At 63.9% G+C, this 57,291-nt stretch carries 53 protein-coding genes and 1 pseudogene (2 of these 54 running past the window's edge); 35 read left to right on the forward strand and 19 right to left on the reverse strand.

Translation table 11 applies throughout. From position 1 onward, the window contains the following. A protein-coding gene (locus AC1DYC_RS00865; protein ID WP_477403161.1) for a tetratricopeptide repeat protein crosses the window boundary here: on the reverse strand, positions 1–235 show its 5' portion. It extends 2,030 nt beyond the left edge of the window; only the first 235 of its 2,265 coding nucleotides appear in the window; it begins with the start codon at positions 233–235; its stop codon lies off the left edge, out of view. 109 nt (positions 236–344) lie between these two features. Continuing rightward, positions 345–833 carry a MarR family winged helix-turn-helix transcriptional regulator gene (locus AC1DYC_RS00870; RefSeq protein ID WP_477403163.1) on the reverse strand — a complete coding sequence of 163 codons (489 nt, stop codon included), beginning with the start codon at positions 831–833 and terminating at the stop codon, positions 345–347. A gap of 118 nt (positions 834–951) precedes the next feature. Here AC1DYC_RS00870 and AC1DYC_RS00875 point away from each other — a divergent pair, with 118 nt between their 5' ends. Then, positions 952–1,767: a p-hydroxycinnamoyl CoA hydratase/lyase gene (locus AC1DYC_RS00875; RefSeq protein WP_477403164.1), complete on the forward strand. Its 816-nt coding sequence runs from the start codon at positions 952–954 to the stop codon at positions 1,765–1,767. Positions 1,768–1,794: 27 nt separating this feature from the next. Next, entirely contained in the window at positions 1,795–3,288 is a 1,494-nt protein-coding gene (locus AC1DYC_RS00880) for an AMP-binding protein (protein ID WP_477403166.1), read from the forward strand. A 22-nt stretch (positions 3,289–3,310) separates the two neighbouring features. On the opposite strand, the gene AC1DYC_RS00885 is transcribed toward AC1DYC_RS00880, so the two are convergent. The 4 genes from AC1DYC_RS00885 to AC1DYC_RS00900 all read right to left on the reverse strand — a co-directional run bounded on the left by AC1DYC_RS00885 (position 3,311) and on the right by AC1DYC_RS00900 (position 8,217). Then, complete coding sequence (locus tag AC1DYC_RS00885) at positions 3,311–4,615, reverse strand: c-type cytochrome (protein ID WP_477403168.1); 1,305 nt, start codon at positions 4,613–4,615, stop codon at positions 3,311–3,313. Positions 4,616–4,625: 10 nt separating this feature from the next. Then, complete coding sequence (locus AC1DYC_RS00890) at positions 4,626–6,926, reverse strand: xanthine dehydrogenase family protein molybdopterin-binding subunit (RefSeq protein WP_477403170.1); 2,301 nt, start codon at positions 6,924–6,926, stop codon at positions 4,626–4,628. Positions 6,927–6,941: 15 nt separating this feature from the next. Further along, positions 6,942–7,394, reverse strand: a complete 453-nt coding sequence (locus tag AC1DYC_RS00895) for a (2Fe-2S)-binding protein (RefSeq protein ID WP_477403172.1) — start codon at positions 7,392–7,394, stop codon at positions 6,942–6,944. A 160-nt stretch (positions 7,395–7,554) separates the two neighbouring features. Then, positions 7,555–8,217 (reverse strand): phytochelatin synthase family protein, encoded by a 663-nt coding sequence (locus AC1DYC_RS00900; protein WP_477403173.1) that lies wholly within the window; start codon positions 8,215–8,217, stop codon positions 7,555–7,557. A gap of 144 nt (positions 8,218–8,361) precedes the next feature. Between AC1DYC_RS00900 and AC1DYC_RS00905 the strand changes: the two genes are divergently transcribed. The 3 genes from AC1DYC_RS00905 to AC1DYC_RS00915 all read left to right on the forward strand — a co-directional run bounded on the left by AC1DYC_RS00905 (position 8,362) and on the right by AC1DYC_RS00915 (position 10,413). Then, the gene (locus AC1DYC_RS00905; protein WP_477403175.1) at positions 8,362–8,784 is read left to right on the forward strand and encodes an OsmC family protein; all 423 of its coding nucleotides are present in this window, start codon (positions 8,362–8,364) and stop codon (positions 8,782–8,784) included. A gap of 37 nt (positions 8,785–8,821) precedes the next feature. Continuing rightward, on the forward strand, positions 8,822–9,346 hold the full coding sequence (locus AC1DYC_RS00910; protein ID WP_477403177.1) for a carboxymuconolactone decarboxylase family protein: 525 nt from the start codon (positions 8,822–8,824) through the stop codon (positions 9,344–9,346). Positions 9,347–9,669: 323 nt separating this feature from the next. After that, positions 9,670–10,413, forward strand: coding sequence for a 2OG-Fe(II) oxygenase (locus AC1DYC_RS00915; protein ID WP_477403179.1), 744 nt, complete (start codon positions 9,670–9,672; stop codon positions 10,411–10,413). Between the two features lie 52 nt (positions 10,414–10,465). On the opposite strand, the gene AC1DYC_RS00920 is transcribed toward AC1DYC_RS00915, so the two are convergent. Continuing rightward, on the reverse strand, positions 10,466–10,780 hold the full coding sequence (locus tag AC1DYC_RS00920; RefSeq protein ID WP_202302901.1) for an EthD family reductase: 315 nt from the start codon (positions 10,778–10,780) through the stop codon (positions 10,466–10,468). A gap of 229 nt (positions 10,781–11,009) precedes the next feature. Between AC1DYC_RS00920 and AC1DYC_RS00925 the strand changes: the two genes are divergently transcribed. Beyond that, complete coding sequence (locus AC1DYC_RS00925; RefSeq protein ID WP_477403181.1) at positions 11,010–12,632, forward strand: ABC-F family ATP-binding cassette domain-containing protein; 1,623 nt, start codon at positions 11,010–11,012, stop codon at positions 12,630–12,632. Positions 12,633–12,800: 168 nt separating this feature from the next. Here the strand turns inward: AC1DYC_RS00925 and AC1DYC_RS00930 are convergent, their stop codons facing one another. Beyond that, positions 12,801–14,207, reverse strand: a complete 1,407-nt coding sequence (locus tag AC1DYC_RS00930; RefSeq protein WP_477403183.1) for a winged helix-turn-helix domain-containing tetratricopeptide repeat protein — start codon at positions 14,205–14,207, stop codon at positions 12,801–12,803. 56 nt (positions 14,208–14,263) lie between these two features. Between AC1DYC_RS00930 and AC1DYC_RS00935 the strand changes: the two genes are divergently transcribed. Beyond that, positions 14,264–14,542, forward strand: a complete 279-nt coding sequence (locus AC1DYC_RS00935; RefSeq protein WP_477403185.1) for a hypothetical protein — start codon at positions 14,264–14,266, stop codon at positions 14,540–14,542. Positions 14,543–14,655: 113 nt separating this feature from the next. Here AC1DYC_RS00935 and AC1DYC_RS00940 read toward each other — a convergent pair whose 3' ends face one another. The 3 genes from AC1DYC_RS00940 to AC1DYC_RS00950 form a co-directional block, all read right to left on the reverse strand. Beyond that, on the reverse strand, positions 14,656–17,259 hold the full coding sequence (locus AC1DYC_RS00940) for a bifunctional diguanylate cyclase/phosphodiesterase (RefSeq protein WP_477403187.1): 2,604 nt from the start codon (positions 17,257–17,259) through the stop codon (positions 14,656–14,658). Between the two features lie 297 nt (positions 17,260–17,556). Beyond that, entirely contained in the window at positions 17,557–18,450 is an 894-nt protein-coding gene (locus AC1DYC_RS00945; RefSeq protein ID WP_477403189.1) for a hypothetical protein, read from the reverse strand. A 244-nt stretch (positions 18,451–18,694) separates the two neighbouring features. After that, a complete protein-coding gene (locus AC1DYC_RS00950) occupies positions 18,695–20,341 on the reverse strand; it encodes an acyl-CoA synthetase (protein ID WP_477403191.1) in 1,647 nt (548 codons plus the stop codon). Between the two features lie 209 nt (positions 20,342–20,550). Here AC1DYC_RS00950 and AC1DYC_RS00955 point away from each other — a divergent pair, with 209 nt between their 5' ends. The 10 genes and pseudogenes from AC1DYC_RS00955 to AC1DYC_RS01000 all read left to right on the forward strand — a co-directional run bounded on the left by AC1DYC_RS00955 (position 20,551) and on the right by AC1DYC_RS01000 (position 31,127). Beyond that, on the forward strand, positions 20,551–21,660 hold the full coding sequence (locus tag AC1DYC_RS00955) for a KamA family radical SAM protein (protein ID WP_477403193.1): 1,110 nt from the start codon (positions 20,551–20,553) through the stop codon (positions 21,658–21,660). Positions 21,661–21,750: 90 nt separating this feature from the next. After that, a complete protein-coding gene (locus tag AC1DYC_RS00960) occupies positions 21,751–22,791 on the forward strand; it encodes a GDP-mannose 4,6-dehydratase (protein WP_477403195.1) in 1,041 nt (346 codons plus the stop codon). A gap of 128 nt (positions 22,792–22,919) precedes the next feature. Next, on the forward strand, positions 22,920–26,729 hold the full coding sequence (gene metH / locus AC1DYC_RS00965; protein ID WP_477403197.1) for a methionine synthase: 3,810 nt from the start codon (positions 22,920–22,922) through the stop codon (positions 26,727–26,729). Positions 26,730–26,925: 196 nt separating this feature from the next. Continuing rightward, entirely contained in the window at positions 26,926–27,165 is a 240-nt protein-coding gene (locus AC1DYC_RS00970; protein WP_477403199.1) for a DUF680 domain-containing protein, read from the forward strand. Positions 27,166–27,211: 46 nt separating this feature from the next. Further along, positions 27,212–27,433 carry a DUF680 domain-containing protein gene (locus AC1DYC_RS00975; RefSeq protein ID WP_477403200.1) on the forward strand — a complete coding sequence of 74 codons (222 nt, stop codon included), beginning with the start codon at positions 27,212–27,214 and terminating at the stop codon, positions 27,431–27,433. A 125-nt stretch (positions 27,434–27,558) separates the two neighbouring features. Further along, positions 27,559–28,530: an MBL fold metallo-hydrolase gene (locus AC1DYC_RS00980; RefSeq protein ID WP_477403202.1), complete on the forward strand. Its 972-nt coding sequence runs from the start codon at positions 27,559–27,561 to the stop codon at positions 28,528–28,530. A 31-nt stretch (positions 28,531–28,561) separates the two neighbouring features. After that, positions 28,562–29,041, forward strand: coding sequence for a tetratricopeptide repeat protein (locus AC1DYC_RS00985; protein ID WP_477403204.1), 480 nt, complete (start codon positions 28,562–28,564; stop codon positions 29,039–29,041). 413 nt (positions 29,042–29,454) lie between these two features. Next, on the forward strand, positions 29,455–29,976 hold the full coding sequence (locus AC1DYC_RS00990; RefSeq protein ID WP_477403206.1) for a DoxX family protein: 522 nt from the start codon (positions 29,455–29,457) through the stop codon (positions 29,974–29,976). 121 nt (positions 29,977–30,097) lie between these two features. Beyond that, positions 30,098–30,700 carry a BA14K family protein gene (locus tag AC1DYC_RS00995; protein ID WP_477403208.1) on the forward strand — a complete coding sequence of 201 codons (603 nt, stop codon included), beginning with the start codon at positions 30,098–30,100 and terminating at the stop codon, positions 30,698–30,700. Positions 30,701–30,804: 104 nt separating this feature from the next. Further along, positions 30,805–31,127: pseudogene (locus AC1DYC_RS01000) on the forward strand (DUF2934 domain-containing protein). A gap of 68 nt (positions 31,128–31,195) precedes the next feature. On the opposite strand, the gene AC1DYC_RS01005 reads toward AC1DYC_RS01000, so the two are convergent. After that, the gene (locus tag AC1DYC_RS01005) at positions 31,196–33,064 is read right to left on the reverse strand and encodes a CHASE2 domain-containing protein (RefSeq protein ID WP_477408106.1); all 1,869 of its coding nucleotides are present in this window, start codon (positions 33,062–33,064) and stop codon (positions 31,196–31,198) included. Between the two features lie 46 nt (positions 33,065–33,110). After that, positions 33,111–33,641 carry a FecR domain-containing protein gene (locus AC1DYC_RS01010; protein ID WP_477403210.1) on the reverse strand — a complete coding sequence of 177 codons (531 nt, stop codon included), beginning with the start codon at positions 33,639–33,641 and terminating at the stop codon, positions 33,111–33,113. A 345-nt stretch (positions 33,642–33,986) separates the two neighbouring features. Between AC1DYC_RS01010 and AC1DYC_RS01015 the strand changes: the two genes are divergently transcribed. The 12 genes from AC1DYC_RS01015 (at position 33,987) to AC1DYC_RS01070 (ending at position 46,599) form a co-directional block, all read left to right on the forward strand. Further along, positions 33,987–34,142: a hypothetical protein gene (locus AC1DYC_RS01015; protein WP_477408334.1), complete on the forward strand. Its 156-nt coding sequence runs from the start codon at positions 33,987–33,989 to the stop codon at positions 34,140–34,142. A 232-nt stretch (positions 34,143–34,374) separates the two neighbouring features. Further along, positions 34,375–37,749 (forward strand): adenylate/guanylate cyclase domain-containing protein, encoded by a 3,375-nt coding sequence (locus tag AC1DYC_RS01020; protein WP_477403212.1) that lies wholly within the window; start codon positions 34,375–34,377, stop codon positions 37,747–37,749. A 264-nt stretch (positions 37,750–38,013) separates the two neighbouring features. Further along, a complete protein-coding gene (gene minC, locus AC1DYC_RS01025; protein WP_477403214.1) occupies positions 38,014–38,835 on the forward strand; it encodes a septum site-determining protein MinC in 822 nt (273 codons plus the stop codon). A 60-nt stretch (positions 38,836–38,895) separates the two neighbouring features. Beyond that, the gene (gene minD, locus AC1DYC_RS01030) at positions 38,896–39,711 is read left to right on the forward strand and encodes a septum site-determining protein MinD (RefSeq protein WP_029869303.1); all 816 of its coding nucleotides are present in this window, start codon (positions 38,896–38,898) and stop codon (positions 39,709–39,711) included. Next, positions 39,708–39,980 carry a cell division topological specificity factor MinE gene (gene minE, locus AC1DYC_RS01035; protein ID WP_112560940.1) on the forward strand — a complete coding sequence of 91 codons (273 nt, stop codon included), beginning with the start codon at positions 39,708–39,710 and terminating at the stop codon, positions 39,978–39,980. Before minD ends, minE begins: the two co-directional genes overlap by 4 nt. A gap of 370 nt (positions 39,981–40,350) precedes the next feature. Beyond that, a complete protein-coding gene (locus AC1DYC_RS01040) occupies positions 40,351–40,806 on the forward strand; it encodes an ArsR/SmtB family transcription factor (protein WP_477408108.1) in 456 nt (151 codons plus the stop codon). Further along, positions 40,803–41,333, forward strand: coding sequence for an SRPBCC family protein (locus AC1DYC_RS01045; RefSeq protein ID WP_477403216.1), 531 nt, complete (start codon positions 40,803–40,805; stop codon positions 41,331–41,333). Before AC1DYC_RS01040 ends, AC1DYC_RS01045 begins: the two co-directional genes overlap by 4 nt. Before the next feature lie 108 nt (positions 41,334–41,441). Further along, entirely contained in the window at positions 41,442–42,179 is a 738-nt protein-coding gene (locus AC1DYC_RS01050; protein WP_477403218.1) for a hypothetical protein, read from the forward strand. Between the two features lie 153 nt (positions 42,180–42,332). Further along, on the forward strand, positions 42,333–42,911 hold the full coding sequence (locus tag AC1DYC_RS01055) for a dihydrofolate reductase family protein (RefSeq protein ID WP_477403220.1): 579 nt from the start codon (positions 42,333–42,335) through the stop codon (positions 42,909–42,911). Positions 42,912–43,273: 362 nt separating this feature from the next. Next, the gene (locus AC1DYC_RS01060; protein WP_477403222.1) at positions 43,274–44,155 is read left to right on the forward strand and encodes an EamA family transporter; all 882 of its coding nucleotides are present in this window, start codon (positions 43,274–43,276) and stop codon (positions 44,153–44,155) included. A gap of 77 nt (positions 44,156–44,232) precedes the next feature. Continuing rightward, the gene (locus AC1DYC_RS01065; RefSeq protein ID WP_477403224.1) at positions 44,233–45,285 is read left to right on the forward strand and encodes a sugar-transfer associated ATP-grasp domain-containing protein; all 1,053 of its coding nucleotides are present in this window, start codon (positions 44,233–44,235) and stop codon (positions 45,283–45,285) included. Between the two features lie 123 nt (positions 45,286–45,408). Next, positions 45,409–46,599 carry a hypothetical protein gene (locus tag AC1DYC_RS01070; protein WP_477403226.1) on the forward strand — a complete coding sequence of 397 codons (1,191 nt, stop codon included), beginning with the start codon at positions 45,409–45,411 and terminating at the stop codon, positions 46,597–46,599. A gap of 256 nt (positions 46,600–46,855) precedes the next feature. Here the strand turns inward: AC1DYC_RS01070 and AC1DYC_RS01075 are convergent, their stop codons facing one another. Continuing rightward, positions 46,856–46,954, reverse strand: a complete 99-nt coding sequence (locus tag AC1DYC_RS01075; protein ID WP_477403228.1) for a putative RiPP precursor — start codon at positions 46,952–46,954, stop codon at positions 46,856–46,858. Between the two features lie 58 nt (positions 46,955–47,012). Next, the gene (locus AC1DYC_RS01080) at positions 47,013–47,207 is read right to left on the reverse strand and encodes a hypothetical protein (RefSeq protein WP_477403230.1); all 195 of its coding nucleotides are present in this window, start codon (positions 47,205–47,207) and stop codon (positions 47,013–47,015) included. A gap of 76 nt (positions 47,208–47,283) precedes the next feature. Here AC1DYC_RS01080 and AC1DYC_RS01085 point away from each other — a divergent pair, with 76 nt between their 5' ends. The 3 genes from AC1DYC_RS01085 (at position 47,284) to AC1DYC_RS01095 (ending at position 49,647) form a co-directional block, all read left to right on the forward strand. Then, positions 47,284–47,982 carry a YybH family protein gene (locus AC1DYC_RS01085; protein ID WP_477403232.1) on the forward strand — a complete coding sequence of 233 codons (699 nt, stop codon included), beginning with the start codon at positions 47,284–47,286 and terminating at the stop codon, positions 47,980–47,982. A 53-nt stretch (positions 47,983–48,035) separates the two neighbouring features. Then, on the forward strand, positions 48,036–48,980 hold the full coding sequence (locus AC1DYC_RS01090) for a LysR family transcriptional regulator (protein ID WP_477403234.1): 945 nt from the start codon (positions 48,036–48,038) through the stop codon (positions 48,978–48,980). A 214-nt stretch (positions 48,981–49,194) separates the two neighbouring features. Then, the gene (locus AC1DYC_RS01095; RefSeq protein ID WP_477403236.1) at positions 49,195–49,647 is read left to right on the forward strand and encodes a hypothetical protein; all 453 of its coding nucleotides are present in this window, start codon (positions 49,195–49,197) and stop codon (positions 49,645–49,647) included. Between the two features lie 70 nt (positions 49,648–49,717). Here the strand turns inward: AC1DYC_RS01095 and AC1DYC_RS01100 are convergent, their stop codons facing one another. The 3 genes from AC1DYC_RS01100 to AC1DYC_RS01110 all read right to left on the reverse strand — a co-directional run bounded on the left by AC1DYC_RS01100 (position 49,718) and on the right by AC1DYC_RS01110 (position 52,614). Then, entirely contained in the window at positions 49,718–50,368 is a 651-nt protein-coding gene (locus tag AC1DYC_RS01100) for a response regulator (RefSeq protein WP_477403238.1), read from the reverse strand. Beyond that, positions 50,365–51,723, reverse strand: coding sequence for a sensor histidine kinase (locus tag AC1DYC_RS01105; RefSeq protein ID WP_477408110.1), 1,359 nt, complete (start codon positions 51,721–51,723; stop codon positions 50,365–50,367). The genes AC1DYC_RS01100 and AC1DYC_RS01105 overlap by 4 nt, the downstream gene beginning before the upstream one ends. A gap of 231 nt (positions 51,724–51,954) precedes the next feature. Then, positions 51,955–52,614, reverse strand: a complete 660-nt coding sequence (locus tag AC1DYC_RS01110; RefSeq protein WP_477403240.1) for a response regulator — start codon at positions 52,612–52,614, stop codon at positions 51,955–51,957. Positions 52,615–53,579: 965 nt separating this feature from the next. Here AC1DYC_RS01110 and AC1DYC_RS01115 point away from each other — a divergent pair. Together AC1DYC_RS01115 and AC1DYC_RS01120 are read left to right on the forward strand one after the other, a co-directional pair. Continuing rightward, positions 53,580–55,424, forward strand: a complete 1,845-nt coding sequence (locus AC1DYC_RS01115; RefSeq protein ID WP_477403242.1) for a type I secretion system permease/ATPase — start codon at positions 53,580–53,582, stop codon at positions 55,422–55,424. Between the two features lie 56 nt (positions 55,425–55,480). Next, positions 55,481–55,750 carry an excalibur calcium-binding domain-containing protein gene (locus AC1DYC_RS01120; RefSeq protein ID WP_477403244.1) on the forward strand — a complete coding sequence of 90 codons (270 nt, stop codon included), beginning with the start codon at positions 55,481–55,483 and terminating at the stop codon, positions 55,748–55,750. Between the two features lie 4 nt (positions 55,751–55,754). On the opposite strand, the gene dinB is transcribed toward AC1DYC_RS01120, so the two are convergent. Beyond that, positions 55,755–56,996 carry a DNA polymerase IV gene (gene dinB, locus AC1DYC_RS01125; RefSeq protein ID WP_477403246.1) on the reverse strand — a complete coding sequence of 414 codons (1,242 nt, stop codon included), beginning with the start codon at positions 56,994–56,996 and terminating at the stop codon, positions 55,755–55,757. A 229-nt stretch (positions 56,997–57,225) separates the two neighbouring features. Between dinB and AC1DYC_RS01130 the strand changes: the two genes are divergently transcribed. After that, a protein-coding gene (locus AC1DYC_RS01130; protein ID WP_477310331.1) for a hypothetical protein crosses the window boundary here: on the forward strand, positions 57,226–57,291 show its beginning. The gene runs 171 nt beyond the window's last position; 66 of the gene's 237 nt are visible here — the first part of the coding sequence; it begins with the start codon at positions 57,226–57,228; its stop codon lies off the right edge, out of view.

The raw sequence follows: 57,291 nt of genomic DNA on the forward strand, positions 1-57,291 counted from the left end.
CGCCTTGCGATTCCCGCGCACCGCCTCGTTTGTAATAGGCGGTCGCGCGGTTGGCGACGGGCTCTGTAGGGTCTTCGATCATGCGCGTGCATGCGGCAATCCGCACCGCCGCATCAACCTCGTCGTCGCTGACGCAGTCGCTGCTGGCTGCCAGCGCCGGCAGGGCAGGGACAAGTAAGACCGCAACGCCGGCCAGCGCCCCCCAGAAAAGCCACTTCCCAACCAGCCCGCTCAACTCGCCCCCCAACGTCATCGACGGCCTTGCGGCGACAGCCTGTCGCGCAGACTGACTGTAGTCGATGGGAATTTTTGGGCAATCGCCGATGGCGCCGCTCAAGCTGCCTTCAGTCGATTTCCTCGGTCCAGATCAGCCGCAGCAGGCGCAGCAGCGTTGTGCGCTCTTTTTTCGTCAGCCGCTGTAGGAAGCGGTCCTCGTGCCGGCGCACCTGCCGGCGCCATGCCGGCATGGCCGCTTTGGCTGCCTTGGTCAAAGCGAGCACCTGTATCCGCCTGTCCTGCGCATGGTCGTCGCGTTCGACCAGCCCGCGTTCCTCGAGTTCGGCAAGCAGCGGCGCCATGTTGGCGCTTTTCATGCCGAGCCGGCGGCAGAGCTCGGCGGCGCTGATGCCGGGCCGCTCGTCGATCAGCGCCAGCATGCCGTAGGTCACCGGGCGCAACGCGGCGTCGGCCATCTCGACGCCGAAATCATTGAGCGCAACGGTCGAGGCGCGCCTCAGATTATAGCCGATCTGGGCGTCGAGCAGGTCGTCGGGCGCGGTCTTGGCCACCTTCTTGGGCTTGCTGGATGCGGTGCGAAGTCTGGTCTCGTCCATGCTGCAAGCGATCGCCGCGATCAAAGCCCTTGTCAAGCGAAAAAGACTATGCGACATAGCAGATATATATGCTATGTTACATAGCGATCTTGAGTGACCCGCCGGGAGGAGAATTGCCATGACCGACGAACCCGTTGCCTTCGACGTCGAGGACGGCATCGCCTGGGTGCGCTTCAACCGGCCCGAAAAACGCAACTGCATGAACCCGGCGCTCAACCGGCGCATGATGGAAGTTCTGGATGGGCTGGAGTACCGCGACGATGTCGGCGTGCTGGTGCTGTCGGGCGAGGGCAATGCCTGGTCGGCGGGCATGGACCTCAAGGAGTATTTTCGCGAGACCGAGGCCAAGGGGCTCGGCGCCGTTCGCAAGGCGCAAGGTGAAGCCTATGGCTGGTGGCGGCGGCTGCGCTGGTATCGCAAGCCGACCATCGCCATGGTCAATGGCTGGTGCTTTGGCGGCGGCTACGGCCCACTGTTTGCCTGCGACCTCGCTTTCGCCGCCGACGAGGCGCAGTTTGCGCTCTCCGAGATCAACTGGGGCATCCTGCCCGGCGGCGGCGCCACCAAGGTGGTGGTCGACCTCTTGTCGATGCGCGACGCCATGTATCATGCGCTGACCGGCGAGCTGATCGACGGCAGGAAGGCGGCGGCCTGGAAGCTGGTCAATGAAAGCCTGCCATTGGAGAAGCTGAAGGCGCGCGTCACCGAGGTGGCGAACATTTTGCTGAAGAAAAACCCTGTCGCGCTGAAGGCGACCAAGGACGCCATCCGCCGCGTTGGCGAGATGACCTACGACAATGCCGAGGACTATCTGGTGCGCGCGCAGGAGGCGGCCAATTCCTACGACAATGACGGCCGCAAGGAAGGCATCCGCCAGTTCATCGACGAAAAAAGCTACAAGCCCGGCCTCGGCGCTTACGACAAGGCAAGGTGAGACATTCGAGCGGGGAGGAGATGCGAGATGCCGGCCTGGACGACGCCCGATCCCGTGGCCTTGCATGCGGCAACGCAGCCCGAGCGCCTCGCTTGCGTCGACCTCGCTTCCGGGCGGCGCTGGACATACAGCAGGCTCGACGATTCCATCCAGCGTGCCGTCGCCGTGCTTGAGAGCGGCTACGGCATCGAGCCGGGGCAGCGCATCGCCACCGTCGCCCGCAACAGCGCCGACCTCCTGATCCTGCAGCAAGCCGCCATGCGGCTCGGCGCCATTTTCGTGCCGGTCAACTGGCGCCTCGCCGAGGCCGAGCAACAAGCAATCCTCGCCGATTGCGATCCCGCACTGCTGCTGCACGATGCCGCGTTCGATACGGTGCCGCCCAAGGGCTGCACAACGGTCGAGGTCGCTGATTTTGCGGCGGCGATGGAAGCGCAGGCGCAGGCGCCGCGCCGGCCTTTGCCGGCAGCCGACCAGCCATCGATCATCCTCTACACCTCAGGCACATCGGGCCGGCCGAAGGGTGTCATCATCACCGGGGCCAACGCCTTCGCCACCGCGGTCAATTTCGGCGTTCTGGGATGTGTAGGCAATTCAAGCGTCTTCCTCTGCGACGCGCCGATGTTCCATGTCATCGGTCTCATCACCAACCTGCGTCCGCCCTTGCTGCAAGGCGGCACCGTGCTGATCTCGCCCGGCTTCGAGGCCAGCGCCACCAACCGCCGGCTGGCCGATCCGGAACTCGGCATTACCCACTATTTCTGCGTCCCGCAAATGGCCAAAATGCTGCGCGAAGACGCCGCGTTCGCGCCGGCAAACTGGACCACGCTCACCGCCATCTTCACCGGTGGCGCGCCCAACCCCGCCGCCGACATCCGCTGGTGGCTGGAGCAGGGCGTGCGCATGGTTGACGGCTTCGGCATGACCGAGGCCGGCACCGTGCTCGGCATGCCGCTCGAGGCCGGCCAGATCGCCCGCAAGGCAGGTTCCGCCGGCCTGCCGGGACCTTCGGTTTGCCTGCGCATCGTCGACGAAGACGGCCAAGACGTCGCAGCCCGCGAGGCGGGCGAAATCTGGCTCTGCGGCCCCAACGTGACGCCGGGTTACTGGAACCGGCCGCAGGAGACGGCGCAGGCCTTCACATCAGATGGCTGGTTCCGCACCGGCGACATTGCGCGCCGGGACGAAGACGGCTTCGTCACCCTGGTCGATCGTCGCAAGGACATGTTCATTTCCGGTGGCGAAAACGTCTATCCGGCCGAGGTCGAGATGGCGCTGCTCGACCATCCCGACATCTCGGAAGTCGCTGTCATCGGCATCTCCGACGCGCGCTGGGGTGAGGTCGGCCGCGCCTTCGTCGTGCTGAAGGCCGGTCGTGTCCTCGACCCGGCAGTGCTCGCCACTCACTGCGCCGCCCGCATCGCCCGCTACAAGGTGCCGAAGGAATTCCTGCTCACCGACGCGTTGCCGCGCACCGCGTCGGGCAAGATCCAGAAACACATTTTGCGCGGGCGGCGGTGAGCTGGGGCATCGCCGCCAGGCTTCATTGCGCACGCGCCTTCGCAACGTCGGCCGGCGTGATGGCGGATTGCTTGCCGCCGAAATGCGCCAGCACATAATTGCCGAGCGCCGCGATCTCGACATCCGAATAGGCATTGGCGAAAGCTGGCATCGACTGTTTGCCGAGCGTCGTCGTCGTATGGGCGCCCTTGAGCATGACCTGAATGAGGTTGGTGCCATCGGGGTCGTTGACCGTGCGGCTGCCGCGCAGCGCCGCGTAAGGCGTCTGCAACCCTTCGCCGTTCCATCCATGACAGCTGGCGCAGGCGCCCTGGAACAGCTTGAGGCCGAGCCCGCCTTGCGCTGCCGCGTCTGCGGCTGGCGCATAGGCAGTAGAAGCCTTCAGCGTAGCCGGCTCCGCTTCGACGATCGCCTTGTCGCTGCTTGTCTGCGGCGGAACGGTTTTCACATAAGCGACGATCGCCTTGATGTCTTCCGGCGTCAGGTGGCGCAAGCTGAAGTCGACGGCTTCGCCCATGCTGCCGGTGGCGGAGCCGCGGCCATCGGCATGACCCTTGGACAGATAGTCGACGAGTTGTTCGTCGCTCCAGCTGCCGATGCCGGTCGTCTTGTCCGAGCTGATATTGTAGGCCTTCCAGCCTTGCAGTTCGGCGCCGGCGAATTTCTTGCCGTTGTCGAGCCCATAGAGCAGATTGCGGGGCGTGTGGCATTCGCCGCAATGCGCCATGGCTTCGGTGAGATAGGCGCCGCGGTTCCACTCCGCGGTCTGCTTTTCGTCTTGCGGCAGCGGACCGTTGGGAACGAACAGCAGGTTCCAGAACCGCAGGACATAACGCTGGTTGAACGGGAAGCCGAGATCGTTCTTGGGCGCCTCGGCGTGCACCGGCGGCAGGCTGAACAGATAGGCCTTGATCGCCAGCGCATCTTCCGTGGTCATCCGCGCATAGGCGGCATAGGAAAACGCCGGGTAGAGATTGCGGCCTTCTCTGTCGATGCCTTGATGCAGCGCGCGCACGAACTCCGCGTCGCTCCAGTCGCCGATGCCGGTTTCCTTGTCGGCGGTGATGTTGGGCGAATAGACGGTGCCGAACGGCAGCTTGAAGGCAAGGCCGCCTGCATAGGGCTGGCCGCCTGATGTCGTGTGGCAGGCAACGCAATCGGCGGCGCGCGTCAGATATTCGCCGCGATCGATCAGCGCCTGCCCGGTCGGCAGCTTTGCCTGCGCCGCCGAAACATCAGGCAGCGGCGCCGGCTTGAACAGGAAGATCGCAACGCCGACAGCGATGACGACCACGACAGCGAGGAGGATGCGGCCCAGTCTTTTCATGGCTCGGCCCTCACTGCACTTCGAATTCGGTTTCGCCGCCGCTCTCGGCGCGCTCCTCGTTGTTTGCCAGCACCGCCAGCACGGGTACTGCCAGCGGCGGCATCATCGACACCTTGGTCTTGTCGGCGCCGTCGCTCTTCAGCTGGTTGCGGTCGATGGGCAGGCTGCGCAGGCGTTTTCCCGTTGCGGCGAAGATCGCGTTGGCAAGGGCAGGGCCGGCCGAAACCGTTGCCGTCTCGCCGATGCCGCCAGGCGATTCCAGGCTCTTGACGTGATAGACCTCGATCTTCGGCGCCTCGTTGTTGCGCAGGATGCGGTAGTCGTGAAAATTGCTCTGTTCGACGCGGCCATTGCTGAAGGTGATGCCGCTGTAGAGCGCCGCCGACAAGCCGAAGATCAATCCGCCCTCGATCTGCGCTTCGACCGTGTTGGGGTTGATGGCGATGCCGCAATCGACGGCGACCACCGCACGCTGCAGCGTGATTTCGCCGGCCGGTGACACCGAGATCTCGAGCACCGCGGCCATGAAGCTGCCGAAGGCATTGTGCAGGGAAATGCCGCGGCCGCTTCCCGCCGGAAGCGGCGAGCCCCAGCCGGATTTCTCGGCCCCAAGCTCGAGCACGCCGGCCGCACGCGGCTGGTTCTTGGTCAGCGCCCGGCGGTATTCCACCGGGTCCTTGCCCGCCGCGTGGGCGAGTTCGTCCATGAAACTTTCGACCACGAAGACATTGTGCGTCGGCCCGACGCCGCGCCACCAGGTGATCGGCATCGGCGGGTCCTCGCGCACCCAGTCGACCTGGATGACGGGCAGGTCGTAAGGCGGTTTGGCGGCGCCGTCGACGGCGTCGTCGTCGAGCTTGTCCTGCGGCCAGCCGCCCGGAATGTAGTTGCCGAGCACCGAGCCGCCGGCGACATGATCGATCCACACCGTCGGCAGGCCGTCGGCGCCAAGACCGGCCGAGAGGCGATCGTAGTAGGTTGGCCGGTAGAGGTCGTGCTGGATGTCTTCTTCACGCGTCCAGATGACCTTGACCGGGTAGGCCACCTGTTTGGCGATCGCCACCGCCTGGCCGACATATTCAGCGACGAGCCGGCGGCCGAAACCGCCGCCGATCAGATGATTGTGCACGATGATCTTGTCGAGCGGAAAGCCCGTGACCTGGGCGGCCCAGCCTTGCGCCTGGGTGGGCACCTGGGTGCCGAGCCAGATCTCGCATTCATCCGCGCGCACATGCACGACGCAGTTGATCGGCTCCATCGGCGCATGCGCCAGGAACGGCAATTCATAGCTTGCCTCGACCGTTTTGACGGCGGCTCTCAGCGCGCCGGCGACGTCGCCTTCCTGGCGCGCCATGATCGGCGTCTTGTTTTTGGACGCCGCTTTCAAGGTGTTCATAATGTCGGCGGTTGAAAGCTTGGCGTTGGCGCCTTCGTCCCAGGTGATGGTGAGGGCCTCGAGGCCTTTCTTGGCCGCCCAGAAATGATCGCCGATGACGGCGACCGCGTTGTCCAGCTTGACGATGTCGCGCACGCCGGGAACGGCACGCGCCGCCGCCTCGTCGACAGCGCCGAGCTTGCCGCCGATGACCGGGCAGGCGGCGACCGTCGCCACCTTCATGTCGGGCACGCGCACGTCGATGCCGTAGATCACCGCGCCATTGACCTTGCCTGCCGTGTCGACCCGGCGCAGCGACTTGCCGATCAGCTGAAAGTCCTTGGGATCCTTCAGCTTGACGTCGCTGGGCACCGGCTGCTTGCCCGCTGCGTCGGCGAGTGCGCCATAGGCCAGTCGCCGGCCTGTCGGCTGATGGGTGACCACACCAAGCTTGGCGCTGCATTCCGAAACCGGAACCGACCATTGCGCGGCGGCTGCACCAACCAGCATCATACGGGCCGCCGCACCTGCCTTGCGCAACGGCTCCCATGTGGCGCGCATCGATGTCGAGCCGCCGGTCGCCTGGCCGCCCAGCAGCGCAGTCGTATAAAGCTTCTCGTTGGGCGGCGCGTCGACGACCTTCACCTGGTCGAGGCCAACCTCCAGTTCCTCGGCGATCAGCGTCGCTTCGCCGGTATGGGTGCCCTGTCCCATTTCGATGTTGGGCAGGATGAAGGTGATCTTGCCGTCGCTGTCGACGCGGATGAAGGCATCGGGTGAAAAGGCGGCGGTGACGTCGCCTTCGACGGGCTCGGCCGCGGCAAAACCGGGCCTGATGCCGGCGCCAAGCATGGTGAAGCCGAGCAGAAGTCCGCTACCTTGCAGGAAGGCGCGGCGCGAGGTGACTTTTTGGGTGGAGGAGGACGGCTTGCCCATGGCTGGCTATCTCCCTCAGGCCTTCGCGGCCTGTTTTATGGCCGCTCTTATGCGTGTGTAGGTGCCGCACCGGCAGATGTTGCCGGACATCGCGGCATCGATATCGCTGTCGCTCGGATTGGGATTGCGGTCCAGCAGCGCCGAGGCCGACATGATCTGGCCGGACTGGCAATAGCCGCACTGGATGACCTCCAGGTCGAGCCATGCATCCTGCACCTTCTTGCCGCTTGGTGTCGCGCCGATCGCTTCGACCGTGGTGACGTGGCGCTGGCCGACCGCGGCGACCGGCAACACGCAGGAGCGCACCGGTTGCCCGTCAAGCTGCACCGTGCAGGCGCCGCATTGGGCGATGCCGCAACCGAACTTCGTGCCGGTCAGGCCGATGACGTCGCGCAACACCCACAATAACGGCATGTCGTCCGGCACGTCGACGCGGCGATCCTCGCCGTTTACATTGAGCGCAATCATGGGTCACTCCTCGGTTATCCGCATCCCCGTGGATAAGGCAGTAGGCACAAATTTGCCTTTTGTGTCTAATCAAATGCTTTGTGTTTTCCGAAGCATAACGCGTGTGCGACCACGGTAGCTGGAGCATCGCCGGACTGCCAGCTAGCCGGCGGGCTAGGTGTCATTCGATCAGCAGCAAGCCGCGCTTCTTGTCGCCGTCGCTGTCGATTGTGTCCATGGCGGAGAACAGGCGTTCACGCTCGATCAGCCAAGGCTTGTAGCGCTCGTTGACGTCGAGAACGAAAACCAAGTCCTCGGCCTCCAGATAGCCGCCGATCGGGGAAAAATGGCCGCTGCCGGCGCCGAAAATCTTCTCGCGGGTAAAGTTGATTATGTAGCGGCGGCCGGGGTCGTTGGCGTGCTTCATGTGCTCGCGGAACTCGTCGGCGCTCAAATTGCGAAGCACGGAGACTTTGCGCCCGGTTTTCGCCTGAGCGACGTCGGCAAGCTCGTCCAGCGTCAGACCGACGATGCAAAAGCCAGTCCAGCACTTTCCGGTTCCCGCGAGCACTTCGGCTTCGGTCGTCTCCTCTTCGCCGATGGAGCGGAATGTGTTTGCAACACTTGCCGGACCGCAGCGCGACCCGTTCGATTGCCAGTCAAGGTTGGCATTGAAGGTAGCGGCCACGGGCAACTTCCAGGCGCTGTCGATCAATGCCGGGGTACGAACAACCGACGACTGGATGGCGTCGGGCGAGACTGGGGACGGACCGACAATCAAAAATGCGGCACCGCAGAGCAGGCCAACGCCGGCAATCACAGCCAAAATGAAACTGCGCTTCATTGCTGAACCTCGAAGCAGACGATTGTTCGTCGGTCGATGTTGCGATGTCGGCTCCGAGACTACCATATACCGGCATTGCGTGGCAGGGCGCGCCGCAAGGGCGGCTGCGCCTTGCATCTTGCCCGGCCCCGAAAGGATTTTGCGATGGCTGAGTTGAAGATCAGGACCCGCGTCACCGGCGCCACGGCGACACTGGAGCCCGGCGGCTTGCCTTCCATTACCACGCCGACCGGCGGCACGCTCGATGTCGTCACCGGCGTCAGTGCGCCGGGCTTCAATCCGCTCGACCTGCTCTATGCCTCGCTCGCCGCCTGCATGGTGCTGAGCGCCCGCATCGCCGCCAGCCGCCTCGGCGTTGCCGCCGCGCTTGGCGAGGTGCGCGCCGAGGTGAGCGGCGAGAAGGCGAAGGACGACCCGTCGCGTGTTGAAAAGATCAGCATCAGGCTCGACATTGCGGGCGATCTCGACGCGGCGACCAAGCAGCGGATCGTCGACGATGCCGAGGCGATCTGCACGGTGTCCAACACGCTGCGCACCGCGCCGGAACTGCACGCGACGCTTGGGTGAGGAATCTAGCAGAACACCGCCAACCAAGGACCATCCGATGGCCATGATTCCGCCGATCGATTACGCCACGGCATCGCCCGAAATCCGCGCCGAGCACGACCGGGAGCTTGGCCTGCGCGGTCGCATGACCAACATGAAGCGCATCTTGCTGCATTCGCCGGCGGCGCACCGCATCTATGCCGAATGGTTCACGCTGCGCGATCTGCTAAGGCCGACGCTCGACGACCGCGCCATCTGGCTGTTATCGCTGGCGATCACTGAGATGTGTCGCGCCGAGATTCCCGTCACCTTCTTCCGCCGCGCGCTGATCGACGGCGGCTTGGAGCCCGAGGCTGTCACGCCCAGCACCGATGAAGCGCTGCTGATCGCCTTCGGCAAGGCGGTCGCGGCCGGTGGCAACGCGGTTCCCGACGATATCTGGGCGGCACTCAAGACCCGCTACGACGACGCGCTGCTGGTCAACCTCGTCGCCTTCGCCGGCATCATGGTGGCGACCTGCGTGTTTACGAACGCGGTGCGGGTCGATCTGGACCCTGAGTTGGAAGCGTATCGGAGGCAGTGACGTACGGTCTTCCCTTCTCCCCTTGTGGGGTGAGAAGCGGTTCGCGTTAGCGAACGAAAAGCCAATTGCTTGGCTTTTCGAGCTTCGAACGCCCTGAGCCTGCGAAGGGCCGGGTGGTGGCCGATCCACCCTGCCGGGTCCCCGCTGCTTCGCAGCGTCCCGGCGTTCGCCGGCCTTTCATCGTGCCACTGGCACGATGAATTCGCTTCGCGAACCGCCTGCTCACCCCACAAGGGGCGAAGGGAAGAGCGCGCACCTCCGCAGGAATCGGGTGGTTCGCACCTCTCATCCGCCCCACTTTGATCGTATCAAAGGAGGCGACCATGACCGTCCATTCCCTAACCACCCAACGCGCAACGCGTTCGGCCGAAGCGCGCGTTGCCGCGCAGGACTGGCGCGCGCTCGTCGCCGAACTGAACAGCTATGGCAGCGCCGTCATGCCGGCCTTGCTCTCCCCTCAGGAGTGCGCCGAAATCGCCGCGCTCTATCCGCAAGAGGACCATTTCCGCAGCCATGTGGTGATGGCGCGTCACGGCTTCGGCAAGGGCGAGTACCGCTATTTCCGCTATCCCTTGCCCGACCTGATCGGCGGCCTGCGCACCGCGCTTTACCCTAGGCTGGCGGGCGTTGCGAACGACTGGAATGCGCGCATGGACGTTGCCCAGCGGTATCCCGCCGACCACGCCGCCTTCCTCCAGCTTTGCCACGAAAACGGCCAGACACGGCCGACGCCGCTTCTCCTCCAGTACGGCCCCGGCGACTTCAACTGCCTGCACCAGGATCTTTATGGCGATCTCGCCTTTCCGCTGCAGGTGGCGGTCCTGCTTTCCCAGCCGGGCGAGGATTTCACTGGCGGCGAATTCGTGCTGACCGAACAGCGCCCGCGCATGCAGAGCCGCGCCGAGGTAGTGCCGCTGACCCAGGGCGATGCGGTGATTTTTGCTGTCCACAACCGGCCGGTGCAGGGCACGAAAGGGCACTACCGCGTCAATCTCAGGCACGGTGTCAGCCGCCTGCGCTCGGGACGGCGGCATACGGTGGGGATCATCTTCCACGACGCGAAGTAACGTCGTCCGCTTCGGCGCGGTTCCTTCGTTCCGCTCCGAGACCGGCGAAGGCTCACACTTCGTCGACGTCGAACAGCAGCATCGTCAAGTCGTCGTCTCCTGGCGCGAGTATCCGCCGGTCAGCGGCGCAGGCAATGCCGATTTCGGTGGCAAATGCGCTCTGCATATCGGCGAGGCTGTCGAAATAGAGCGTCCCCACCAGATACGGCATCTCGCCCGCCGAGCGCTTGATGATGGGCCGCCTGCTGATGTCGTAGCGCCGCAGGCCGGGAAGCTTCTTGGCCAGCGGCACATGAACCTCGAAATAGTGCCGGTCGAATGCCTCCGGATCGGCCGGGGTTTTGTAGATCACGAGCATCTTGGCCATTGTCATATTCCTGCCCTGTTGGTGTCGCTGTTCGGGGGCCATGCAGGCCGCCGTGCCAATGTCGTTCCGCGAGGGCGGTTTTCGACAATCGCTGGATTTTTGTTTTCGGGCGCGATGACGGGGTCTTCGCCACCATCTGCGGCGCTTCTGCCTCTTCCCTCCTTGCGATCATTCGCGTATGGCCCCGGGCAAATCCCTGAACTTTGCACCAACTCTCCCGGACCGCCCCATGATCCGTCTTGAAAGCATCGGCAAGCAGAACGGCCGCCAGATCGTCTTCATCGAGGCCTCGGCAGCCTTGCAGAAAGGCGAGAAGGTCGGCCTCGTCGGGCCGAACGGCGCCGGCAAGACGACGCTGTTTCGCATGATCACCGGCCAGGAGCAGCCGGACGAGGGCCAGGTGCAGGTCGATCGCGGCGTCACCATCGGCTATTTCAGCCAGGATGTCGGCGACATGGTGGGCCATAGCGCCGTCGCCGAAGTGATGAACGGCGCCGGGCCGGTCAGCGACGTGGCGGCCGAAATGGCCGAACTCGAGGCGGCCATGGCCGATCCCGACCAGGCCGACCGGATGGACGAGATCATCGAGAAGTACGGCGAGGCGCAGCACCGTTTCGAGGAGCTCGACGGCTACGCGCTGGACGGCCGTGCCCGCGAAGTGCTCGACGGCCTCGGTTTTTCGCAGGAGATGATGGACGGGGATGTCGGAAAACTGTCCGGCGGCTGGAAGATGCGCGTGGCGCTCGCCCGCATCCTGTTGATGCGGCCCGACGTCATGCTGCTCGACGAGCCGTCGAACCATCTCGATCTCGAAAGCCTGATCTGGCTGGAGCAGTTTTTGAAGGGTTATGACGGTGCGCTGCTGATGACCTCGCACGACCGCGAGTTCATGAACCGCATCGTCAACAAGGTGGTCGAGATCGATGCCGGTTCGCTCACCGCCTATTCCGGCAATTACGAATTCTACCAGCAGCAGCGGGCGATCGCCGACAAGCAGCAGCAGGCGCAGTTCGAGCGCCAGCAGGCGATGCTGGCCAAGGAGATCGCCTTCATCGAGCGTTTCAAGGCGCGTGCTTCGCATGCCGCGCAGGTGCAGAGTCGGGTGAAGAAGCTCGACAAGATCGATCGCGTCGAGCCGCCCAAGCGCCGCCAGATCGTGAACTTCGACTTCCAGCCGGCGCCGCGCTGCGGCGAGGATGTCGTGACGCTGAAGAACGTCCACAAGGGGTATGGCAGCCGCTCGATCTATGAGGGGCTCGACTTTCAGGTCCGCCGCCGTGAGCGCTGGTGCATCATGGGCGTCAACGGCGCCGGCAAGTCGACACTGCTCAAGCTGGTCGCCGGCGCTTCCGACCCCGACACTGGCACGGTCGCTCGCGGGCCGAGCGTGAAAATGGGCTATTTCGCCCAACACGCCATGGAGGTGCTGGAAGGCGAGCGCACCGTGTTCCAGACGCTGGAAGACGCGTTTCCGCAGGCCGGCCAGGCGCCGCTTCGGGCACTCGCCGGCTGCTTCGGCTTTTCCGGCGACGAGATCGAGAAGAAATGCCGCGTGCTGTCGGGCGGCGAGAAGGCGCGGCTGGTGATGGCGCTGATGCTGTTCGATCCGCCCAATCTTCTGGTGCTGGATGAGCCGACCAACCACCTCGACATCGCCACCAAGGAGATGCTGATCACGGCACTGTCGCAGTACGAAGGCACCATGCTGTTCGTCTCGCACGACCGCCATTTCCTGGCCGCACTCTCCAACCGCGTGCTGGAACTGACGCCGGAAGGCATCCACACCTATGGCGGCGGTTATACCGAATATGTCGAGCGGACAGGGCAGGAAGCGCCGGGGTTGTGGGGGTAACCCGCCCGGCAGACGGACGCCTCGGCTCTCGTCCAAAGCGAAGACCGCACCGCCTAGGGCTTCTCCTCATACGCAGCAAGTGCTTTGGCGACGCCGGCAACGAGATGTTCAACATCACTTGCATGTTCATACGCAGTCCCGGTTTGCGCAAACTGCATCGGCGAAAAGTCAGGCGCCATCCGCTTGACCTCTGCCATGATGCGCTGAGCTTCCTTCAGTTCGCCGAGTTGCGCGTGGCACCCCGCCAGCCTTGTCAGTCGCCAGGGGGGACTTCGAGGGGACCTTGGACATGCTGACAAGCGCGGCCTTGTAGTCTCCAGCCGAGTACAGCGCGATGGCGCGATCATAGTGGTACCAATCAGGATGGATCGGGTTGATCCGTATCGCACTGTCAATCGCCGCGAGTGCTTCAAGAGGCCTGCCTCTCATCGACAGCAAGAACCCCATTTGCGCAATCGTATCGGCGTCATAGGGATTGAGGTCGAGCGCGCGCTGAAGGTGATGTTCGGCCGCGTCGAACTGGCGGGCAGAGATCAAGGCTTGGGCGAGCACGCGATGGCAGCGCGGCTCTTCCGGTGCCAGGGTCACCGCGCACTCCGCGCGCTCGATCAGTGAACCAAGCAATTCCGGGGACGCCTCGGCATAGCCACCGATAATGAGATCGGCGAGCGCGATGTAGGAATGCGCCAGGGCATAGGTCGGGTCCTTTTCGACCGCAGCCTGGAAAAGATCGCGCGCAGCCTTGTTGTCATCATCACCATAACCGCGCAGCCGGGCCAGTCCACGCAGGAGAAGCTCGTATGCGGCCAGGCTGTCGGGAGGCTTCGGGGTTGCTTGCTTGATACCGGCGTCGTCGAGCCGAGCGACCAGCCGGTTCACCACACGGCAGGCGATTTCTTCCTGCATGTCGAAGATCTGGCCGCCGGACGCAGAAAAAGTATCGCTCCAGAGAACTCCACCCGTCGAAGCGGTCATGAGACTGACGGCAACCCGCATGCCGTCGGCACGAGTCGTCGCCCTGCCGCGGACCAGATAGGTTGCGCCAAGGCTGTCGCCAACGGCACGCCAATCGGAAGCGGAATCCGAGGCAAAGGCAAATCCGGAATTGCGTGCCAGCACGTCGACCCTTCCGAAGCGAGCCAACGCATTGACAATGTCCTCGGCGAAACCGTCGATCAAAGGGGTGTCTTCCGGCGCGCCTTCGTTGCTGAAACGCAGTACCGCAACGCTCGGGTGTCCGGAGCGCTCTTGCTTTGGCGCCTCGAGAAGAGACAGCACGTAGCCGCGTTTGGCGATCGTACGGATGATGGTTTGGCTTTCGTCCTGCAGCGCCTTTCGCAACTCCCTGACCGCTTGCGTCAGCGAGTCCTCGGTCACGAAGACATCAGGCCACACCGCTGTCATCAGTTCCGACTTGGTCGCGACGCGTCCAACATTCCTGCTGAGATAGGTCAACAGATCAAACGCCTTGGAGCGGAGAGCAACAGGTTTCCCGTCGCGGAGAAGCTGCCCGCGCGCAAGATCAAGCTCGCAACTGCCAAGTGCCAGTACGTGCCCTGCGTTTTCTTGCGACATCGAATGCCGATCTGACCAACTTGAGCAAACGCTGCCCTATTGGGGTCTTGATCGGCTTGGACGTCAAGGGATCAGGAGAATTTGATCCGCTTTCACTTTGGCTGGAAGCCATCCGCCTCTCCATGGCGATGATCTCGAGCATTTCGAACATTGTTCCAGGCATGGGCGCGCACGGGGATGCAGCCATGACGGTGGATGCATATTCCAGCAGTTCCTGCCGGGCGGCTTGGCGCGTGCTCTCATTCACTGACATGTTCGACCTCCTCCAGTTCGTTCAGGCGAACAATGAAGCCAAGGAACGGGCGCGTACCGGAAGATTTCTGAAATTCTGCTGAATCTTTCCGTCGATCCATATGTCGAGCGCACGGGGCAGAAGCGCCTGGACTGCGCAGCTAGAGCCATTTCAGGAAACGGTTCTTCCGTCCGCAATTGCGTCAAGCAGGGTTTGTCAGCTCGCCGCCAGCCATTTGCGCGACTGGGCGAACGCCTTGAAGGCTTTTGCGTCCATCGGGTAGCCGAACAGGAAGCCTTGCAGGATATCGCAGCCAAGCTCTTTCAGGATCTGGGCGTGCTCCATCGTCTCGACACCCTCGGCGACCACTTCGATACCGAGCGACTTTCCGATGTCGATGATGGACGACACCAGCTGCCGCTGCGCGGTTGAGCTGGTGATGGGTGTGACCAGCTGGCGATCGATCTTGAGGCGACGCGGCCGCAACTTCAGGAGCGAGACGATCGAGGCATGTCCGGTGCCGAAATCGTCGATCTCGATGTCGATGCCGAGCCCCTTTATGTGCTCGATGTTCCAGGTGACCAGTTCGTCGTTCTCGTCGAGGAAAATCGACTCCACCAGCTCGAACGACACGGTCCCCTTCTTGATGGCAAGCTTGCGCAACCCTTTGATCAGTCCCTTGTCCTCCAGCCGCCTGGCGGAGACGTTGACCGACACGCGCGGGATGTTGAGGTGGCTGCGCGACCAGCGCTCGAAATTATCAAGCGCCTGCGTCAGGACTGTGCGATCGATAAGCGCCACGACATTGAGTTCTTCAGCCACCTTGATGTAGGCGTCGGGGGTCAGCACGCCGCGTTGCGGATGATCCCAGCGCGACAGCGCCTCGACGCCGACGATTTCCAGCGTCCTGGCGTCGAACTGCGGCTGATAGTAGACAACGAATTCGTTGCGCTCGAGTCCGCCCAGAATCTCGTCGCCGGTCTGCTTGGTCCGCACGATCTCGCTCTGCAGCTCTTCGTTGAAAAACTCGTAGCGGTTGCGGCCACGGCCTTTCGCCCGGTACAGCGCCAGATCGGTATTGACCAGCAGCTGCTTGGCATCGACGCCGCTGTTGGCTGCAATCCCGATGCTGACACCGAACCGGCACTGGTGACCCAGATAGTCGACCGGCTGGCGCATGGCGTCGATGATGTGGTCGGCAAGCGCAGCGAGCTCCTTGTCATCGCGTCCATGGCTCAGCACGACAAATTCGTCGCCGCCGATGCGCGCAACGAAATCGGCACCGCCGACACTGGCTTTGATGACTTTCGAAGCATGCACCAGCAATGCATCGCCGGCTGCGTGGCCGAGCGTGTCGTTGATCTGCTTGAAGCGGTCAAGGTCGAGATGCAGCAAGGCAGCCCGGCCCTCGGCTTCGGGGTTTTCGGCAAGCATCTCGTCCAGATACCGACGGTTGGGCAGGCCGGTAAGTGAATCGTGCAGCGCGACATGCTCGATGCGGGCCTTGGCCGTGTTCAGTTCGGCATTTTTCGATTCTGAAAGGCGACGTTCCCGCACGAGATTCTCGTTGAGCAGCACGTCCCAGGTCACGTCCCATTCCGCGCCGATCATTTTCGATCCGCCGTTGATGTCCTGGAAGAAACTGGCGCGTGTGCGGACGTGGCGAATGGTGCCGTCCGGTCGCAGTATCCGATACTGCGAAGAGTAGGGGCCTTGTGTCGCGGCAGCCGAATCGAAGTCCGCTTTCGCCCGCTCGAAATCTTCAGGGTGGATCGCCAGCGCCCAGTCGTCATAGCCGCGGGTCTTGCCGTCGGCGGGCTTGCCATAGATTTCGTTGATGCGGTCGTCCCATACGAGCTCGTTGCTGACGAGGTCGTGCTCCCACACGCCTATCCCTGAGGCTTCCAATGCCAGCTCCAGCCGCCTCGACAGGCGCCTCAACTCGGCGTCATTTTTCTGTCGCTCACCGAAAAGACGTCCTGCCGCGAGGATCGGCAGCACCACCAGCGCGCCGGCGAGCGCCATGAGCCCCCGCAACAGCCACTCATTTTTCGGACCGGTCGGCCAGCCGCCTTTCGGTATCGCGGAAATCTGCCAGGAGCCTGAAGGCAGCTGCACCTCGGCCGTCACCGGATTGCCGGCCACGACATTGTCGCCGCCGAAGAACAGTTCGCCACCCCCGCCCAGAGCATCCTTGCCGATGAGCGCCACATCGATATCCAGGTCAGGCTCGGTCAGGCCGCTCGCGCTGTAGAGCCGGTCGATATCGATCACGGCCGAGACAATCCCCCAAAACCGGTCGCCGCCACCCGCCGTCGGCACGAAGACCGGGATACGGCCGATGAAGCCACGCCCGCCTTGCGCCAGTTTGACCGGCCCGGCGAGCACCAGTGCGCGCTGGTCGCGAGCCCGAAGCGCAGCCATGCGTTGCGTATCGCTCTTGCGGTAGTCCAGCCCGATGGCTTTTTCATTGCCTTCCAGCGGATATATCAGCGCGATGACGAGGTCGGGCGCGCCGGCAACGTCGCGCAACTGCGATTTTTGCTCGAACAGATTGCGGGCGAGTGCCGCAAACCTCTGCTGGCCCATATAGGGCTCGGTAACGATCGTCGAAACGAGACCCTGAACCAGCTGGAGATTGCCGGTAATGTTGCCTTCAAGCTTGGCGCGTATGATGTTGACCTTGGCCAGGACGCCAGCGCGCGCCAGCTGATCGGAGACTTCGCTGTTCCTCTGGTCGGCAACCAGGGCACAGACGAGAAGCACAACAAAGGCAATCGCCGCCGGCAAGTTGGCGGAAGAAAAAATGGCCCGTTTCAACCGGCCGGGATTGAATTTCGCTCCTGCCAATTCGATCCGAATACCTTTCCAGGACAGTAGTCCGTCGGTCGACCGTAGTAGCTAAAGCTTAAATTTGGACTTCAAGGCGACCCTGAGAATAAACGTTGAGGTCTCGGTTGTCAGCATAGGTGCGAAAGCTGACTGGTCCCAGACAAAAACAAAGGTCGGTTCCCTGAACGATGAATTGAGCCAGCGGCATCGGGCGGCCGCTCGCATCCTTCGCATCCGAATCGAAAAAGCCGACTGACCTTGCCGCGCAGGGCCTGTCCCGAAGCCTTACTTTCCCGCCATCTGATCGGCCAGCGCCTGCGCCTGGGCAAGCAGCGCCGGAAAGGCCGGATCTGCCGGCAAATGTTGGCCCATGCAGGCGCGGTAGTCGCTGTCGCCCTTGTCCCAGGCGGCATTGGAGGATTCGAATGCTTTTTCGTCCTTGAGGTCCGAAGCCTGGTAGGCCTCCTGGAATTTCTGCGCAGCAGCGTCCGCAGCAGCCCAGACGGCGTCGCAGGCGGCGATCTTCGGAACGGCAGGGGCCGCCGGCGCCGCCATGATTCTAACGCTGTCGCCTTTGACGAGCGTAACAATGACTTCCTGCTCGTAGATCGGCCCGACATCCTGCGTCCAGCCGCCGAGCCGGGCGAAGGCGATGTCGGCGCCTTGCGGGGTCTTCAGCGGGAAGTCGAGCGTTCCCTCAAAGGCGGCGTCGCTGTTGATCGCCTGGGTATAGAAAGCATCCACCTTCAGCGCGGCATCGATGCCGGCGGGCAGTTTGAAACTCTCGTCGGCCTCGGCGGCTTTGGCCTTGAGCCAGCGCTCCAGCAGCCCTCGCGTCGTTGCCACCAGGCTGGGGCCGTCGTCGCCTTTGGTGTAGCGCAGTCCATCGAGCATGCCGGAGCCGATGTCGGAGTCGCTGAGGCTTTCGATATTGATCGTACCGCTTGCCGGAAAGTCCTTGACCGCCAGCGGGCCGATGATGCCGGCAAGCCGCTGTTGCAGGTCGGCCAGCGCCTTCTCGTTCTCGGTGTCGATCGTTTCGATGGCCGCGTTGGCGCTGTTCAGCGCTGCGATCGCCGCAATCGCCTTGTCGCGCGCGGCGATATAGTCATCCTCCGGCGAGGCCGCGAAAGCCACGCTGCTCGCCAGCGCGAACAGAAACGTCCAGACCGTGCGCATGATTTAAACCCCGCTCTACGTTCGATTCCAAGGATACATGACAACATTGGGCCGAAAAAAGACGGCGTCGGAGCTGCAGATCTCCGCCCTTGAGGGGGAGATGGCCGGCAGGCCAGAGGCGGCCGCCGCGCGTGAAGCGCTCGCTCCTTTTGCAGCGCGAGACGACGTTAGCGTTTCACGCGCAACGACCTCCTCTGGCGCCTTCGGCGACATCTCCCGCTCAAGGGGGGAGATTGGCGCCTAATCACCCTTTGCGCTTCTCCACCTCCGCCTTCCTCAGCAAGAACCGCTGGATCTTGCCGCTCGGCGTTTTCGGCAGCTCGGTGACGAATTCGACCTCGCGCGGGTATGAGTGCGCGGAGAGCCGTTTCTTCACATGCTGGGCAAGCTCTTCGGCGAGTTCCGGGTTGCCCGGGTAAGCCGGCGCCAGCACCACGAAAGCCTTGACGATCTCGGTGCGTTGCGGATCGGGTACGCCGACGACGGCCGCTTCGTTGACCGCCGGATGCTCGATCAGCGCGCTTTCGACGTCGAACGGGCCGATGCGGTAGCCGGCCGACGTGATGACGTCGTCGGCGCGGCCGATGAAGGAGACCGAGCCGTCCGGCTCGTACTCCACCGTGTCGCCGGTCCGGTAATAGCCGCCTGATATCGCCGGCGTCTCGGCCTGGTGATAACCGTCGAACCAGCGCAGCGGCGAGTTCGCGATGTCGACCGCGAGGATGCCGGGCTGGTTGGGGCCGAGCTCGTTGCCGGCATCGTCCAGCACCACCATACGGTAGCCCGGCATGGCAAAGCCGGCCGAGCCCGCGCGGACAATATGCGCCAGGCCGTGATGGTTGTTGACCATCATGCCGTTCTCGGTCTGGCCGTAATGGTCGTGGATGGGGGCGGCGAGATTTGCGTCGAACCAGCGGATTACTTCCGGGTTGAGCGGCTCGCCGGCGCTGCTCACCACGCGCAGCCTGCCTTTGACACGGGCGGCCGCGTCAGGCCCTTCCGCCATCAGCAGGCGATAGGCGGTGGGCGAGCCGGCGAGGCTGGTGACGCCGAGCCGCTCGATGATGTCGTAGGTGCTTTTGGCGTTGAAGGCGCCTTCATAGAAGGTGGTGGCGATGCCGAGCTGCAAGGGACCGGTGATGGCGTAATAGAGGCCGTAGGCCCAGCCGGGATCGGCGATGTTCCAGAAGACATCGTCGGGCAGCAGCCCGATCGCGTCGCGCATATAGGCGCCGAAGGCGAGCAGGGCCTTGAGCGGCACCGGGACGCCCTTGGGCAGGCCGGTCGTTCCGGAGGTCGACATCATCATGAACAGGTCGCCGCCCTTGCGCATCACCGGCTGGCAGTCGGGCGAGGCGGCGGCAATCGCGGCGCGAAAATCCATGTCGCCTTGCGGCAGCGCCTCGCCGGGACCAAGAACGGTCGCGATTTGCGCTGGTGTCTCGACCTCGTCGAGCTTGCCGCGATTGGCCGGGTTGGTCACCACGATCCTGGCACCGCTATAGCCGAGACGATGCTCGATGGCCTTCGGGCCGAAGGCGGTGAACAGCGGCTGGTAGACCGCGCCGATCCGCCAGGTGCCGAGGATCAGCGCCACCAGTTCGGGAATGCGCGGCAGCATGCCGGCCACGACATCGCCGGCACCGACGCCGGCAGCCTTGAGCACATTGGCGGCGCGACCCGACATGTCGGCGAGATCGTCGAAGCTGAATTCGCGCAATTCGCCGCTGGCCGAGATCGCGCGCAGCGCCAGCCGGTTTTCACCGGTATAGCGGCCGCAGCATTCGACATAGGCATTGATGCCGGTTGCAGGGTTGCCATGCAACCGGGCGATCTCGTCTTCGATGCGAAAGCGCTGAATGGCATCCTCATAGCGCGGCATCTTGCTCATGGCAGTCCTCCCTGATGCGTCCATCTCCCCGTGGAACGCCTTGTCCGTCAGATTGCCTGAAATCGCTGCGCTGGTCGATTGTGGCGAAGGTCGGGGGACGCCAAAGGGGGTGGGCGGGAACTCTACGGATGACAATCGGCATCTGCAGACGGTTGACCAACTCTCCCATCCGGCCGATAGCTCGCCCACATTGTGCCCCGAGACCTCCAATGACCACAATCTCGAACCCTAAAACCGCAGCGGCCGATGCCGACACCGCCTGGCAGGACGACATCCGTGCCGGCGTCCGCCATGTCCGCGATCTCGCCTCGCTGCCGCTGTCGCCTGCCGAGCGCGCGGCGGCGCAGGAGGCGGCTACGCGTCACAAGGTGCGTGCCCCAAAAACCTATCTCGACCTGATCGACTGGAACGATCCCGCCGATCCGATCCGCGCGCAAATCATTCCGTCGCCGGATGAGCTGGTGGACACGGAGGGCGAGCTCGGCGATCCGATCGCCGACCATGCCTTCAGCCCCGTGCCGCGGCTGACGCACCGCCACGCCGATAGGGTGCTTCTGTTCCCGACCTATCAATGCGCGGTCTATTGCCGCTTTTGCTTCCGCAAGGAATCCCTGACCTCGATCGGTCGCGGCTACACGCGCGAGGCACTCGAAGAGGCTTTCGCCTATATCGAAGCCCATCCCGAAATCCGCGAGGTGATCCTGACCGGCGGCGATCCGCTGTCGCTGCCGGACAAGGCGCTGGCCGAAATCCGCGCCCGCATCGAGACGATCGCGCATGTGCGGCTGCTGCGCATCCATACCCGCATACCTGTCGTGCTTCCCTCCCGGATCACGCCGGGGCTGGTAGGCGCCTTGCAGGGCCGGCTGATGGTCACAATCGTCACCCATTTCAACCACGCGCGCGAAATCACGTCGGACACTGAATTGGCTTGCCGCACCTTGCGCCAGGCAGGCTTCGTGCTGCTCAACCAGAGCGTCCTGCTCAAGGGCGTCAACGACACGGTCGAGGTGCTTGAGGAACTCTGTCGCGAGCTGATGTATCGCCTGGGGGTGAAGCCCTATTACCTGCACCACGGCGACCTCGCGCGCGGCATGGCGCATCGGCGCACCACCATTGCCGAGGGACAGGCGCTGGCCGGCGCGCTGCGCGCCCGCCTGTCGGGCATCTGCAATCCCATCTATGTGCTGGACCTGCCGGAAGGCGGCGGCAAGGTGCCGCTCGGGCCGTGTTCTATCGAGGCGCAGGACGGGCAGGACTGGCGCATTCGCGGCCAGGATGGCGAGGTGAGGGTGTATCGGGACGTGGTGGGGGAATAGGATCGCGCAGGACTTGTGTGTTCGAGTGACAGGCTGCCATAGATCGATGAACTTCTGATAGGCGTGCTTCCTTCACATTCGGGGCGAACCTTGCGACAAAAGACAGCGCTGCTGACGGGTGTAACGGGGCAGGACGGAGCCTACCTCGCAAGGCTTCTGCTGCAAAAGGGCTACCGTGTTGTCGGCACGATCCGCAGCACATCCGCGATAAGCACCTGGCGCCTGCAGGAATTGCACATCGTCGACGACATCGAACTTATGCCGATGGAACTGACCGAAGACTCCAACATTCGCGCCGTGTTGGAAAGCGTTCGACCGGATGAGATCTATAACCTTGCAGGGCAAAGCTTCGTCGGCGACTCTGTCCGCCAGCCGATCTATACGTCCGAAGTCGTGGGGATCGGCCCCTTGCGGCTGCTCGAATGCGTTAGGACGATCGTGCCGGAAGCGCGGTTCTACCAGGCGTCCAGCTCGGAAATGTTCGGCAACGCTGAACATGTCCCGCAGTCCGAAAACACCCCGTTCCACCCGCGCAACCCCTATGGCACCGCCAAGCTTTTCGCGCATTGGGCGGTGGTCAATTACCGGGAGGCCTTCGGGCTGCATTGCTCAAGCGGCATCCTGTTCAACCACGAATCTCCGCTTCGCGGCGCCGAGTTCCTGACCCGCAAGGTCTCGGTCGGCCTGGCGCGATACGCGCTCGACTGGGAGGCGCCGCTGCGTGTCGGCAACCTCGACGCAAAGCGCGATTGGGGTCACGCCCGGGACTATGTCGGCGCCATGTGGAAAATGCTGCAATTGCCAAGCCCCGCGGATTTTGTCGTTGCCACGGGCACCGCCCATTCGGTGCGCGATTTCATCGGCTTCGCCGCCAATGCGTCCGGCATCTTCCTTGACTGGCTGGGGGAGGGAACCGGCGAACGCGCCATCGATCGCGCCACCGGCAAGACGGTCGTCTCCGTCGATCCGGCGTTTTACAGGCCAGCCGAAATCAACCTTCTGACCGGCGACGCCTCCCGAGCCCGTCGTGACCTGGATTGGCATCCCACGGTTCGGCTGGAGCAACTGGCGGAAGAAATGGTCGAAGCCGACAGGAGGCGGATGTCAGGCAGCGCTGTTGCCGGGCTCTAGCGCAACGGTGGAACCGACGACAGGGCGGCGCTCTCGCAAAGGGCGTGACATGCGCATCTGAAAGGCGTATGTTGACATAAAGATGTCTTTATGTGACTTGGGTTTGACTGTCGCCCCAAGGATAAAAAATGTCGCAGAATACTGCACCGCTGGACGTTTTGTTCGGCCCCGTCGCGGCTACGCCCGACGGTTCCGAAGTGCTTGCAGCTCTCACCGCGGCGGCGCGTGAGCGTATCCTCATCCTCGACGGCGCCATGGGCACGCAGATCCAGGGCCTCGGTTTCGACGAGGAGCAGTTTCGCGGCGAGGCCTTTGCCGGCTGCGCCTGCCACCAGCAGGGCAACAACGACCTCCTGATCCTGACCCAGCCCGCCGCGATCGAGGAGATCCACTATCAGTACGCCATCGCCGGTGCCGATATCCTCGAGACCAACACCTTCTCCTCGACCTCGATCGCCCAGGCCGATTACGGCATGGAGGACGCGGTCTATGCGCTGAACCGCGACGGTGCGCGGCTGGTGCGGCGCGCCGCCATTCGCGCCGAGCAGGAAGACGGCAAGCGCCGTTTCGTCGCCGGCGCGCTCGGGCCGACCAACCGCACCGCCTCGATGTCGCCCGACGTCAACAATCCCGGCTATCGCGCCGTCACTTTCGACGATCTTCGCCTGGCCTATGGCGAGCAGCTGCGCGGCCTGATCGACGGCGGCGCCGACATCATCCTGATCGAGACCATCTTCGACACGCTGAACGCCAAGGCGGCGATCTTTGCCTGCAACGAGATCTTTCTCGAAAAGGGCGTGCGCCTGCCGGTGATGATTTCCGGCACCATCACCGATCTTTCCGGCCGCACCCTGTCGGGCCAGACTCCGACCGCCTTCTGGCACTCGGTGCGCCATGCCAGCCCTTTCACCATCGGTCTCAACTGTGCGCTCGGCGCCAACGCCATGCGCGCGCATCTGGCCGAAATATCCGGCGCCGCAGACACCTTCGTCTGCGCCTATCCGAATGCCGGCCTGCCCAATGAATTCGGTAGGTATGACGAGAGCCCGGACTTCATGGCCGCGCAGATCGAGGATTTCGCGCGGGAAGGGCTGGTCAACGTCGTTGGCGGCTGCTGCGGCTCGACGCCGGACCACATCCGGGCGATTGCCGAGGCGGTCAAAAAATATCCGCCGCGCGCCATTCCCGAAATCGAGCGCAAGATGCGCTTGTCCGGGCTGGAGCCGTTCACGCTGACCGACGAGATTCCCTTCGTCAATGTCGGCGAACGCACCAACGTCACTGGATCAGCCAAGTTCCAAAAACTGATCACGGCGGGCGACTATGTTCCCGCGCTCGACGTGGCGCGCGACCAGGTCGCCAGTGGCGCCCTGATCATCGACATCAACATGGATGAAGGCCTGATCGATTCGAAGAAGGCGATGGTCGAGTATCTCAATTTGATCGCGGCCGAGCCTGATATCGCCCGCGTCCCGGTGATGGTCGACAGTTCGAAATGGGAGATCATCGAGGCCGGCTTGAAATGCGTGCAGGGCAAGCCGCTGGTCAACTCCATCTCGATGAAGGAAGGCGAGGAAGCGTTCCTGCATCATGCCAGGCTGGTACGCGCCTATGGCGCGGCGGTGGTCGTCATGGCCTTCGACGAGGCCGGTCAGGCCGACACCAAGGCGCGCAAGGTCGAGATCTGCACCCGCGCCTACAAGCTCTTGACCGAACAGGCCGGTTTCCCGCCGGAGGACATCGTCTTCGACCCCAATGTCTTCGCGGTCGCCACCGGCATCGAGGAGCATGACAATTACGGCGTCGATTTCATCGAGGCCGCCGGCGACATCACTGCGACGCTGCCGCATGTCCATATCTCGGGCGGCGTCTCGAACCTGTCCTTCTCGTTCCGCGGCAACGAGCCGGTGCGCGAGGCCATGCACGCCGTGTTCCTCTACCATGCCATCCAGCGCGGCATGGATATGGGCATCGTCAATGCCGGCCAATTGGCCGTCTACGACACGATCGAGCCGGAGCTGCGCGAGGCCTGCGAGGATGTCGTGCTCAACCGCGCGCCCAGGGCTGGCGGCACTGCCACCGAGCGCATGCTGGAGATCGCCGAACGCTTCAAGGGCGCAGCCGGCAAGGAAGGCAAGGAGCGCGATCTCGCCTGGCGCGAGCTGCCGGTCGAAGGACGCATTTCGCATGCGCTGGTCAACGGCATTACCGAATTCATCGACGCCGACACCGAGGAAGCGCGGCTGGCAGCCGAGCGTCCGCTGCATGTCATCGAAGGCCCGCTGATGGCCGGCATGAATGTCGTCGGCGATCTGTTCGGCGCGGGAAAAATGTTCCTGCCGCAAGTGGTGAAATCGGCGCGGGTGATGAAGCAGGCGGTGGCCGGATTGCTGCCGCATATGGAGGCGGAAAAACTGGCCAACGCCGCCAACGGCATCGACAATGGCGAGCGTCAGACGGCGGGAAAAATCCTGATGGCGACGGTGAAGGGCGATGTCCATGACATCGGCAAGAACATCGTCGGCGTCGTGCTAGCCTGCAACAACTACGAGATCATCGATCTCGGCGTCATGGTGCCGGCGGCAAAAATCCTGCAGACGGCGCGCGAGCACAATGTCGACATCATCGGCCTGTCCGGCCTGATCACGCCGTCGCTGGACGAGATGGCGCACATGGCCGCCGAGATGGAGCGCGAGGGGTTTGATATCCCGCTGCTGATCGGCGGCGCCACGACCAGCCGCGTGCACACGGCGGTGAAGATCCACCCGCGCTACGCCAAGGGGCAGACGGTCTATGTCGCCGACGCCAGCCGCGCGGTCGGCGTGGTATCGGCGCTGCTGTCGAATGACGGCAAGGCCGGCTATGTCGACGCGGTGCGGGCCGAGTACAAGAAGGTCGCCGACGCGCATGCCCGCTCGGAAGCCGACAAGCAGCGGCTGCCGCTCGCCAAAGCGAGGGCCAATGCGCACAAGATCGACTGGTCTGCCTACCAGCCGCCGAAGCCGTCCTTCACCGGCGTGAAGGTTTTCGACAATTGGGACCTGACCGAACTCTCGCGCTACATCGACTGGACGCCGTTCTTCCAGACCTGGGAGCTGAAGGGCCGCTACCCCAAGATCCTCGAGGACGAGGCGCAGGGCCCCGCCGCGCGCCAGCTGTTCGAGGATGCGCAGGCGATGCTGCAGAAAATCATCGCGGAAAAATGGTTCGCGCCGCGTGGCGTCATCGGCTTCTGGCCGGCCAACGCTATCGGCGACGACATCAGGCTGTTCACCGACGAGAAGCGCTCGCAGGAGCTGGCGACCTTCTTCACGCTGCGCCAGCAACTGACCAAGCGCGACGGCAAGGCCAATGTCGCGCTGTCGGATTTCGTCGCGCCCGCAGACAGCGGCAAGCCCGACTATATCGGCGGCTTCATCGTCACCGCAGGCATCGAGGAAGTGGCGATCGCCGAGCGCTTCGAGCGCGCCAATGACGATTACTCCTCGATCATGGTCAAGGCGCTGGCCGACCGCTTCGCCGAAGCTTTTGCCGAGCGCATGCACGAGAAGGTGCGCAAGGAATTCTGGGGCTATGCGGCCGACGAGAATCTGGCGCCCGACGAACTGATCGGCGAACCCTATCGCGGCATCCGCCCGGCGCCCGGCTATCCCGCGCAGCCCGACCATACCGAGAAGGCGACGCTGTTCCGGTTGCTCGACGGCGAGGGCAACGCCGGCGTCAGCCTGACCGAGAGCTACGCGATGTGGCCGGGCTCGTCGGTCTCCGGCCTCTATCTCGCCCATCCCGAAAGCTATTATTTCGGCGTCGCCAAGGTCGAACGTGACCAGGTCGAGGATTATGCCCGCCGCAAGGACATGCCTTTGGCCGAGGTCGAGCGCTGGCTTGGCCCGATCCTCAATTATGTGCCCGTGGACTACGCAGAGGCGGCGGAGTAGCGCCCTGACGGTTTGACGAAACTGCCAAGGCGCAAGCGCGCCTGATCCGGCGCAGCGTCTGCTCGACCGCCGCCTAATTTCTCTCCCTCCAAAAATCTCACCGCACCGGGGAATAAAGCACGGCCCTTCCGGGTCTTGTTATCAGCGGGGCCATTCCAGCCCGCGACCCAAAGAAACGAAACAAGGAATTTTGGACATGACCAAGCTCGCTTTCAGCGTGGCTGCGATGCTGCTTGCCTCGAGCGCTGCCTTTGCCGGCAGCGACCACTTCACCAACAAGGCCAACCAGCCTGCCGTCGACACCGACGCCACTGCGTCAATTCCCTACACAGCACACCAGAACGGCGTCGACACCAAGGTGACGACGGGGCCGAAGCAGGGCTCGGTGCAGGACATCATTGACCAGCACAACCGCGACAGCATCTGGGGCCGCTAAGCGCTCCGGACCCAACCCCGACATTGACCGATCAGGAACCATCGACATGAAGAACATCGCTCTCACCGCAACCGCCATTCTGGTTGCCACAAGCAGCGCCTTTGCCGGCAGCCATCATCACCGCCCGCGCACCACCAGCCAGACGGCTGCGACCATCGACAACACCTACACCGCTGCCACCGCCAAGCCAGACATGGTCCGCCACGGCATGAAGGCGACAACGAAATCTGCTGCGGACGAACCGGGCCAGGGCATCTGGGGCAACTGAGTTCACGAGCGCCGGCGCCGCATCCCGACGGCGCCGCCTCGACCGCAGCAGGACGGGGAGCCAGGGGCTTGGCTCTCCGTCATCTCTTCCGCGACTTCAGACGCCACTCACAAGAGGAAATCACCATGTTCAGCATGACACGTCGCACATTGCTTGGAACCACGCTCGCCGCAACGGCCTTTGGTCTTGCCGGCAAGCTCGAATTCACCAGGCCGGCCTTCGCCGAAACGCCGGTCGAGCCGTCGATCGGCTTCTACAAATACAAGGTCGGCGATATCGAGGTCACCGCCATCTATGACGGCATTTGGCGCAAGCCCCATGACCCGGCCTTCATTAAGGGCGTCTCGGTCGACGACACCAAGGCAGCGCTCGCCAAGGCGGGGCTGACCACCGAATTCATGCCGATCCCGCTCACCGTCGTCGTGCTCAAAATGAACGGCAAGCTGATCATGATGGATGCCGGCTCGGGCGTTGGCCAGTGGCAGACCAACGCCACGCATCTGCCGGCCAACATGGCCGCCGCCGGCATCGACTACAAGGCGATCGACACCATCATGATCTCGCATTTCCATCCCGACCATGTCTGGGGCCTGATGGAGAAGGGCACCAATGCGCCGGTGTTCCCCAATGCCGAGCTGATCGTCAACGCCACCGAATACAACTGGTGGACCGACCCCGGCCGGCTGGCCAAGCTGCCCGAGGGACGCAAGCCGGCGGGCAAGCGCATCGCCGAAAATTTTCCGAAATGGAAGAACTGGAAGCTGGTCGAGGACGGCGCCGAAGTGGTGCCCGGCATCCAGATCATCGCCGCCCCCGGCCATACGCCGGGCCATTCGGTCTACCTCGCCAATTCCGGCAAGGAGCAGCTGATGATCTCGGCCGACACCATGTATGTGCCGGCTCTTCTGGCGCCGCATCCGGAGTGGCAGGGCAGCTACGACCAGGACGGGCCGACGGCGATCGCCACCCGCCACAAGATCATCGATCGGGTGATTGCCGACAACATCCGCATTTCCGGGTCGCACTTCCCGTTCCCGGGCACCGGCGTCTTCGTGAAAGACGGCAATGCCTATGGCTTCACTCCCGTTCAAATTTGAACGGGCAACTCAGATCCAAGCGAGAAAGACAATGAGAAAATCCTATCTGGGCAAGCATGCCCTGTTCGGCCTGCTCGGCGCCATTGCCGTGCTGACCGTGGTTCCCGCGGCGACCGTCATGCCGGCCTTTGCCGTCGACGACATCGAGGGCACTGACGCGCCCGACCTCACCGCCATCCAGGCCAAGATCGCCGTCAAGGACTACAAGGGCGCGCTGGCAGACCTGCGCGATCTCGCGCAGGACAACCAGCAGGCCGACGTCTACAATCTGCTCGGCTTCACGCTGCGCAAGACCGGGGATTTCACCACCGCGCTGACCTACTACAACAAGGCGCTGGAGCTGAAGCCCGACCACAAGGCCGCCCGCGAATATCTGGGCGAGCTCTTTGTCGAAACCGGCGACATGGCCAAGGCCAACGAACAGCTGGCCTCGCTGCAAAAGCTGTGCCCGGCCGGCTGCGAGGAACTCGAGGATTTGCGGAAGGCAATCGATACAAAGGTGACGCAGTAGGGCCGGGGGCATTTCCTCTCCCTGCGCGGAACGGGGCAATCGCATATAGCGGAGCCAGCCCCCACTCCGTCCGCTTCGCGGCCACCTCTCCCCCCTGTCCATGGGGGAGAGGAAATGCCAAGCCTTTCAAGGCAGCGACCGTGGCGGTTAGCATTTCCTCTCCCTCCGCGGAGCGGGGGGAGAGGTGGCTCGGCGAAGCCGAGACGGAGTGGGGGGCCTTGGCGCCGACCTCAACCCAACCCACCCCATCCCACCCCAGTTTGGGCGTCCGTGGCCGGCGCCCAAAAAGCCGGAGCCGGCATGCTTCCCTCAGGCCGGCTCCGGCCCTCGGACATCACCCACTTCCAGCGCAGATCCTGCGCGCCCCACCAAGCGCGCGGCGCCTGCCTGCACCCAAAATCCGGAGCCAGACCATGACACTCACCGACCACGCCGCGAAGCTGCACACGCTTGCCGCAAAGTACCACGCCAGAGACATTACCCTTCTCGCCGCCCGCCTGCTGCTGTCCGTGCTCTTCCTGCACGAAGGCCTGACGCTGGCCACCCATTTCGACGCCGCCGCCAAGGCGATGGCAGCCCAAGGCATCGGCCTGCCGCTGTTCATCGCCACGCTCGCGCTGCAACTCGGCGCAGGGCTCAGCATTGCATCCGGCCTGCTCACCAGCCTCGGCGCCATCGGTCTTGGCCTGTTTTGTCTGGCGACCGCGCTGCTGTTCCACACCAACCTCGCCAGCCAGAACGAGCTGCTGCACTTCGAAAAGGATCTGGCCATATCAGGCGGCATGTTCGTGCTGGCCATTGCAGGCGCCGGCGCCTTCTCGCTGGACCGGCTGGTGACCCTCCATCTGCAGCAGCGCCAGCGCGACAAGGAGATGGTGGCCGCACTGCTGGCGGCCGAGAACGACATGACGGTGCGAGTGACGTTGCCGGTTTGAGGCACCTTGGCCCGCTGCCTTGCGCATCGTCTGCCGCTCCAGTGCCGGCCTTTGCCAAATGCTTGCTTGCTGGAACCAGTCCCGATGCTCCGCATTCTATTAGCTGGGGCGCAAGGAGTGTGTGATGAAAGCGGTTTTGGCACTGATGGCAGGCTTCATCCTGACCCTTGCGGTCTTTGCCAGCGGGCTGGCTTTCGCCGCCTGGCTGATTGTCGCCAAGCCCGTGCAGGAGGCTAGGCCCGCCGACAGTGTCTCGCAATTGTGGACCAAGGACGCACAGAAGGTGGACAAGGCCGCGCCAGGGCTGGAGCGCGTGGCCGCCGCGCAACCCGCGGCGCCCGACGCCTCCGCCAGGATGCAGTCGCCGGACCCGACCACAGGCGCGGTGGCGCCCGATGCAGGCGAGCAGCAGGCCAGGCTGCCGGCTGCCCATGTCAGCTGGTGCGCGGACCGCTACCGCTCGTACAATCCTGACGACAACAGCTACATGTCCTACAGCGGACAGCAGCGACCCTGCGTCTCGCCCTATCTTGAAACCAGCGCCGCCGACCAAGGCGCGCAGCAACCCTCCGAAGTCAGCTATGTTGGCGCCGGCCCTCTGGTGGCAACAGCGGACCTTTCGGACGACCACGTCGAATCCTGCTTCAGCCGCTACCGCTCCTACCGTCCCGAGGACAACAGCTACCAGCCCTATTCCGGCGGGCCAAGGCGCCAGTGCGAGTAGGGTTGCTTGAATCGCGTGCGATCCCTGGCCATTTCGATCACGCAAATTCTTTGGATCAATCTCATCATCGCGGCGTTCTTCCCTGACACCAGGGAGGAACGACGATGGGTGACGAACGGCACGAGAAGATCCAGAAGCGCGCATACCAGATCTGGGAGCGCGAAGGCGGTGGCGACCCCGAGCATCACTGGCACCGGGCCGAGGCCGAAATCGACGGGGAGCCGCATTGCCGTTGACCGCCGACGACGCCCTGCCGCAAACCCGCGAGATCGCCAGCACCGACGTCCTGACCGTCGAGGAACTGGCCGTGCGCACCGGCATATCGGGCGACGAGGCGCAGGAGCTGATCGACCGCCTTGGCGCCGACCGCGCCGCGGTTGAGCAGGCAGCGCGGAGCCTCAAGGGGAAAGGGCGGCGCACGTCTTGATCGGGGGCCTCACGGCGCCAGAGCTTGCCGAAGGGATGGATGGCGCGCCATTGATCACGGGGCCGGATCTACTGCGGCGCCCGGGCACTCTGCCAAAGCCAGATTGCGAGCGAGCTGGATCGCCCACGGATCTGGGTCTCCACAGGTCCTCTTAAAGCACCGGATTTGACCAACGCGCAGTCGCGACCGGCGACCTCAAGCATTTCGTAACTCACCGCCACTTCGGCATTCTGGTCGGCAGCGATCTCCATCAAGCGACTTGCAACGTTGACGGTGTCGCCGATGGCCGCGATGTGCTGATGCCCTTCGCCGCCGAGTCGAGAGGCCACGATTGTTCCATGATGCGCTCCAATCTTGAAGCCGATCCGGGATGCGGTCGACGCAGGCAACGAGGCAAGCCAATCGTTGGTGCGGCTGGAGAGCCCGACACAACAGCGCGCAGCATTGAAGGCGTCGTCTGTCGCCGGTTCCGGCAGGCCGAACAGGATCATGGCGCCGTCACCCATGAAACTCGTGACAACGCCACCACAACTTGTCACTTCATCGTCCACCAACGCGTGAAAATTGTTCAGGAGTTCGCGCGTGGCGCTCGGTCCCAATGTTTCACTCAGTCCGGTGAAGCCGGACAGGTCGATGAACAGGATGGCGGCTTCTGTCCGGACGGGTTCCGAAAGGAAGTCGCCATGCTTGGCGAGCCATGCCCCCAGCCCTGGGGCTTCAACGCGTTGAAGCAATTGGCTCTGCGTGGCGAAATATTGGGCCCGGCTCCTGCCCAGCCAAAGCTGCGCTGCCCCAAAGAGGATTGCCGGCGGAACGGCAGCGGTCATCGGCAGCGCGGCGCTCAGCCAGATATGGTGAAGGAAAGCGGTCATGTTGACCACCAACCAGATCACGACCACGCCGGCGACCGCCGCGAGGCCGATGGCGTTTCGGCGCCACGCCAACAGGCCGACAAGAAGCATGGGCAGCGCCACTGCAACGCCCGCGTCTGCAAGGCGAACGTTCTGGTCGCGCACGATTCCGTCGCCGGTCATCAGATGGGCAATCGCCGTCGACATGACCTCGACGCCCGGCAGTATGGGATCGAACGGCGTCGGGAAGACATCGCCGGTGCCGGTTGCGGTCGCTCCTATCAAGACAATTCGGCCCCGGATAGCGCCGGGATCGAATTGGCCCGCCAGCACCGTCGCGGCGCTGATCGTGCGGATCGTGCCGCGCGGGCCATAGAATGTCAGCGGCAGGATGTGACCAATGTCCGTACGGATCGACCGTCCGTCCAGCGATAGATCATCGGGCGCAATTCCAGGATCCTCTCCCGCCGCCATGGCGGCAACACGCAAGGAGAAGGACGCTTGCAACTGATCTCCGGCCCGAAACAGCAACGGCACGAACCGGGGCGTTCCCGTCCTGTCGGTGACCACGTTCACGACGCCGATAGCGGCGGCGTCCGAAAACGGTTTCAGGGGCCACAGGAACCGCTCGGCATTCGGCACGCGGGCGAGGGGGCCTTCGCCCGCGGCCATCGTCCATTGTTTGCCTCCGGGGTAGATCGCCGCTGCGGCGATTACGCTTCTGCTCCTGCTCAGCGAATGCGCGAGCGCCTCGTCAGCGTCCTTTGCCCCGGGGTCGACCAGCAGCAGGTCGAGCGCAATGGCTTTCGGCCCGAGCGGCTCGATCGTATCGATGATCCGGGCAAGCGTGGCGCGGCTGAGGGGATAGCTGCCTTCGCGCCGCACCGTTTCATCGTCTATTGCAACAATGGTGATCAGCTCCGGCGGCTTTGCCGTTCCTCGAACAAGCGTTCGAAGATCGGTCATCGTTGCCTCGACGCGATCGAGAAACCAGAAATTGCCGTGCCAGTGCGCGAAGCCCAGGCCGGCGCCCCAAAGACCCGCCAGAATGACCGCGATCAGCGTCGGAAGCCCTCGTCGGCTCATGGCAAGCTCATTGGGCAAGCTCATTGGGCAAGCTCACTGGCCAAGCTCACTGGCCGAAACGGGCCAGCAATGCGGAAACGCGCTTGGCGGGCCAGCGCTTGACGATGAGTTTGCCTGTCCCGGCCTCGACGTCCACGCCATCCCCCGGTGCGAGGACCACGACGGCGGTGGATGCCGGCCGTTGCACGGCGACGCGACCTCTCAGGACGAAAACAGACGTCTTGCCGCTGCCGACGTCGACTGCCCATTTTGTGCCGCGCACCGCGGCGATCGCCTGCGGGGTGATAACCGCGAAGCCACCCTGGACCGCGCCGGCCGGCGCATCGAGCAGCAGCGCCTTGCGCCGCAACCTGACCGCGTCGGGACTGCCGTTTCGATCGCGATCCTCCAGCGTAAAACGAGCGCCACCTTCGACAATGACGGCAAGGCCTTCCCGACATCTCAGAATCTGTCGGGACGTACCGGCCACCGGCTCGAGCGTACACCCTGCATCCTGCGCATGGGCGGCATCCACCCAGAATACACCGGCAAACAGGACAGCCACCAGGCTACGGAAAAATCGGCCCCTTGCGCTCATCAACGTCACCTCGCTTTGCGAAACTCTGCGGCTGGAAAATCGTATGCCGTCAGTTGCCCGCATGTTTGGCAGTATATTCACGAGCCGGCACTTGCAGCCGCGTTGGCTTGAAGGATGCCGACCGGCAATCGTAACACGACAAGTTGCTCCGGCGTTAAGCATGTTCGGCAGGCCGGTCGCGTTCGCCGGGCAGGTGAGGGAGCCGCCATGGCGACCACAAGCGCCACTGCACCAGAACGCGATGGAGATCCACCGGGAAGCCGCTTTGCCGCTGACGGCCGACGAAGCCCTGCCGCAAACAAAGGAGATTGCCGGCACCGACGTTCTCAGTCGAGGAACTGGTCCGTGCGCACCGGCATGTCGGGAGACGAAGCCGCCTGGGCACCGACCGCGCCGCCACCGGACAAAAAGACTGGGAAGAGGCGCAATCTCGGCGCGTTTGACAACCGCGAAGCGGCGGAGAAGCATGAGCGGGAGGTGCAGTATTTCAAGCGGCATTGAGGAGGTGGTCGCAATAGCGATACACCATTGAAGGCGTTCATTCTCTGTAATTGCGAATGACAGCAATGCGCCTCATGTCCGCCACTGATGGCTCCTTCGTCGTATCCCGAAAGCAGGCATTGGGCTCAGGCGGCATGATGTTCGGGTTTGACCCAAACATTCAAAACGCGGTCCTAGACAGGCTGTCTCCCCTGGTGGATCATGCGTGGGTAGGCAAGCCAGGGGCGCCACCATGGACGTCGGAGGTTGGCTGCGGAGGCTTGGCCTTGAACAGTATGAGGCCTCCTTCCGCGAGAATAAGATCGACGACACGGTCCTGCCGAGGTTGACGCCCGAGGACTTGAAGGATCTTGGTGTCGGATTTGTCGGACATCGTCGTAAGCTGCTCGACGCCATCGCAGCCTTGCGCGCTCAAGTAAGCGCACCAACATCGCTGTTATCCGATGCGCCTCAGGCAATCGACAACGCCGCGAAAGACACCGCCGAGCGCCGCCAGGTCACCGTGATGTTCTCGGACCTTGTCGGCTCGACTGCACTCTCCGCGCGAATGGACCCTGAGGATTTGCGTGAGGTGATTGCGGCCTATCAGAAGTGCGTTGCCGAGGCCGTGCGTCGCTTTGGCGGGTTTGTGGCTAAATACATGGGCGACGGCGTGCTGGTGTATTTTGGCTATCCGAAAGCGCATGAGGACGACGCAGAGCGAGCCGTGCGCGCGGGGCTGGCGGTCGTTGATTCGATCGCAAGGCTCGCGACCCCGGCACAAGCGGCGCTGGCGATACGTGTCGGCATCGCAACGGGGCTGGTGGTGGTGGGCGACCTCATCGGCGAGGGAGCGGCGCAGGAGGAAGCGGTGGTCGGCAAGTCGCCAAACTTAGCGGCTCGGCTGCAAGCATTGGCGGCGCCCGGCCAGATTGTGATCCCGCTCGCGACGCGCCAACTACTCGGTGGGCTGTTCGAGTTCGCCGACCTGGGCCTGCACGACCTGAAAGGGTTCGACGCCCCGATCCGCGCGTGGCGCGTGCTTCGCGAGAGTACCGCCGAGACCCGGTTCGAAGCGCGCGCGACGAGCGGCCTCGCCCCCACAGTTGGGCGCGAGCACGAGCTTGCTCTGCTTGCGGAGCTCTGGGGCAAGGCCGCGTCCGGCGAGGGGCAGGTGGTCCTGCTCTCCGGCGAGCCCGGCATCGGCAAGTCGCACCTGATTCAGGCGCTCCGCGAGCGCCTGCGGGACCGGCCGCACATCCGCATCCGCTGCCAGTGCTCGCCGTTCCACGCAAATAGCGCCCTTCGCCCGTCGATTATCCAGCTCACCCGTGCGGCTGGCTTCCATCCAGACGATTCGCCGAGCGTAAAACTCGACAAGCTAGAGCGTCTCTTGGCACGGTCCACAGACAAGGTCCGGGAAGTCGCCCCTTTGTTGTCGGCGTTTCTTTCGCTTCCGGTAGGCAGCCGCTACGCACCCCTGAACCTCAGCCCTCAGCGCCAGAAGGAGCTGATCCTCGATGCTCTGGCCCGGCAGCTTATTGGCTTAGCGGCCCGCCAGCCCGTGCTGATGGTTTTCGAGGATATCCACTGGATTGATCCAACTTCGCTAGAACTTCTCGACCGATTGGTCCAGCAGATCCCCCGCCTTGCAGTATTGGCGATCTTCAGTTTCCGCCCTGAGTTCGAGCCGCGGTGGATCGACCACCCGCAGGTCACCTCGCTCACGCTGAACCGCCTAAGCCGCCGACAGGGCGCGGCCCTGGTGGAGCGGTTGACCGGGGGCAAGGCGCTGCCGGGCGGGTTGCTCGAGCAGATGGTGGCCAAGACAGACGGCGTGCCCCTGTTCCTCGAGGAGGTGACCAAGGCCGTAATTGAATCTGACGTGCTGACCGATGAAGGCGACCGTTACGCACTCTCGGGCCCACTGCCACCGTTGGCGATCCCTGCAACCCTGCAGGATTCTCTGCTGGCGCGGCTCGATCGGCTAATGACGCCAGCGCGGGAGCTCGCGCAGATTGGCGCCGCCATCGGCCGCGAATTTTCTTATGAGCTGCTGGTGGCGGTCGCGCAGCGCGAGGAACGGGAACTGCATGGCGCACTCGACCAACTAATCAGCGCCGAACTCGTGATCGCGCGCGGTCGGCCGCCGCACGCGACGTACATCTTCAAGCACGCATTGGTGGGAGATGCCGCCTATTCCACCTTGCTGCGCAGTCGCCGCCAGCAGCTGCACACCCGGATCGCCCACGCGCTCGAGCAGCATTTCGGCGAGGTCGTCGAACACGAGCCCGAGATCGTGGCTCAGCACTATACGGCTGCAGGCCTCTCCCTTCAGGCCATCAGCTATTGGCAGCGCGCGGGAGAGAGCGCCAACGACCGTTCGGCCAACGATGAGGCCCAGAGCCATCTGCAGAAAGCGCTGAACTTAATCGAAACGCTCCCCGCGGGCCCGGAGCGCAAGCGACGGGAGCTCGCAGCGCTAACGGTGCTGGGCCGCGTGCTCACCGCCAAGAATGGCTACGCAAATGCCGAGGTCGAGCCGATTTATTCTCGCGCGCGCCGCCTTTGCGAGGTGATGCCAGAAGATGCGGTTGTCTTCCCGGTTCTGCTCGGCCTGGCCATCTACTCGGCCACGCGCGCCGAACTCACGGCGGCGCACGAGCTGAGCGGACGGCTTCTCGACCTTGCCCTGCAGAGTATCGATCCCGTGTGGGTGGTCGAAGCCCATTATGCTCGGGGGGTCAGCTGTTCTTGGCGCGGCGACTTCAGGGAGGCACGGAAACATCTAGAGCTGGCTTCCGAAGCGTATCGCCCACAGCGACATCGAGCTCATCTCGCCCTCTACGGCCAGGATCCCGGACCGATTTGCTTATGTCGTGGGTCAGCTGTGCTTTGGCACCTCGGCTACCCCGACCAGGCGCTGACCCGGATGGAAGACGCCCTTGTCTTGGCCGAGCGATTGGCGCACCCCTTCAGCCGCGCTTACGTGCTGGTATGGGCAGCGTGGTTACGAATTTTCCGACGCGAGGTGGCCGAAGCCGAGGAGCGGATCGACCGTGCGCTCACTTTCGCGACCGAGCAGGCGTATCCCTTCTGGGTTTCCATGGCCGCCCAGCAGAAGGGATGGCTCTCGGCGAAGCAGGGCCAGAAGGAGCGAGCGATCGCCCAAATTGAGGATAGCCTGGCCCGGATGCAGGCCGCCGGAACGCAAGTGACGCAGGCGTACACGATGGGATTCCTCGGGGAGGTGCTCGGGAGTGTCAATCGCGCGTCGGACGGCGTGCGCCTGATCGATCGGGCTCTCGACCAGGTGAGCCGGACCCGCGAGCAGTGGTGCGACGCCGAATTGCTGCGGCTCCGAGGTGCTATATTGGCTGCCGCGGAACCAAGCGATTGCCAGGAGGCTGAAATCTCGTTCCGCCAAGCGATCGAACGGTCTCGCAAGCAAGGTGCCAAATCCTGGGAGCTGCGCGCCGCCACATCGCTTGCGCGCCTTTTGGCCGAACAGGGCAAGCGCGCCGAGGCGCACGACCTGCTCGCGCCGACCTACGGCTGGTTCACCGAAGGCTTCGACACGGTCGATTTGAAAGAGGCTAAGACCTTGCTCGACAAGCTACGGGCATGATGACGCACATGCTGCCATGCAATGTCCGGTCCAGGCGCAAAACAGCCGCCGATGTGCTGGGCGCGAAGGTCGGCTTTCAGTTCAATCAGCCCAAAAGCGGTTATTCCGCTTCCGGCCCGTATCAAGACGTACAATGTGTCGCCGGTTGGCGTCCGAAACTGGCGTCTAGCCAACCCTCCGATTTCACGCGGGCTCCCCCGCCCGTTAACCTTTCATTAACCATACCACGGCTAGCGTTTACCTCTCAGTAAGGAATCGCCCGCCGTGACCTTTGCCGCTCCCCTCGAGGCCAAATCCATTCGCTTTCGCGCCCGCTCCTTCGTCGCTTTCACGCTGACGCCGGAGGCGCCTTTGGATGTTTGGTTGGAGAGCCTGGATCGCTGGATCGGCAATTCGCCGGGCTATTTTGCCGGGCGCCCGGTGGTGCTCGATCTGAACATGCTGAAGCCCGATGTCGTGGCCATCGAAGCGCTGATCGGCGTGCTTGGCCAGCGCGGCATTCGCGTCTATGCCATGGAACTCGACGGCGGCGCCGAGCTTGGCGCGCATCTGCCGCCGGTGCTGGTCGGCGCCAAGGAGGCGACGACCGACGGCCTGCTGCAGCCGAGCCGCAAGGCGGGCAGGGCGGAGGATGCCACTGCGTCAGGCGACAAGCCAGCCGCTGATCTCAAGGCAGCAAGTGATTTGAAGGCGGATCTGAAGCCTGCGGGCGAGGCCAAGGCGCTGCCGCAGGACGCCAAGTCCGGCGCACCGGACGCGGGCACGTTGATGATCCGCTCGCCGATCCGTTCGGGGCAGCTCATCTTTCATCCGCATGGCGATGTCATCGTGCTGGGCTCGGTCGCTTCCGGCTCCGAAATCGTCGCCACCGGCTCGATCCATGTCTACGGCACGCTGCGCGGCCGCGCTTCGGCGGGCGCTCAAGGGAACACGGCGGCCCGCGTCTTCTGCCGCAGGAACGAGGCCGAGCTTCTGTCGGTGGACGGCTGGTATTGCACCGCCGAGGAGATGGACCCGTCAGTCCGGGGCAAGCCTGTGCAGGCATTTCTCGACAACGGCATGCTGCGCATCGCCCCTTTCAGCTAATGCGGCGGGCGCGGCTCGCGCCCGACCGACGACATAACGACAACAACGGAGGCTTTTTCGATGGGCAAGGTAGTGGTGGTCACCTCGGGCAAGGGGGGCGTCGGCAAGACGACCTCGACCGCGGCTCTGGGGGCGGCGGTCGCCAAGACCGGCAAGAAGGTGGCGCTGGTCGACTTCGACGTCGGCTTGCGCAATCTCGATTTGATCATGGGCGCCGAACGGCGCGTCGTGTTCGACCTCGTCAACGTCATCCAGGGCTCGGCAAAACTGTCGCAGGCGCTGATCCGCGACAAGCGGGTCGAGACGCTGTTCCTGCTGCCGGCCTCGCAGACGCGTGACAAGGACGCGCTGACCGAGGAGGGCGTGGCCGAGGTCATCGGCAAGCTGCGCTCGGTCTTCGACTACGTCTTCTGCGACAGCCCGGCCGGCATCGAGCGCGGCGCGCAGCTCGCCATGCGCTTTGCCGACGAGGCGGTCATCGTCACCAACCCGGAAGTGAGCTCGGTGCGCGATTCCGATCGCATCATCGGCCTGCTCGATGCCCGCACCTTGCGCGCCGAACAGGGCGAGCAGATCGCCAAGCATGTGCTGGTCACGCGCTACGATGCGGCACGTGCCGCGCGCGGCGAAATGCTGTCGATCGACGATGTGCTGGAGATTCTCTCGACGCCGCTGCTCGGTATCATCCCGGAGAGCCAGGATGTGCTCAGGGCCTCCAACCTCGGTTCGCCGGTGACGCTGTCGGAGCCGCTCAATGCCGCCGCCAAGGCTTACATCGATGCCGCAAAGCGGCTCGAGGGAGAACAGCTGCCGGTCATTGTGCCCTTCGAACGCAAGGGCTTCCTCGACCGTCTGTTGGGAAGGAGGGCGGCATGAACCTGCTCGACATCTTCAAGCGGCGCACCAGCGCGCCGGTGGCGCGCGAACGGCTGCAAGTGCTACTCGCCTATGAGCGCCGCAACCGCAGCCAGCCCGACCTGGTCTCCATCCTGCGCGAGGAGATCATGGCGGTCATCGCCAAGCATGTGCAGATCGACCAGGACTATCTGCAAGTCTCGATGGACCGCGGCGAGACCATGTCGACGCTGGAGATCGATATCCAGATCCCCAACAAGAGCCCAGTGCCGCTGGCGATGGCTGGGTGAGGGGCTGACGCTGCTGATCTCCCCCCTTGTGGGGGTCCGAAGGACGGGCGAGACCCGTGGCTCGCCCCGGTAACTCGATCCGCAAAGCGGATCGGGGTGGGGGTCTGCGTGACCTTCCAGGACTTGGGTTCCTCGCCCCCGCAAAGCGGGGGAGAGGTGTCCGCGAAGCGGACGGAGAGGGGGCTTGCGGCGCTGGCGGTTCCCTCTGAATTCGTTCAAGCCGCGCCATTCCCCCTCTCCGTCTCGGGCTTCGCCCGAGCCACCTCTCCCCCACCTTCGTGGGGGCGAGGAACCTAAACCCATCAACGTCCCAAAAAAACATTCAACCAAACGGTTGACTATCCAAAAGCGTGCGTCTATATTCAACTACATGGTTGAATTAGAGACGCCCCAGATGGACCAGGTTTTTCACGCCCTTAGCGACGCCACGCGCCGCAACATGATCAACAGCCTCGCCGGCGGCGAGCGCACGGTGAGCCAGCTGGCCGAACCCTTTGCCATGTCGCTGGCCGCCGCCTCCAAGCACATCAAGGCGCTGGAGCATGCCGGGCTGATCCGGCGCGAAGTGCGCGGCCGCACCCATGTTTGCCGCCTCGAGGCGCGTCCGCTGGCCACCGCCTATGAGTGGCTCGCCCAATACGCGCGTTTCTGGAACAGCCGCCTCGATGTCCTCGAACAGCTTTTGCGCGAGGAGCGCAAAACGCCGACAGCGCAGACGACGCCGGCACCGGCAAAACCAGAATCATCCAAGCCTGAATCACCCCGACCGACATCACCCAAGCCAACATCGCCTAAGCCAACATCATCCGAGGGAGACGACCAATGAACCAGATGAACTTCGACGGCTACGGCCAGTTGATCCAACCCGCCACTTTGAGGATCGAACGGCTTTTGCCCGGAACCAGGGAGCGCGTCTGGGAATATCTGACACAGAGCGATCTGCGCCGCCAGTGGATGGCCGCCGGCGAAATGGAGGAGGGGGAAGGTTCGTCCTTCGAACTCGTCTGGCGCAATGACGAGCTCACCGACCCGCCCGGCGAAAGGCCGGCCGGCTTCGGTGATGAGCACCGGATGCAGAGCCGCATTGTCGAATACGACCCGCCGCGCAAGCTCACCATCACCTGGAGCGGCAGCGGCAATGTCTCGTTCGAATTGGCGCAGCGCGGCGACGATGTCCTGCTCACCGTTATTCACCGCCGCCTGCCCGACCGCTCGAGCCTGCTGATGCATGCCGCCGGCTGGCACATACATCTCGATATTCTGGCGGCCCGCATGACGGGCGAGAAGCCGGAAACGTTCTGGGACGGCTGGAACCGTCTCATGACCGACTACGACCAGCGCCTGCCGGCCTGACCTAACCTAAGCATTTCTGCCTGACCTCGCGCCGGATGCCGGCGCGAGGACCGATGAAACACGTCCCAACATTGGAGAGAGACAATGCGTGCATTCAGAAGAATTGGCTTGGCTATAACAATCGGTCTTGCCGGCCAGTCGGCAGCCCGGGCAGCCGACACGACCATCGACCGGATGCCGACCCAACTCGAAACCCGCTATGCGCTCAGCGCCTTGCCGTCGCCATTGCGCGACAAGGCCTCGGTCTACCTGCTCGATCCCGCGAAGGGCTATCAGCTTGCCCGGCAAGGCACGAGTGCTCTGACCTGTATTGTCGAGCGCACTGCCTGGGAACTCGGCGACTTCCGCAACGACATCTATTTTCCCCTCTGCTACGACGCCGCCGGCACCAGCACCTATCTCAAGGTGATCATGGATGCGGCCAAGCTTCGCGCCGAGGGCATGGACGCTGCCGCGCTGAAGGCCGAAATCCAGAAGCGCTACGACAACAAGACCTACAAAACGCCCGACAAGGCAGGCCTGTCCTACATGGTGGGTCCAGTCATGCGCACCATCGGCCCGCCCGACATGCAGGTTCACACCATGCCGATGCCGCATCTGATGTTCTATGCCGCCGGCATCACCAATGAGGATATCGGCGCGGCGCCGGACCTCGCCAATCCTTCCAGCCTGCTCAATCCCTTCATCGACAGGCAAGGCAACGCCGAGCAGAGCTACATGATCCAGCTCGTCGGCGAGACGGAGAGGGCGAAAATACTGGCCGACGAAAAGCCGCTCATCGACGATCTCTGCGCCTACCGCGATGTCCTTTGCCTGACAGACCAAATGGATATGGACCACCACTGACCGCCACGTCCCCGCGCCAGGGGACGGGTGCAAAGGGGATGGCGCCGATCGGCCATCTCGCAACGACCGCGTAGCCTCCGCCTGGAGGCTCGCACTTACCACCGATGAAACCAAGCAACGTGCTTGCATCCCGCAAGCCTGAAGGAGGAAGTCATGCGCAAATTGATCACCGGAATGAAGATCTCCATCGACGGCAAGATGGAAGGACCCGAAGGCTTCGCCGACTGGGTCGACAACTGGTCGGAGGAATATGGCCTGATGCCCGAGATCGATGCCTGCCTGCTCGGCGGCGTCATGTATGCCGGCTACGAGCGCTATTGGAGCGCGATCCTTGAGAACGAGCCGGATCAGCCGCTGCCGATGACCGGCAAGCTGGTCGACCCGGCCGAACTCGAATGGGCGCGCTTTGCCGCGAAAACCCCGCACTATGTGCTGTCGAACACCATGACTTCGGCGGCCTGGGCCTCGACGCGCTTCCTGCGCAGCCTCGACGACATTGCGGCGCTGAAGCGCGAGCCCGGCAACGACATCTACCTCATGGGCGGCGCCCGCATCACCGCCAGCCTGATCGAGGCCGGGCTGGTCGATGAAATCAGGCTCATCGTCTATCCGCTGCTTGCCGGCGACGGCAAGGCGCTGTTCGGCACAGTGCACGCCAGGCACAGACTGGAACTGCGCAAGGCCGAGGCGCTTTCGGACGGACGGGTGAGTTTGGTTTATGGGGTGGTGTGACCTCGCCAGTCTTGGTTTCCTCGCCCCCGCAAAGCGGGGGAGAGGTGGCCGCGAAGCGGACGGAGAGGGGGCTGCGGCGCTGGCGACTTCCTGTGAGTCATGAAGGCCGAGCCATTCCCCCTCTCCGTCGCGGCTTCGCCGCGCCACCTCTCCCCCACTCGCGTGGGGGCGAGGAACATCCTGCAACGTCTGCGCCAACCCCTCCCGCCCGGACCTTCGGTCCGACCTTCCCATAAGGGCGAGGTTAAGGCTTCCACCTCTTGCCCCATCAACGACCCTGCCGTGCCACACGACAGCCAGGCCCATTGCTCCTATCCCGTGCCTGCGTTCTGGCCCGCTGGCCGCGCGGGAGGAGATTGAAATTGACGCCGACGCCAATCGCCGGAGCCGAAGCGAGAGCCTTGCCGATTGGCGCGCTGCTTGGCGCCATGGTGTCGATCCAGATCGGCGCCACCTTTGCCAAGAGCCTGTTTCCGCTGATCGGCGCCAATGGCACCACAGCGCTGCGGCTGGTCGTGGGCGCGCTGATGCTGGCGGCGGTGTTGCGGCCGTGGCGGGTGCGGCCGTCGCGCGCCGTATTGCCCTGGCTCATCGCCTATGGCGTGAACCTCGCGGCGCTGAACCTTTTGTTTTATGCCGCGCTCGCCAGAATCCCGCTCGGCGTCGCGGTGGCGCTCGAATTCTCCGGCCCGCTTTTGGTGGCAACGCTGTCGTCGCGGCGCGCCAGCGACTTCGTCTGGGTGGCACTGGCCGTTGCCGGCATATTGCTGTTGTCGCCCTTCATCCATTCCGGCAACGCACTCGACCCGATTGGCGTGATGCTGGCGCTGGCTGCAGGCGGCTGCTGGGCGCTTTACATCGTCTTTGCGCAAAAGGCGGGCGCCGAGCTCGGCAGCCAGACAACCGCTTACGGGCTGATCATCGCCGCCGCAATCGCCTTGCCATTCGGCATCGCCGAGGCGGGTTCCGGCCTGGTCGAACCCGCGATCCTGGTCAGCGCGCTGCTGGTCGGCCTCTTCTCCAGCGCCTTGCCGTTCTGGCTGGAGATGGTGGCGCTGACCCGGATGCCGGCCAGGCTCTACGGCACGCTGACCTGCCTGGAGCCGGCGCTGGGTGCGCTGGCCGGGTTCCTGTTCCTGCATGAAATCCTGAGCCCGCTACAATGTGCGGGCATCGCCGCCGTGGTCATAGCCGCCTTCGGCGCCGCGCTGACGACGAAGCCGCCTGTGCCGTCGCCGGAATAGTTGCCCACAGCCCTGTGGACGGTAAGTGAACTGCTCTCCGAAAATCGGTATATCTGACAATCGGACGGGGAGCGGACATGTCGATTGCGCGCCGGTGGCTGTTTTACAGGGCCTTTCTTGAAAAGGAATTTGCCGGACCCGCCCCGTCGCTTGGCTGGCGGCTTCGCAGCCTGCTCAGGGGCCACCCGTCCAAGGGCCTGGCCATGCTCGAAGACCGGGCCTATCGCGAGCACGACTATTTCAGCTTCACCCTGCAGGGGCGGCGCAGGGGAACCTACAATCGGCGTCTCACCTCCGCCCTGTCCAACAAGCTGGACCAGAAGCTCTGGCTCGATCGCGTCATGCCGTCGGTGGCGCCGCCCATCACCCACTACGTCGCCGGCCGCAAACTCATCGGCCTTGGCGGCGAGATCCTTGAGCTGGATGCGTTGCTCCAGCTGCTCGCCGAAAAGGGCGAACTGTTTCTGAAGCCTGCCGGCGACGGCGAGGGGATCGGCGCGATGCGGCTGGTGCAGATGCCGGACGGCATCCTCGTCAACGGCAGAAGCAGCGAACCGCGGCAATGGCTGGAGCGCTTTTCGCGGGACAAACCCAGCGGCTACATCGTCTCCGACATCATCCGCCAGGGGACGTGGAGCGAAGCCTTCTTCCCGGCGACATTGAACACACTGCGCGTCCTGACCGGCACACATTTTTCGGATCACCGGCCGATCCTGCTGGCGGCGACGATGAAGATGGGCCGTCCCACGACCTTTCCCACCGACAACTGGCATTCGGGCATGAATGGCGGCGTCGCCGCAAGGGTTGACGTCGAGACAGGCGTGCTGGCTGCCGGGCTGTTCTACAATACCGCGCAGCGCCGCCGCGATCGGATGGAGGCGCATCCCGAAACCGGCGTGCGGATTGAGGGCAATGCCGTGCCCGACTGGCAAGGCGTCAGAACCACAATGCTCGAGCTTGCCAGCCTGTTGCCCTATCCCGGCCTTGTCGGATGGGATGTTGCGCTGATGCCAGCCGGCATCGTCATCGTCGAGGCCAACACCAGCCCGGGGCTCGACATCAATCAATGCCACGGCAGCCTGAAACAGACCGCCGAACAGCGCGGTTTCTGGGCCGAAATGGGGATGTGAGACCGATGCCATGGTCGGCCGGTCGCGTGTCGGTTGCTCAAGGACCCGCAGCATCGATATATGTTTTGTCGCAGGAGATCCGAATGAGCGCAGCGAGGGCCGACAGCATTGTTTGAGCCGTTCGTGATCAAGGCAATACTCCTGGTCGGGCTCGCCGCCGTCGTTGCAGCTCTCGCCTGGCGGCAGGCGCGCTTCCGTCGCAAGGTCCGGCTGCGTGAAAATCCGGCGAACGACTACGCCGTGCGCCAGGACTGGTCGGGCAACCACGGCAAGCTCAATTATTCGTCCTTCGTCTATTTCGATGCCGATCGCGACGGTCGCTACGGGCTCGGCGACCGGCCGATGGCCGGCATAATGGTCAGACTGCATGATGGCGACGGCCGCTTCGTCGCCGCGGCGCGGAGCAATCGCGGCGGTTTTGCCAATTTCCTGGCGTCGACGAAACGTCGGGCCGCGCCCATCCATGTGCCGGGCAGCTACCGCTTCACCGTTTCGGTGCCGCCCGGATGGCGCGTAAGCAGCGCCAACGAGGTCCAGTCGCAGCACCTCCGGCTGCTGCCGGGCTCGCCCACCGGGCTGGTCTCGGAAGCAATGCTGCAGCCGGTCGGCCTGTTTCCGATACGCCAGCTCAGCGGTCGCGTAGCGGACGGCGTCTCGGCGAGCATCTCGGTGATGGCGAAAGGGCAAGAGGTGGCGGTGCATCCGCTCGGCGCCGGCGCCGGCTTCCGTCTCGATCTGCCTGATGACGCCGAGGCGATCGACATTGCCGGTCGCGGCATCGCGCGCAGGCTCACCTTGTCGGCCTATCCGACCGAACTCGGCCTGCTGTTGCCCGAAAATGCCGCTTCGGAAAACGCTGTCATGGATGGCGCAGCGCCTTTGCAGACCATCTGTTTCGACGATGTCACCACGCGCGGCCTGCGCAAGGTGCCGTCCGGTTATGCCGGGTTGACCTGGTTCAACCTGAACGCACTTGCGCGCGATCATACCGAAGGCAGCGAAGGCTACGTCAACGGCAACATCTCGGGAGACCATGTCTGCTATACGAGCAGCGGACACCCGGCGGAATTCTCAAGCGAAAAACCGTTCGGCTTCCATTCCGTGATGCTGACAGCGGCGTGGTTGAGGTCCGAAGGCGAAACCGCACTGGTGGAGAGCTGGCTTGGCGACCGGCTGATCGCCAGCGACACGATCATCCTGTCGGCGCTGGCGCCCGTGCACTACGCGCCGATGCTGACGGCGGTCACGCGCGTGCGCCTTTCCACAAGCCACTATTGGCAACTCGTGCTCGATGATCTGGTGGTTGCTCGCTGAATGGTCCCGTCACCTGCGGGAAAAGATCATGCTCTGGAAAGGATCAGGCGCTCGACTCTGCCAGGAAGACCTCGATCAATCGGGGTGAAAAGTTTAGCTAGGGGCGGAAGCACCGTTCGCGGTGATCTGCGAGAGCTTGCCCTTCTTGACCAGCACCGGCTTGGGAATATGTCTTCTTCATTTTCCACTTTCCACTTCGGCCGCCCAAAGCCTTGTTCCGGCCAGATGGCACGTCGTGCATCCGGATGATCGGCTGTTAGACGGCGACCGGCCCGGAGCCGTTGCCGTTAGCGGCCGTAACCTGCGAGAGCTTGCCCTTCTTGACCAGCACCGGCTTGGAATAGGTCTTCTTCATACCGCATCTCCAATGTCAGGCGCGCCCCGGGGGCAGGCCATAGCCCGACGGAACGACCTCACTCGACCGGCCCGGAACCCGCGCCGTTGGTGACCGCCGTAACCTGCGAGAGCCTGCCTTTTTTGATCAGCACCGGCTTCAAATAGGTTTTCTTCATAGTGCATCCTCCAGGATCACGCGATAATGCCTGACAGATCGACACTGTCAACCTTTGCGGTACCGTCATCTCGTCCCGGTTTTTCTTGTCGCCCATGCGCTAACCCGCAAATCCACCTTCGTCTGAAAGGCATTGTTCTTGGGCGCACGGCGCGGCTAGGGATCGGGTTGCGGTGCAGAAAGCGTCCGATCCTGCGATCAGCTCACAGCTGGTCAGTTTCATTCAGCATATTGCTGAAATCATGTCGCTGGATTCATCAAATTCGAAATGCGATCTCGCGGGGCACGCCCAGACCGACTTGCGGCGGCCACTAGAGACCACGACAGGAGAGGATCTAATGCCCACCTCACGACGTGCGCTTCTCGCCACGGCGGGAAGCGCCGGCCTCGCCTCGCTTGCAGTCAGCGCTTCAGCCTCGGCGCAAGAGGACTCGGCCATCGATCTGACGATCGCGAAGCTCGTCCAGCGATCCAGGGACGCAAACGCGGCGCTCATGCGTGGTGACATCGACTTCTATCGCGCTCTGGTCCCCCACGACGACGACTACACGCTGATGGCTCCATTCGGCGGAACGCCCACGCGCGGTTCTGACATGACGGAAGAGAGCTGGAGGGCGGTTGGTCGCTTCTTTCGAAATGGCACGTTCGAGCAGGAGGTGGTCCAGGCGTATGGCTCGGCCGACATCGTGGTTCTTGCGACGCTGGAACGATGCCGCGTCGAAGCCGGCGGTCTGCCGGCGCAAGAGTGGCCGCTGCGCGTCACCCAGGTCTATCGCCGTGACGGATCCGAATGGCGGCTCGCCCATCGCCATGCCGATCCTCTCGGCAAGGGCATCAGCCTGGAACAGGCGGCTGCTATCGCCCGCGGCTGACAGCGTCGTGCACAACTGCAATGTCCTGAATTCAGTGATATGGTTTCAGGAATATGCTGAACAAGATCGATCTGGCGCGCGCCGACCTCAATTTGCTGGTCCTGTTCCAGGCCATCATGGAAGAGCGGCATGTCGGCCGCTCGGCGGAGCGGCTCAACCTGTCAGCTTCAGCGGTTAGCCATGGCCTCGGCCGGTTGCGCAAGCTGCTTGGCGATCCACTGTTTCTGAAGACGCCGCGCGGCGTTGTGCCCACCGATCGGGCAACAGAGCTTGCCGAGCCGGTGGCCGAGATTCTGGCGCGGGTGCGCCGGGTGATATCAAGCGCCGAGCCGTTCGATCCCGCCCGCTCGACGCGCCGTTTTACCATCGGTGCGCCGGATGCCGTGTCGTCCGTCCTCCTGCCGCCGCTGCTCGAAAAAATGCGCCGAACGGCCCCGTCCATCGACATCTCCATCCGGCAGCTGTTGCCGCGCCAAGGCGAACCGTCGCCCACCACGGCCTGGAGCGACTGCGTTGCCGAGCTCGAAGCGCGCGTCATGGATGTCGCCGTGATTCCGTTTGACGGCCTGCCGGTGCGCTTCACCGTCGACACGCTTTATGAGGAGGATTTCGTCGTCGCCATGCGCGCCGGCCACCGCTTCGCCGGCGACCCGGGCCTTGAGGCCTATTGCGCCATGCAGCACATGGTTGTCTCCAACAATGGCGATCCGAACGGGTTTGTCGACAGGGTGTTGGCTGGACGCGGCCTGTCGCGTCGCGTTGCGCTGACGGTTCCCAACTTCATGTTCGGACTGGCGGTGCTTGCGCAAACCGACCTGATCTCAGCCTATCCGCGCCGGTTCCTCGCCATGTATGGCGGCCGTTTCGGCGTCGTCGGCATCGATGCGCCCATCCGGTTCGGCCACTTCAACATCAACAGCATCGTGCCGAAGGTCGCGCTGATGGATGCGGGCATGGCCTGGCTGGTCGGCCTGCTCAAGCAGACAGGACACAGCTAGCGGTTGCAGAACGTACGACTTAAGTCTGACAATTTATAATAAAAAGGTCTGTATTAGCCGAGACAAGGGTCGTAAGCCGCTTTCGCAAGGACGTCGATTTGTGGATGCTGCGCTGATAACAGCGCCGTTCCGGTTTTGGACAGATTGGATCGGTCCCCGCTGACCATCGGGAGACGAACAGATTAAGCGCCTGCGCCAACTCTGCTGGCTTGCCTTGCGGGCGTCGACAACGCTCGCCCTGATCCTTGTGCCCTACCACCTCAGCTTTGACGGCGCCGCCAAGATAACCGCCGGCAGCGCCTTCGCCAAGGATGGCGGTGGCAACGGGGGCGGGGGCGGCAATGGGGGCGGAGGCGGCAATGGCGGTGGCAACGGCAATGGCGGTGGCAATGCCGGTGGCAACGGCAACAGCGGTGGAAGCGGTAACAGCAACAGCGGTGGCAACGGCAAGGGCAAGGGCAATGCCGGCAAGGGCAATGCCAGCCATGTGAATTCCGCAACCGGCGACGAGGTTGAGGTCGACGCCAGCGGCATCACGGTCACCCATCCCAACGGCATGAAGGAAGATATCCACAATGGCCGGTTCACGATGAAGGATGCGCTCGACCGCACCATCGTCGAGCGGCCGGCGACCCCCGCCGATGTGGCACGTTTGAAAAGTTTGTGAGGGCCAGCCGCTTTCGGGCGGATTTGTTTTTTGCCTCAACGCCTGGTGCGGATGGTCCGGGCGTCGCGCGTCAACCCGCGCGCTCTCGCGCCTCGCGCATCAGCAGCGCCGCCTCGGTGCGGTTGCGCACATTGAGCTTGGCCAGAACCCGCGTCATGTGATGCTTGACCGTCTTCTCCTGTAGCGAAAGCCGCGCGGCGACTTCCTTGTTGCTCAAGCCTTCCGCCACCAGGCGCAGAATATCTGTCTCGCGGCCGGTGAGTTGCTGGATGGGATCGGCCTTGCGGGTGGTCGGCTGCAACAACAGGTCCGACAGAAGCCGGGCCGACAGTGTCGGCGAGACATAGCTTTCGCCAGCCGCGACATTGCTGAGGATTTCAGCCAGCGCCTTCGAACCGACGCCTTTCAGCACATAGCCGCGCGCGCCGGCATTGAGCGCCTGGGCAACGTCGGCGTTGGCTTCCGACACGGTCAGCATGACGACCTTCTGGCCGGGGTGCCCGGCCATGATGTTTGCCGCGGCGGTGAGCCCGCCGCCCGGCATGCTGATGTCGAGCAGCACGATGTCGGGCCGCATGGCCGCGACCAGCCTTTCAGCATCCTCGGCGCTGGCGCCTTCGCCGACCACTTCGAAACCGCCGATCTCGCCGAGGCTGCGCGCTACGCCCTCGCGAAACAACGGATGGTCGTCGACAATGGCGATGCGGATGGCTTGGGTCACGATTGCTCCTCAATGGACAATGTTATCACCAGTCGTGTGCCTTGTGGGCCAGATACAGTTTCAAACTGGCCGCCGATGCTCTCGATACGCTCCCTGAGACCGGCAAGCCCAAGGCCCTCGCTTCTTGCCGGGTCGAATCCGGGGCCGCCGTCGAGGACCTCGACGAACAGCTTGCCGCCTTTCATTGCCGCTTTCACCGCCTGATCCCTGCCTTTCCCGTGGCGATAGGCATTGTTCAAGCCTTCCTGGACAAAACGATAGATGCTGATCTTCTCGGAAGGGCCGGGTTCGCGCAAGCGCTTTGGCAGCGTCAGCGAAACCGAGGTTCCGGTCCGCCGTTGGTGTTCGGCGACCGCCAGCCGCAATATGTCGAGCACCGCCGCCGTCTCGATCTGCGGCAGGACGAGACCGTTGCAGATGCCGCGTATCTCGCGGATCGCTTCATCAAGCGTTTTGTGGATGTCGGCGATCTCGGCTTCGCGCAGCGCGGTGGGGGCGCCGGGATCAAGTAAGATCGGGCTGTCCATCCTGAGGGCCGCCAGCGCCACGAGCTGGGCCGGCCCATCGTGAAGATCGGCGCCGATGCGCCTGAGATAGCGTTCGTTGAGCGCGGTGGCGCGGCGCGAGGCGTGCTGCACGCGCTCGCGCAGAGATGAGTTCTGCGACAGCAGCGCCCGCAATTCGGCGATCTTGGCCTCGAGCGCCGCCCGCTGGCTTTGGATGGTGCGGCTGCCGCGAAACACGATGCCCGACAAGAGCGCCAATGCCGCCGCTGTGGCGCCGGCCACCACCAGCCAGCTTTGCCACAGGGCGGCGTTCAGCGACGACTCGAAGTCGTCGGCAATCTCGTAGAACTCTGAAACGGCAACGACTTCGCCCGACCAGGGTTCGCGCACAGGATTGTAGATTTCCAGCAGCGGTCCAGCCACCGTCTTTTTCTCGTAGTGGCTCTCGGCGTCGTCGTCGAGGTCGTTGTACTCGGCCACGACATTGCCGCTGAAGGCGGCGACTAGGTTGGCGTTCGGCTCGAACACCTTGCCGATCAGCGTCGTATCCTTGGCGTAGAGGATCGTGCCGTCGCGCCGCCACAGCTTGAACGACGCCAGCCGCTTGCCCAGTGCACCCTGGTCGAGCGTCTCGTCGAGCGCCCGTTTGACGGTATCGTCGAGCTCGCGGCTTTTGCGCATGTCGGGCAACAGCGGCGCGATCACGCTGTCGACATAGAGCGCCGTGGTCGCGGCCGAGTTGCGCATGACACCTTGCCGGATCTGCGAAGTCACCCACAGGCCGACCACCAGCATCACCACCAGCAGCCCGATACCGCCGGCAATGAGGAACTGCAGCGCCAGCGACAGCCTGCCCCAGCGCTGCGGGAACTCTCCCAGGAAAACCCCAAGCAATCGCACGATCCACCCTTCCGACCCGTGCCTGTTATAGAGACGCCGCAGCATTTGCGACATCGCAAGATTTTGGCCTGTGCGAGATTCCGGCCGCTGCGGTTAGGCATCGGCAGCACCGCAGCGCCGGGGATCTTACAGGGCCGGTAAAGTCGGACAGCCGGGCTGTCGCAGACATCTGCACGGTTTTCATGGCCGTCCCGTCCGGGCGTCGTGCGGGATCTGGCCGGCCACCAGCTGAAAAAGCTCGCCTCGCGAGGAGACCTGCAATTTGCGGTAGATATTGTTCATGTGGATTTTCAGCGTACCTTTCGAAATGCCGAGATCGAGCGCGATCTGCCCGTTCGGCCTGTTTTCGGCGGCGAGCCGGGCGATCTCCATCTCGCGGATGGTCAGCAGCGACGACAGCTTCTGCCATCTGATTCGCCGGGAAGCCTCGCTTTCGACAGCGTCACCGACGATCTCGGCGGGCAACCAGCGTCCGCCCGCGGCCACCTGATGGATGCATTTGGCCAGCGTCTCGACCGTGGCTTCCTTGAACACGATGCCGGCGACCCCCGCCATCACGGCATCATAAAGCTCGGCGCTGGAAGCGGTTGCTGTCAAAAGCACGCAACGCGTGGCGAGCCCCAGCCTGCCGAGTTCCGCGGCGATTTCGGGCCCGCTCAGCCCCGGCATCCGCAGGTCCAGCACCGCGACATCCGGAACCTGTTGCCGGATCATCGCCAGCGCGCTCTTGCCGTCGAGCGCAGATCCGACAACAAGGAAGCCGGGATCGCGGGCAATCAGGTCGGCCAGCCCGTGCAGCAGCAGTGGATGGTCATCGGCGATGAACACCGTGGTGACCATAGTCAGTTCCCCTTGTGCCCGATCGCCAGGGATGGCGTGAACGGCAGCGCCCGCCGGCCAACAACAGCGCCATGCCGGAGCGGCGCAATTGTTTTCGTCCAGCTGAGACGACAATCGCCCATACTCAATCATGAACAGTATTTCCCTCTCAAGTCAAAGCATTACGGCCCTGCGCCGCAAGGGAAGGCCTGGCGTTGCAGTGCCTGTGCCTTCACGCCTCTTGGCCGCAGATGGTCCCCGAAACGCGGCTCGTATCTCGGCATATGAAAGCCATCCCAACAGCATCGTGCTTCCGGTAAGAATTGGCAAAAGCGTAATCAATCTCGACGTGCTGCCGGCAGCAAGTTAGCTGGCAGCGGACTGAAGCAGACGCGATGCCGCCCCACCATTGCCGGCCTGTCGCTCGATGAGACCACGGAATTGTTCCAACAAGAATTTAGAAATAATTAGACCGGCGCCAAGGCATTTACGTAATATAGAGGAGGATTACCGGCGTTGAATTTGTATTCGCGTCTATAACCGCGGTTATATGGACGTGCCAATTGCAACCTGCGTAATATGGTCGGGGGAAGAATAAGGCTCAGGCGGTCGACGTAGACCGCGCGCGTTTGGGGTATGGGCGTGAGCATGGCAGTCAGTCCGACGGCGGATCAATTCCGTCATCCGGGGAAGCTGTGTCGGGCGAATGGGCGCAGTCGCCCCGCCCGGCCCTCCCTGTTCAAAGCCGCTTACGTCACGAACAGCTCATTGCCGGCGATGCCGCGTTCCGCGGGCACGCCCGGTGCTACAACAGGTCTGGGGTAGTCAGCCGCCTTGTGCGGCCAACAAGAGAGCGCGCTTGCAAGCGCGAGGGCGAAGTGCAGTTGGCGGTGTCAGAAATCGGCACGCGCTGGGCGGTTCTTGGGGGAACGCTCGGCGCGCTGCTTTTGCTCTCCATCTGGAGGTCTTCTCGCCGTGAGCCTGCCATGACTCCAGCCCCGGTTCGGCTGGCCGACGGCAAGCCACAGCCGGGGAGGGCAAAGCGGCCGGCGGCAGGATCCGCGACGTCCGAGCTCGCGGCCGCACTTGCAGGCTGCCGCTCGGCCTTCGCCGCGGTCGCGCTGTTGAGCGGCGTGCTCAACGTGCTGATGCTCGCCGGCTCGCTCTACATGCTCGAAGTCTACGACCGCGTGCTGCCGAGCCGCAGCATACCGACGCTGATCGGCCTCAGTGTGCTCGTCGTCATCCTTTACGCAGGGCAGGGCGTGCTCGATCTCGTGCGCGGCCGCATTCTGGTGCGCATCGGTGGCGCCCTTGACGAGGCGCTCGGCGCCCGCGTCTATTCCAGCGTCCTCAAGCTGCCGCTCAAGGTCGGGCGGAACGGCGACAGCATGCAGGCGGTGCGAGACCTCGACAGCGTGCGCGCCTTCCTGTCGGGCAGCGGCCCGACCGCCCTGTCCGATCTGCCGTGGCTGCCGCTCTATCTGGCCGTCATCTTCATCTTCCATGTGCTGCTCGGCCTGACTGCCCTGGTCGGCATGATCGTGCTCGTCGTTTTGACCGTCCTTGCCGAGAGGCTGACGCGTAAGCCGGTCACCTCCGGCACCCAGATCGGCATCATCCGCGACGGCCTGACGTCCACCGATGACCGCAACGCGGAAGTGATTGCGGCTCTTGGCATGGGCGGCAGGATGGTCAGGCGATGGGAAGACGCCAACCGCATCTATCTCGCCGAGCAGCGCCGTATCAGCCATATCGCCGGCGGCTTCGGCGCCGTGTCCAAGGGGCTGCGCATGCTGCTGCAGTCGGCCATGCTCGGCGTCGGTGCCTGGCTGGTGATCGAGCAGCAGGCGACCGCGGGCATCATCATCACCGCCTCGATCCTGAGCGGCCGCGCATTGGCCCCTGTCGACCTCGTCATCGCCAACTGGAAAGGCTTCCTGACGGCGCGGCAGGGCTGGCAGCGGCTGACCAGGATTCTCGCTGCAGTGCCGGCCGACGCCGATCCGATGGTGATGCCGGCCCCAAGCCGCCACGTGTTGATGCAGGGCGTCAGCGTCGCCGCCCCCGGCACGCAGCGGCTCCTGGTGCACGACGCCAGTCTTGCCCTTGAGGCGGGACATGCCGTCGGCATCATCGGCCAGAGCGGTTCGGGCAAGTCGACGCTGGTCAGGGCGCTCGTCGGGGCCTGGCAGCCCGCCGCCGGCAAGATTCGCCTCGACGGCGCCGACCTCCACCAGTGGTCGGCGGAGGATCGTGGCCGCTTCATCGGTTATCTGCCGCAGGATGTGCAGCTGTTTGCCGGCACGGTCGCCGAGAACATCGCGCGTTTAGAGCCCGATGCCGATCCCGCGGCGATCATTGCCGCGGCCAATGCAGCCGGCGCGCATGATCTCATCGTCGGTTTCCGCGGCGGGTACGAAACCCAGATCGGCGAGCTCGGCGAGGCGGTCTCGGCCGGCCAGCGCCAGCGCATCGCAATGGCCCGCGCGCTCTATCGCGATCCATTCCTGGTGGTGCTCGACGAGCCGAATTCAAACCTCGATGCCGAAGGCGAGCAGGCGCTGCTGCAGGCGATCATGGGCGTGCGGCAACGCGGCGGCATCGTCGTGCTGGTGGCGCACCAGCCGAGCGCGCTCGCCACGGTCGATTTCATCCTCGCCATGAACCAGGGCCGCGTCCAGGCTTTCGGCCCCAAGCATGAGATTTTGGCCAAGCTGTTCCCGCGGCCGCAGCCGGCGGTGGTCGCCATGCCGCGTCTCAGACTCGCCACCGAAGAACCGACGCCCGGCGCGGTGGCGGCAGGCGTCCGAAGGGAGGAACGATGCTGAGCCGCTCCCACCGATCCATTCCACGCCATCAGGTGGGCAGGTTGAGGTGGCTGGCCATGCTGGCACCGTTCATCCTGTTGTCCGGCTACATCGTCTACGGCTTTCTGGGCGTCCGGTTTGACTCGCCCTGGGCCGTGCTCAGGCACCTTGCGGCATTTCCGAACTGTAGCGCTGCCCGTGCCGTCGGCCTGGCGCCTGCGCATAGGGGAGAGCCGGGCTACTGGACGACGCACGATGCCGACCATGACGGCATCGCTTGCGAGCCTTGGGATGGGGCAAGCGCAAGCGGCGTCAAGGTGCATCGCTATTGGCACACCGGCCGATAATTTCTCACAGCTCCTTTTCCGCCAGTTCGCGGAAGGCGTCGGGAACCGAGCGCCGGGCTTCCAGCGCCACCGCGCCATAGCCCACGGCCTCTTTGCCAAATCGCTGGCGGATCTTGTCGATGGCGCGGTCGGCGCCAAAGCGCGCCAGGCCTTTTTTGCTGCCGGGCCGCTGTTTCTCGTCAGCAAGCCCGAGCGGCAGGTCCAGCTGCAGCTCGGCACTTTCCTCGAGTTGCGACACCGAGATCGCCAGCAGCGAGATGGACTTCTCGCCAGCGTTGGCGGCAAGCACGCCGCGCACCAGTTCCTCGGCGATTTCGGCCAGCATCACGGTTGCTGAAATCGGCTGCTCGAGCGTCAGCGAGCGCGTGACCGCGCGTAGATCGGCAAAACGCACCCGCACGGTCACCGTGCGACCGGGCCGCGATTTCGCCCTGAGGCGGCTGGCGACCCGATCTGCCAGGTGCAGAAGAACAGGCCCGAAGACATGGGCCTCGGCCGGCCGCTTGCCGAGCGCCGACTGCGCGCCGGCCGAATGCGCCCGCCGATGCGTCTCGAGTTTTCGCGGGTCGCGGTTCCACGCCAGCGATGCCAGCTTCTCGCCGGCGGCGGGGCCGAGCAGCCGGCGCAGCGCGCCGCTGTGGGTCTTGGCCAACTGGCCGATGGTCTCGACACCGATCTCGGCCAGCCGCGCCTTGGTCGCCGGGCCGACGCCCCACATCAGTCCGATCGGCAAATCGTGCAGGAAGGCGAGCTCCGTTGCCGGATCGACCACCACCAGCCCGTCGGGTTTCGCCACTTGCGAGGCGATCTTGGCCAGGTGCTTGGTGCGCGCCACGCCGATCGAGATCGGCAGGCCGAGCTCGGCCCGTACACGCCGCCGCACCGTGGCGGCGATCTCGGCCGGCGACCCGAACAGATGCGTGCAGCCGGCGACATCGGCAAAGGCCTCGTCGATGGAAATGCGCTCGACCAGCGGCGTGAAATCGTCGAGCACTTTTATCGCGGCGTCGCCCAGCCTCTGGTACTCGCCGAAATTTCCGCTGACAAAGATCAATTGCGGGCAAAGCTCCCGCGCGCGTCGGCCCGGCATCCCGCCGCGCACGCCAAAAACCCTGGCCTCGTAAGAAGCGGCCAGCACGACGCCGCCACCGACGGCAATCGGCTTGCCCCTGAGCGACGGGTCGAGCAGCTGCTCGACCGAGGCATAGAAGGCATCGAGATCCGCATGCAGGATGGTGGGTTCCATCCCGACCGTTCCTTTGGGCGTTGCAGCATTAGCCGCGTCTGTTGCTAGGGTGGTTTTGACGAACAAATAGAGAACAAACAGGGTCCACTGTCAAGCGCGGCGCTTACGTCTAGTGAATTCGCTGGAGACCCAGGCCGTCGATTGATCTGCCTTGTCCGGGGCCGGCGGAACATTGTCGCTCGCCACAGCGTTCATTGTCGTGAAGGGACGCTGTTTCGTGGAGGCCGGTATGGGCCAGTTCGAGATGATCGACCTCGTCAGCGTCGTTGACGCCTGCACGAGCGATCGCGTTGCC

The organism is Mesorhizobium sp. P2_E7, assembly GCF_056403855.1.

Coding starts and splice junctions, on each gene's coding strand:
- AC1DYC_RS00890 (WP_477403170.1), bottom strand. CDS start 6,926: ATGGGCAAGCCGTCCTCCTCCACCCAAAAAGTCACCTCGCGCCGCGCC.
- AC1DYC_RS01005 (WP_477408106.1), bottom strand. CDS start 33,064: ATGAGCCGACGAGGGCTTCCGACGCTGATCGCGGTCATTCTGGCGGGT.
- AC1DYC_RS01120 (WP_477403244.1), top strand. CDS start 55,481: ATGCTGGCACCGTTCATCCTGTTGTCCGGCTACATCGTCTACGGCTTT.
- AC1DYC_RS00900 (WP_477403173.1), bottom strand. CDS start 8,217: ATGAAGCGCAGTTTCATTTTGGCTGTGATTGCCGGCGTTGGCCTGCTC.
- AC1DYC_RS01110 (WP_477403240.1), bottom strand. CDS start 52,614: ATGGTCACCACGGTGTTCATCGCCGATGACCATCCACTGCTGCTGCAC.
- AC1DYC_RS01075 (WP_477403228.1), bottom strand. CDS start 46,954: ATGAAGAAGACCTATTCCAAGCCGGTGCTGGTCAAGAAGGGCAAGCTC.
- AC1DYC_RS00970 (WP_477403199.1), top strand. CDS start 26,926: ATGACCAAGCTCGCTTTCAGCGTGGCTGCGATGCTGCTTGCCTCGAGC.
- AC1DYC_RS00980 (WP_477403202.1), top strand. CDS start 27,559: ATGTTCAGCATGACACGTCGCACATTGCTTGGAACCACGCTCGCCGCA.
- AC1DYC_RS00885 (WP_477403168.1), bottom strand. CDS start 4,615: ATGAAAAGACTGGGCCGCATCCTCCTCGCTGTCGTGGTCGTCATCGCT.
- AC1DYC_RS00955 (WP_477403193.1), top strand. CDS start 20,551: ATGACCACAATCTCGAACCCTAAAACCGCAGCGGCCGATGCCGACACC.
- AC1DYC_RS00945 (WP_477403189.1), bottom strand. CDS start 18,450: ATGCGCACGGTCTGGACGTTTCTGTTCGCGCTGGCGAGCAGCGTGGCT.
- AC1DYC_RS00905 (WP_477403175.1), top strand. CDS start 8,362: ATGGCTGAGTTGAAGATCAGGACCCGCGTCACCGGCGCCACGGCGACA.
- AC1DYC_RS00875 (WP_477403164.1), top strand. CDS start 952: ATGACCGACGAACCCGTTGCCTTCGACGTCGAGGACGGCATCGCCTGG.
- AC1DYC_RS01010 (WP_477403210.1), bottom strand. CDS start 33,641: ATGAGCGCAAGGGGCCGATTTTTCCGTAGCCTGGTGGCTGTCCTGTTT.
- AC1DYC_RS00870 (WP_477403163.1), bottom strand. CDS start 833: ATGGACGAGACCAGACTTCGCACCGCATCCAGCAAGCCCAAGAAGGTG.
- AC1DYC_RS01045 (WP_477403216.1), top strand. CDS start 40,803: ATGAACCAGATGAACTTCGACGGCTACGGCCAGTTGATCCAACCCGCC.
- AC1DYC_RS00985 (WP_477403204.1), top strand. CDS start 28,562: ATGAGAAAATCCTATCTGGGCAAGCATGCCCTGTTCGGCCTGCTCGGC.
- AC1DYC_RS01020 (WP_477403212.1), top strand. CDS start 34,375: ATGGACGTCGGAGGTTGGCTGCGGAGGCTTGGCCTTGAACAGTATGAG.
- AC1DYC_RS01065 (WP_477403224.1), top strand. CDS start 44,233: ATGTCGATTGCGCGCCGGTGGCTGTTTTACAGGGCCTTTCTTGAAAAG.
- AC1DYC_RS00920 (WP_202302901.1), bottom strand. CDS start 10,780: ATGGCCAAGATGCTCGTGATCTACAAAACCCCGGCCGATCCGGAGGCA.
- dinB (WP_477403246.1), bottom strand. CDS start 56,996: ATGGAACCCACCATCCTGCATGCGGATCTCGATGCCTTCTATGCCTCG.
- AC1DYC_RS00910 (WP_477403177.1), top strand. CDS start 8,822: ATGGCCATGATTCCGCCGATCGATTACGCCACGGCATCGCCCGAAATC.
- AC1DYC_RS00895 (WP_477403172.1), bottom strand. CDS start 7,394: ATGATTGCGCTCAATGTAAACGGCGAGGATCGCCGCGTCGACGTGCCG.
- AC1DYC_RS00915 (WP_477403179.1), top strand. CDS start 9,670: ATGACCGTCCATTCCCTAACCACCCAACGCGCAACGCGTTCGGCCGAA.
- AC1DYC_RS00975 (WP_477403200.1), top strand. CDS start 27,212: ATGAAGAACATCGCTCTCACCGCAACCGCCATTCTGGTTGCCACAAGC.
- AC1DYC_RS00990 (WP_477403206.1), top strand. CDS start 29,455: ATGACACTCACCGACCACGCCGCGAAGCTGCACACGCTTGCCGCAAAG.
- metH (WP_477403197.1), top strand. CDS start 22,920: ATGTCGCAGAATACTGCACCGCTGGACGTTTTGTTCGGCCCCGTCGCG.
- AC1DYC_RS01040 (WP_477408108.1), top strand. CDS start 40,351: ATGGTTGAATTAGAGACGCCCCAGATGGACCAGGTTTTTCACGCCCTT.
- minE (WP_112560940.1), top strand. CDS start 39,708: ATGAACCTGCTCGACATCTTCAAGCGGCGCACCAGCGCGCCGGTGGCG.
- minD (WP_029869303.1), top strand. CDS start 38,896: ATGGGCAAGGTAGTGGTGGTCACCTCGGGCAAGGGGGGCGTCGGCAAG.
- AC1DYC_RS00880 (WP_477403166.1), top strand. CDS start 1,795: ATGCCGGCCTGGACGACGCCCGATCCCGTGGCCTTGCATGCGGCAACG.
- AC1DYC_RS00930 (WP_477403183.1), bottom strand. CDS start 14,207: ATGTCGCAAGAAAACGCAGGGCACGTACTGGCACTTGGCAGTTGCGAG.
- AC1DYC_RS01115 (WP_477403242.1), top strand. CDS start 53,580: ATGACTCCAGCCCCGGTTCGGCTGGCCGACGGCAAGCCACAGCCGGGG.
- AC1DYC_RS01055 (WP_477403220.1), top strand. CDS start 42,333: ATGCGCAAATTGATCACCGGAATGAAGATCTCCATCGACGGCAAGATG.
- AC1DYC_RS01080 (WP_477403230.1), bottom strand. CDS start 47,207: ATGGGCGACAAGAAAAACCGGGACGAGATGACGGTACCGCAAAGGTTG.
- AC1DYC_RS00925 (WP_477403181.1), top strand. CDS start 11,010: ATGATCCGTCTTGAAAGCATCGGCAAGCAGAACGGCCGCCAGATCGTC.
- AC1DYC_RS01090 (WP_477403234.1), top strand. CDS start 48,036: ATGCTGAACAAGATCGATCTGGCGCGCGCCGACCTCAATTTGCTGGTC.
- AC1DYC_RS00950 (WP_477403191.1), bottom strand. CDS start 20,341: ATGAGCAAGATGCCGCGCTATGAGGATGCCATTCAGCGCTTTCGCATC.